Genomic DNA, 57,671 nt, shown 5'->3' with positions numbered 1-57,671 from the left:
AACTTCGAGGAATCGAATATGGCATCGGTGCTACAGAAGCTGAAGTAATAGCAAAATGGGGGAAGCCTCATGAAATCGGCTCAAGGCAAGTAGAATACCAACAATGGTATAATTATCAATTATACTTCTGGCCGCCAGATCAGAAGATCGGTGCCATACGGATTCTGGGCGCTTCCGTGCCGTACACACTGCCTCAAATCAAGAAGGCGTTGGGAAACCCAACAAGTGAAACGAATGGGGTAGATGGTATTTGGAGCTTATTGTACCAAGCTGGTGACTATGAATTGTATGTCAACGCTACGACCAAAGATGGGCAAGTTGAATCCGTGATGTTGAAAAAGAAAGAGTAGCTGATCTGAAATGCATGGAGTTGGAAACCGTGGAGGGGGATTAGTTTTGAAGGCGGTTGTCTACAAGAAATATGGCAGTCCGAATGAACTGATTTATACAGAAGTGGAAAAGCCGCAGCCAAAAGATCATGAAGTATTGATTAACGTACATGCTGCGGCATCCATTAATTCATGGGATTGGGATTTGCTGCGAGGTACGCCGTTCCTAGTGCGAATAGGCGGCGTTCGTAAGCCCAAATTCGCCATACTCGGAGCAGATATTGCAGGGCGTGTTGAAGCGGTTGGCAAAGCAGTAAAGCAGTTTGTTCCTGGAGACGACGTATTCGGAGATATTTCAGGCTGTAGTTGGGGCGGATTTGCGGAGTATGTGTGTGCGTCAGAATTGGCTTTGTCAAAGAAACCAGCCCATATAACCTTTGAAGATGCCGCGGCTATCCCCCAAGCCGCAGTCCTCGCCTTTCAAGGTTTACGCGGCAAAGGAGTTATACAAAAAGGCGATAAGGTATTAATCAATGGCGCGGGTGGGGGTGTTGGAACATTCGCGATTCAACTAGCCAAATTATTTGGAGCAGAAGTGACAGCGGTCGACAGTGCATCTAAGTTGCCAAAACTCCAAGCGCTTGGAGCGGACTACGTCATGGATTATAGAAAAAAGGATTACACCACAAGTGGTGAAAAGTATGACTTTATTCTTGATGTCATGGGTAATCGGTCGATATTCGACTGTAAACGTGCCTTAAACGCAAATGGTCAGTATGTGATGGTGGGAGGCACGATGCCTCGGATTTTTCAAATGATGTTTCTTGGACCCCTGATCTCATGGATAGGAACGAAGAGAATGGGGCTCTTAATGCACAAACCAAATCCTGCGGATCAAAATGAATTGATGGCGCTTTGGGAGGCAGGGAAAATAGTACCTGTCATCTATCGCCAATTTCCGTTAGCTCATGTTGCAGAAGCCTTTAGTTACTTCGGTGAAGGGCAGCACATCGGGAAAGTTATGATTCGTGTACGATGAAAAAAGGCTGATCTCAGTAGATATCCTACTTGAGAACAGCCTTTTTCTATTGGAATGCTACGTACGGCGCATATAAGCAATAACCGTAATCGGTGCAAAGATAGCCACAATGACGATAGCTCCGAACAGTGAAATGGTGAGATCCCAGCCTACCGTACCTTGATTCGCAAGCTGACGAACGGCAGAGACGAGGTGTGAGATCGGATTGATTTTAACAAACCATTGAAGCCAGTTAGGCATCGTATCAACCGGTACGAAAGCGTTAGATAAGAACGTTAGCGGAAACAGGACCAGCATTGAGATCCCTTGAACACTGGATGCTGTGCGAGCAATGACGCCAAAGAAAGCAAAAATCCAGCTAATCGCCCATGAGCAGAAAATGACAAGCAAGGCAGCGATCGCAACATTGGCCAAGCCGCCTTCAGGTCGGTATCCCATGATGAATCCCATGGAGAACGTTAGTACCGTTGCAATGGTATACCGGATGGTATCGGCCAACAAGGCGCCAGCAAGCGGGGCTATACGTGCGATTGGCAATGATTTGAATCGGTCGAAGACGCCTTTATCCATGTCTTCTCGCAGCTGAACGCCGGTCACGATGGAGGTCGTTATCACAGTCTGTACAAGAATACCTGGAATAATAACGGGTAAATAACTTACGACATCACCTGAGATGGCTCCACCGAAAATATAAGTAAACATCAGTGTGAAAATGATCGGTTGAAGCGTGACATCGAACAATTGCTCTGGTGTACGTCGGATCTTCAGCAAACCCCGATAGGCCATCGTAAGCGAATTACGTATGGACTGGCGGAAGCTTGTGTGGTTTTTCAGATGCCGTTCCGAAACGGGTTTAATCGATGTACTCATACTCTTGCCTCCTGTTTATTACTTGTTGCAGTAGGTGTCTCTGCATTGTTCTCTTGTACGCCATGACCTGTAATGGTTAAAAACACTTCATCCAACGTCGGCTTCTGTACACTCATCTCAGCTAAGTGAATGCCTGATTCACGCAGGGAGATAAGTAGATCCGTTACTCGATCAGCGTTCGCCATCGGAGCGGATATCTTGCCAGCAACAACAGTTGAAGCTACTTTGAGAACTTGCTCAACTGTTCTGCGAGCTTGTTCAATATCGGATGGATTTTGAACACTAAGCTGCAAGGATGAGGTACCGACAGAAGCTTTAAGTTCATCTACAGTTCCTTCGGCGACGACGCGCCCACGATCGATGACGGCGATTCGGTCAGCGAGTTGGTCTGCCTCATCTAGGTATTGCGTTGTAAGCAATATCGTTGATCCGGTGTCGACTAGTCGGCGGATTGTATCCCACATCTGGGAACGTGTACGTGGATCTAACCCCGTCGTCGGTTCGTCTAAGAAGATGAGTGGAGGCTGCGCAATAAGACTCGCGGCGAGATCTAGACGACGTCTCATCCCACCAGAGAAATTCTTCAACGGACGCTTAGCAGCTTCGGTTAACCCGAATTCTTCGAGTAATTCCTCTGACTTTTGGCGTGCTTCTTTACGGCTTAGCCCGAGAAGACGTGAGAAAATGATTAAGTTCTCCGTTGCGCTTAACGATTCATCGACGGATGCGTATTGTCCGGTCACCCCGATCAATTGACGAACGATCTGTGACTCTTTCACAACATCGTAGCCGAAGATTTTGGCTGAACCTGCATCAGGTTTAAGAAGGGTTGCCAGCATATTGATTGTCGTCGTTTTACCAGCACCATTCGGGCCTAGAACCCCATAAATCGTTCCCGCCTTCACATTCAAATTCACACCATCTACCGCGCGATTTTCTCCAAAAGTTTTGACAAGTCCTTGCGCTTCAACGGCCCAATCGCCATATTGCGCTTTTCCTTTTCTTTGCAAAGAATCCAAAGTAATTCCTCCTAGATAACAATTGATGACGTGATTGTAACCTACATATTTAAACTGAATGTAAACAAATGTATGTAATTATTGATTTGTCTATTTACATGTAGCAATGAATTAGTGTACTATGACATTAATACAATTTTAGTTTGAGGTGACATCTTTACGATGCTAAAGGAGCGATTAGAATGAGAGTGTACAAAGCATTATTTTTAAAGGATTTTAGGTTAATAAGGTCCGTTTTTTTAATAGGACTTGTCATGAATGCACTCATAATAATACTGACGCTATATCTGGGGATGATAGCAGAGAATACCTTATTTATATTCTTGCCCCTCGTTGCGGCAGTTATTTTTCACGTTTTATATATGCCGATCACACTATTGATCAGTTTAAAAACAGAGGCCAATCAGCTTCATTTGTGGCTGCATAATCAACGACCTGCATCGATATTGATGCTTAGTAAGCTTGGTAATAGTTTAATTATGAATGTTATTTCATTATTGATGTTATATCTAATGTCTGGCCTGTTAATCATTCCTAAGTTCAGATTAATTGAAAAGTATTGGACAGATACATGGTATTCAGGACTACTTATCTTTCTTCATACGATTATGATTTCTATCCTTATTGGGATATGGGTAATCCTACTCTGGGCTTTATACTATTACCTCAAAAATAAAATCGGGCGCTATAGTTGGTTTTTCCTCATTGCTGCTGTTATTGTACCAAGTTGGATGAATACCCTATTTGAAAATACCGCACTCTATCGTGTTTTGACAAAATGGGGAGGCATCACATATCACTTTCCTTCATTTGCAATATCGCCGATACAAACGTATGCAGGTGAATATGTCTATAACTTCCTTATCATCATTGGCTTATTCGCACTGACAGCATGGATCATAGACAACAAAATTGAGGTGTAAGGAATGGAAGAATTTAATGCTTCAAAACCAATTTATCTCCAGCTAGCGGATCGAATTAAACGACAGATTGTAAGTAACGAATTGAAATTAGGTGAGAAGCTGCCTTCAGTTCGGGATATGGGGCTAATATATAGCGTAAACCCAAACACCATTCAGCGTACGTATAGCGAGTTGGAGCGTGAAGGTATTTTGGAAACGAGAAGAGGTCATGGCACTTTTGTTACGGAGAAAGAGGGGCATCTAACTCAACAAAGGGAAAATTTGAAAAATGAACAGATCCTAACCTTTGTCCAGGTTATGCAAGAAATGGGTTTCAGCTCAAATGAAATTATCTCAGGAGTTCAGGATCATTTGAAAAATAGGGATAAAGGAGATGAATAAGATGATTCAATTTACGAATGTTTCTAAAAAGTATGTGAAACAGACCGTGCTCACTAACCTTACCTTTTCGCTTCCTATCGGAAAAATAATTGGTATCGTTGGAGAGAATGGCAGTGGAAAGTCTACGATTTTAAAGCTAATTTCCGGGTTAGCGCATCCCACGAACGGGAATGTCACCGTACTAGGGCAGAAAGTCGACCGACGAATTAGCCATGTTGTATCCTATTTATCCGAGCTGGGTGCGTATTATTCGTTCTTCACAGTAGGTGAAGCAATGAAATTTCACGCTTCGCAGTTTGCCGATTTTAACATGGGAAAAGCGATAGAAATCATGAATTTCATGCGGCTAGAACCGCAGATGATAATAAAAAACCTATCCAAAGGAAATCGAGGACGCTTAAAAATCATGTTAACTTTGGCCAGAGAAGTTCCGTATATTCTGATGGATGAGCCCTTGTCAGGCCTTGACCCTATGGTGCGAGACGCAATTGTGAAAGGAATGATTTCCTATTTGGATTTGGAAAAGCAGTCACTCATTATGACGAGCCATGAGATTACGGAAATTGAATCCTTACTCGATAGCTTCATTGCGATCAAGGATGGTTCCATACTTCGAATGGCTTTTGTAGAGGAGCTATATGAATCGGAAGGTGTTGGTATTACGGATTGGATGAAAAAGGCGTATGTCTAAATGCAATTGGGTCGGCCAGTACTCAAATCTTGATACACGAAGGGTGGAAATGAAATGAATGTAAATCGTGGAACAGCCATCATGGTTGGTATACTTTTTATCGTTGCGGCGCTAACGTCCATTATTGGTCTTATTTTATATAATCCGCTTCTAAATGATGCAAATTATCTGATCCAGGGCGCAGAACATGCTAATCAAATTAAACTAGGCGCTATTTTTGAGCTAATACTTGTCGTATCCGCGATTGGCACGTCGATTCTACTATTTCCATTACTACGCAAACATAATGAAAGCATCGCCCTAGGATATGTCTGCTTCCGTTTCCTGGAAGCCATCGTGATTACGATTGGTATCATCAGCATGCTATCCTTATTGACATTAAGTCAGGAATTCGTAAATACAGTTTCGCCAAATGAATCTTCGTTTCAACCTTCCGGCACGTTGTTGATTGCTATTCATGACTGGACGTTTTTGCTTGGACCGAATTTCCTGCTTGGCATTAATACTATGATGTGCAGTTATTTACTTTATAAGTCCAAACTCGTTCCGCGATTTATTTCCTATATGGGTCTTACAGGTGCAACGCTTATTTTCATTGCTGCTTTGCTAGAAATCTTCAGTATCATCACACAGCTTTCGACGTGGGGAGCTGTCTTGGCGATTCCTGTGGCTGCGTATGAAATGACATTAGCTGTATGGCTGTTAGTTAAAGGATTTAATGCGCCAGACAGGAGAATTTATCTATAGTTATCCTTTCCTTCGAATTGGTAAATCCTAATGTGCTATGATGAATTCATGCAACACGCATGGTACAGGAGGATCCCAACATGTCATTAATCAATGTTACAAACTTAACGTTTGCCTACGAGGGCAGCTACGATAACATATTTGAAGATGTTAATTTTCAAATTGATACCGATTGGAAACTAGGTTTCACAGGTAGAAATGGAAGAGGGAAGACAACTTTTCTTAACTTGTTGCTTGGTAAATACGAATATAGTGGACATATTTCTGCGAATGTCAGCTTTGAATATTTTCCATTTCAAGTTAACAACAAACAAGATCAAACGCTGGATATCATCAATACGATTGTGCCAGATTATCAACATTGGGAATTAATGCGCGAGCTCACCTTACTTAAGGTTACTGAGGACGTTCTTTATCGACCCTTCGAGTCATTGTCAAATGGTGAGCAAACGAAAGTATTGTTAGCAGCGTTATTTCTGAAGGAAAATAGCTTCTTGTTAATTGATGAACCTACCAATCATCTCGATATGAATGCAAGAAAGCTGGTCAGTGAGTATTTGAATACGAAAAATGGTTATATCTTAGTGTCTCACGACAGATCATTTCTGGATCATTGCGTAGACCACATCCTATCCATTAATAAGACCAATATTGAAATTCAAAAGGGTAATTTCTCCAATTGGTGGGAAAATAAGCAAAGGCAAGATCACTATGAGCTCGCTGAGAATGAGAAGCTGAGGAAGGATATCAAACGTTTATCCGATGCGGCTAAACGAACGAGCAATTGGTCTCATGAAGTCGAGAAAATGAAGAATGGTACGAGAAATTCGGGTTCCAAGGTAGATAAGGGGTATATTGGTCACAAAGCTGCGAAGATGATGAAACGTTCTAAATCGATTGAGCAAAGACAAGAAACTGCCATCGACGAAAGGTCTAAGCTGCTCAAAAATATTGAAAGTGCTGAAGACCTCAAGATAACGCAACTTGCCTATCACAAAAACCAACTTGCTGCGCTTGAACATGTCTCGATACATTATGGCGAGAAAGTAGTATGCCAAAATGTCAGTTTTACGATCGAACAGGGTGAGCGGATTGCGCTATCAGGTAAAAATGGTTCTGGCAAATCGAGCATAATCAAGCTGCTTTGCGGTGAGCAAATCGACTATACAGGAACTTTTCGGAAGGGAAGCCAACTTCAAATATCCTATGTTTCCCAGGACACTTCACATTTACATGGTAATTTAAAGGACTACGCGAAGAACAATGGGATTGATGAGAGTCTCTTTAAGGCGATATTAAGGAAGCTGGATTTTGCAAGAGTGCAATTTGAAAAAGACATTTCTTCCTTTAGCGGCGGCCAGAAGAAAAAGGTACTGATTGCCAAAAGTCTGAGCGAAAAGGTACATCTGCATATTTGGGATGAGCCGCTAAATTTTATTGATGTAATTTCGCGTATGCAGATCGAAGAGCTATTGCTTGAACATGCACCAACGCTTCTATTTGTAGAGCATGACAGGGAGTTCTGCGATAATGTAGCGACAAAGATTATTGAGCTATAAGGAGATGAAGGCTGAGCTGCTTCAATGTAGCTTAGCTTTTTTGCTATTACCGGGTTGGTCGACATTTCCGAACTAAAGCGAGGGTTCCTTGTATTAGAAGACCAATAGTCCGATAATGCCAAACTATTTAACCATTTTGCTGGTTTGTAAGTCTCGCTCATATTTAATGCTGTGAATAATTTATGACGTTAATTATAGAGGGATACCGCATTTCTTTACTTCGAGTTAGAAAACCGTAGAATAGAAGATAGGCTTGGAAATTTCATTTGGAGTTGAGCAATCATGTATCTGAGAAGACTGGAAATTCAAAAGCAAGGGAATATCGATGCTGAGAAATATCCGTTTACCATCCCATCCATCCAATCATTGGCTTCTATTACTTTCGAGAAGAACGTCACTTTCCTGGTCGGAGAGAATGGTTCAGGCAAATCAACGATCCTTGAAGCCATCGCCTACCAATGTGGGTTTAACACAGCAAGTGGCGGGAGAAACAATGTGTATGACGTCGAAGCAGCGCACTCCATTCTGGGTGAACACTTACGTCTGTCTTGGATGCCGAAGATTACGAATGGTTTCTTTCTCCGAGCAGAGACTTTTTATAACTTTGCTAGCTATTTAGATACGATGCCTGAAAGCTTACCCTATTACGGTGGCCGATCCTTACACGAGCAATCGCACGGTGAAGCTTTTCTTTCTCTTTTTAAGCATCGATTTGGGAAAAAAGCCATTTATCTTCTAGATGAACCAGAAGCAGCTTTATCGCCAGCAAGACAATTAGCTTTAATGCGTGTTATCAAAGATTTGGAGAAGGAAGCACAGTTCATTATCGCTACGCATTCTCCCATACTGCTTGGATATCCCGATGCGCAGATTCTTACTTTTGATGATCAACCCATCAGTGACATTCAATACGAGGAAACGCTCCATTATATGATTACCAAACGGTTTCTAGACAATAGAAAAATGATTTTAGATGAGCTGTTCAAAGATTGATATTGATCAGCTCATTGTCATTTAATTACTTTTGGATTGTCAGTGGTTCAAAATTCGGATAGACATACGGCGAACTTGGGGCTTCGATGTTTTAGCGGCCGCTCGCGAACGGATAATAGCGCCCCTGAAGGGCGCTATTACTTAGAACAATCGCCTTGCCGTAACAAAACGCTTCTTCCATTTGTCATCGAACGCTGTGAAGTGAACGCCAAGCTCTTTGGAATACGTTTGAAGAATCTGACCATTTCCTGCGTAAATCCCTACATGACCGATATCGAGTCCGCGTGCGGTGAAAAAGAGGAGATCCCCTTTGCGAATGTTGTCAATCCCGACTTCTTTCCCTTGTAGCGCTTGATCGTAGGAAACGCGCGGCAAATCCTTCGACAATACATGGTTAAAAAGGTATTGAACGAACGACGAGCAATCGAACGTATTCGTTTGCCCTGAAGCAGCCCCGAACTCGTAAGGTGTTCCAATAAACTTGGATCCGAAAGTAATTAAAGCATCCGCTTGTTTCATCGCTATCGACGTGTTCGTGTAATCCGAATACAACGGAGCAGAGGAGATGAAACCAATGGTGCCGTCTTGTGCTTGTACCTCTAACCAATCCGAGTTGATTTCACGAATGACGTGGATTTTTTCGGTTTTTGCAAGCATTCGAAGAATGTGGGTACCGTCATCTTTAACTGGTGTGTCGCGCAAATTGACACCATATTGGATCGTGGTTTCATTGTCGTGAATGGATGAGATTGTAATCGAGCGGGAGTAGTCATGCCATTTCACGAGATTACCTAGCGTCTCGCTAATAAAACGCAATGGCATCATCGTGAAGCCATCTATAATTTTGCCAGCTATGGGCAGCTCCAGACGTTCTTTATTTTTATAGGCAAAAGGTTCTCCGATTTGGTAAGTTACTGTGGTGCCATCTTTCACAGCAGTCACTGTTCGCGTGTTCTCATCCCATGAAATTGTAGCACCTTCCGCTTCAAAAAGAGCTCTCATCGGCACGAGGCTATAGCCATCTTCAATCACAGGAGGTGTCTGAAAGGATAGTGGAAGCCCGTCCAAAAACACAGTAGGCGACGCATTATCCGCAGCCTTTACTGATGTTGCATGGAGCAGCATGATGCTCAATAACGCAATATGGGCACCTCGAAAGAGTTGTTTTCTAATTCTCATACTTGTCGTCCTCATACTTTCTGTTAATGCCTATATATTTCGTTAAGCAGAATTTCCTTGAGTCCGTATGGAGGAGAGGGAAAGATTGGGAGGAGTTCATTGCTTCGCATTTTCTAAAATAAAGAAGACTGCCCTAGAGTAGACGAATCTACTTGTCGGACAGCCTCTTTGACGGTGCGATAATTGATGGAGCTCTTGCCTTGAACCTTACTTCGCTAGGTAACTACCTCATCACATCATTGCAGTAAAGATACTACAGGAAGTGGTATGCGGCACATCTCCTCGCCTCCATATGGATTCAATAACAAATTCCCTTGTGTAAATTGTCTGCGACACAACACCTCACCACTGCGTCACCGTCATAAAATATTATGTCCGCTCTCCTCAGACACTATACACAGATTTGGGTAAAAGTTGCTCGTCATGAATACATATAGAAGCAACAAGGAAAAGGGGTGATGCACATGCGCCCAGGCTACGGAATGTTCCAGCAGCAAACTACGAAGATGCAGATCACACCCCAACTACGCAAAGCGATTACGATCCTCAAACTCTCGACACCGGAATTGTTAGAAGTTATTCAACAAGAGGTGACTGAAAATCCGGTATTGGAAATAGCCGGGAATAATGGGGACGCTCACAACCTCACACCAACCTTTTTCCATAGAGCTAGAAGAACTGATCACGACAATGACCCATTACTTAACATTGCATCGAATGAGATATCCCTTGAGAGGCACTTAAAGGAGCAATTAGGCTTTATTAAAAAAATACCACCACCCATTCGACGTACCGTCTCATTTATGATTGGAAATCTAGACCATAATGGCTACTTGAGATCTACCTTGCCTGAAATTTCGGAGGTGTGCAAGCTCGAGCTTGCTCAAGTAGAGCGTGCGTTAAGGATTTTGCAGAGTTTTGAACCCCGCGGCATTGGGGCAAGAGATTTGAGGGAATGTTTGCTTCTTCAAGTCCAGTCGCTCGCGGATTGCTTTCCATTAGTCTCTATATTAATTAGGAAACATTTGAATGATATTGCTAGTTACCACCTTCATAAATTATCGACGTTGCTTCAAGTGTCCACACAAGAAATTCAGGCTGCGATCGATGTCATCAAAGGATTGAACCCTAGACCTGGCGCAGCCTTTTATATAGAAACGGTTCATTATATTATTCCGGAAGTCATTATTGAGAAAGCAGGTGATCAGCTCGTCGTACTGCTGCATCAAGCAGCTTCGTCAGGACTTTCAGTTAGTGGATATTACGAACGAATGGCCATCGAGAATAGTGACAATAACGAGTTAAACAGGTTTCTAACTGGTAAATTACATGCCGCGAAGTTCTTCCTGAAGTGTTTGGAACAAAGACGAAGAACGATATTTCGAGTAACGCAAGCCATTGTAGAGGAGCAAAGTGAGTTCTTCTGGCATGGTAACGCGCATCTCAAACCTATGACTCTAAAGCAGATTGCTGAGAAATTAGGCGTACATGAATCAACGGTAAGCCGCGCTACAGCGGGTAAATACGCTCAAACCCCTTGGGGTATATATGAACTAAAGTATTTCTTTCCCTCCGGTCTACAAATGGACATAGGCGATTCTGCTTCTTCGGAACATGTAAAATCGAGAATCAAGACATGGATTAGTGAAGAGAATCCCAGAAAACCCTACTCTGATCAAAAGCTGGCAGATTTATTGAAGGAGGAGGGCATCTCCATATCCCGCCGTACCATAACCAAGTACCGGGAAGAACTCGGTATTTCTTCTTCTGTGAGAAGGAAACGCATATAGTTGGAGAGGAAGGGAGTATTTGTTGTCACTTCATGTTAACGATTTGGCCCATAAATTCATGTCCTCAAACTTATCATAAATGTCGCAATTTTTCGTAAGTCTGCCGTAATATCCGTACCCCATTTGATAGAAAACGGCATTCATACCGAATGAAAGGGCCCTCGATAACGAATAAGCGCATGTGATTTGCCGAGCAACTAACTCAGTTTCTAAAGCATGTATAAGCAGACGCATGAGACCTTGATTACGATAAGCCGGGAGCGTAGCGCAATCTGTCATTTCGGCATTCGCGTAGACCGAGTTGATCTCTGCGGAAGCGGCGCTTACAAGTTGATCCAGTGATTTAACGAGATAATAAATTGTTCCTTCCCGCATGGTTTTCTCCACATACATGGCATCATTCATCGGCGTGGGGTAGGTTTGGAAAATGTGGCTGTATAACTGGGAGAGCTGTTCCGCATCCTCCAATCCAGCGAGACGCATCGTCATGTTGCTCGGAACCAAGGGTCGATCGGGCTTAAGCGGTAGAGAAAGAACCTGCTGCAGAATTTGATCTTCTTCCAGCCAATAGTCACTAGTCCGGCGTGCGAGATCATCATACATGGCCATACAGTAAGCATCGTCTCCATTGAAATATCCTTTATAAATCCCTTCCAGCATACATCCCTTCGATAAAAAAGACTGCCAATCCACTTCTCGTGATTTGATAAACACCTTGGTCAAAGCATGTGATTTAGCCATTTCAACCACTCGCCTGTAAATGACATCTACATTTCCCGAATAGTCATCCACCCGTAGCCTTTTATTCGTAAAATCAAGGCAAAACATAATCGTATAATCGGTACCGTTCTCAACTTGATTCGTATAGGTTGGCAGATCACTCGGCATCCAGCATCCCCCTTAACCCTTAAATTTACTGCAAAATAATGACCAACTGCCAACATTTTTGCAGCTTAACCCACATATTCAGCCTATGAATTGGTCAAATACCCACTGTGGAAAGTTGGCATCCTTTTTGCATGATTACCTTTTAGGCGCAAGAATGTTCTATACCATATGATGGAGGTTGAATGCATATGAATTGCATGTGGTGTGAAACAGAAGATATCCGTGAAAGTGTGAAAGATTGCTACTGGATTATGCCTGATGGGAGACTAGCGGTGCAAATACTTGACATTCCTGCGCTTGAATGTGCGAATTGTCGTACCTATGTCCTAGAGAGCACCGCACAGCAAATTGAAGAGACCTTATATTGGCATGATGTTTCTGCACTGGGAACGGCATTTCGCTATGAAGATCTGTTAAAGGCTCCGCGGGTAAAGAATATGTTTCTCAAATAGAACCTTAGCTGCAACATCTGTGGGGGTGCCTTATGAAGCGGGAGCATGTCATCAAGCCAGTTTTGGATCACCATTATCCCACGATTCAGTATGGGAAAGGTGTCTATCTCTACGATGAGCAAGGCAAAGCTTATATCGACGGTTGCTCGGGAGCCGTGACAGCTGGCCTAGGGCACGGGGTGCAAGAAATCATCGATGCGATGATGGAGCAAGCGAACAAAGTGTCCTTCGTCTATCGTTCACAGTTTACAAGTGAGCCCGCTGAGCAACTGGCAAAGAAGTTAAGTGATCTAGCACCTGGCAACGATTATTGGACCTTCTTTGTGAACAGCGGGTCGGAAGCCACGGAAACGGCAATGAAGATTGCCATCCAGCACTGGCAGGAGAGAGGGAGACCTGGTAAAAATAAAGTGATTTCTAGGCGAATGAGCTATCACGGCATTACGCTAGGTGCACTTTCAATGTCAGGTCACGTTCTGAGAAGAAGGAGATTCATCCCCTTATTAGAAGATTTCCCGGTAGTGATGCCGCCCTATTGCTACCGCTGTCCAATAGGCAAAACGGTAGGTAATTGCCAGTTAGCCTGTGCCGATGATTTGACAACAGCGATCAAGCGGATCGGTGCCGAACATATCGCCGCGTTCATCGCGGAGCCAATCATTGGAGCTGCAGGTGGAGCCATTGTTCCGCCAACAGGCTACTACAAGAAGATCAAAGCAATTTGCGAACAGCATGACATCTTATTCATCGCGGACGAGGTCATGACAGGCATTGCCCGAACGGGGGCGATGTTCGGTATGCAGCATGATGAGGTTGAGCCGGATCTCATGGCATTGGGCAAAGGAATGAGCGCCGGCTATACGCCGATGGCAGCAACACTTGTCAAAGATCATGTGATGGAGCCTATTCTGAATGGCACCAAAAGTATCATGTCTGGTCATACGTACAGCGCCAATCCGCAATCGGCGGCTGTATCGTTAGCGGTACTTACGTATATCGAAAAGCATCAATTAGTGAGCGCAGCAGCAAGTAAAGGCAGTTATTTATTGAACGCGCTGCGCCAATTGGTTGATGGCATTGAGATGATCGGTGATGTGAGAGGCAAAGGGCTGCTACTGGCCATCGAATTTGTTGCGGATCGGGCTGACAAGCGACCATTTCCACCTGGATTAGGTGTTACGTCTCGGATCATCGAGAATGCTTTTCAGAAAGGGTTGCTTGTTTACCCAGCTGCAGGTGCGATCGACGGGGAGGGGGATGCGATTATCATCGCACCGCCTCTGATTATATCCGAAGAGGAAATGGACCAACTTGTGCGGATTTTAGCTGAATCCATTCGGGAAGTCATGGCGGAGATTACCCCATCCACATCGGAGGAGATATGATGGTGCCAAGCGAGAATTCACGTGTGAGCGAAGGTGAAGGCAAAGTAAGAAGCTTGGAAGAAGCGCTTCAAACGATTTCGAATGGGTGTACATTGATGTTCGGTGGATTTGGAGGCATCGGAACGCCGCCAACATTAGTCGAAGGCATCCTCCAAAAAGGCGTTGAGGACTTAACCATTATTGGGAATGATACGGGATTTCCCCACATCGGCATCGGACGTTTAGTCACGGCAGGACGTGTGAAGAAAGTTATCGCGTCCCATATCGGCTCGAATCCTAACGCTGGTCAAATGATGGAGCAGGCCACCATGGAAGTCGTCTTTTACCCGCAAGGAACACTATGTGAAAAAATTAGGGCTGGCGGTGTGGGGCTAGGCGGGATCTTGGTGGATGTTGGTGTCGGAACGATTATGGAGCAAGGAAAGGACACGGTGTCCATCGGCGAGAAAACATATCTGGTAGAGCCAGCACTGACAGCGGATGTGGCCATCGTGCATGCGAAAAAAGCCGATCCATATGGGAATCTCATCTACGATAAAAGCGGTAGAAATCTGAATCCGCTCGTTGCTATGGCGGGTCAAATCACAATCGCCGAAGTCGATGAGATTGTACCCCTCGGCGAGCTGGACCCTGAAAGTATAGTCACGCCAGGTATTTTCGTGGATATGGTGATCTTGAGCAGAGGGGTGACTTGGGAATGGGTATGGGAAAAGAAACCCGCGACCGAATAGCAAAGCGGGCTGCTCAAGAATTGAAGAATGGCATGGCTGTTAATTTAGGCATCGGTATTCCGACGAAGGTGGCGGATTATGTGCCTGAGGGTATTCGGGTTGTTTTTCATGCAGAGAATGGCATCTTAAGCGCTGGTGGAGCGCCAATTCCAGGCGAGGAAGATGCTTTCCTATGTAATGCTGGCGGATATCCCATCACGATTCATCGGGGGGCTTCCTACTGCGATAGTGCGATTGCTTTTGCCATGATACGTAGAGGCTGTATAGATATTACGATACTTGGGGCACTAGAGGTAAGTGAACGAGGGGATCTCGCGAATTGGATCGTACCTGGGAAACGAGTGGCGGGAATCGGAGGGGCGATGGAACTGGCGCAAAAAGCGAAAAAAGTCATCGTTCTGATGAACCATGTCAACCGAAATGGGGAGTCTAAGGTAAAAAAACAATGCGACTTGCCCTTAACTGCAGTAGCTTGTGTGAAGTTGATCATTACGGAAATGGCTGTCATGGAGGTTTCGGAACAAGGTTTGATTTTAAAAGAGGTCATGCTGCCCTATACGGTAGAAGAGGTTGTTCGACATACGGAAGCTGCCTTGCTTATTCCTGAAACCATTGTGTACATTCCGTAAGCTGTCAGAGAAAGGCTTGAAGGAGGGAATTCCTTTGCCTACTAATCTTGATGAGTTGCAAAAACACATTCATGAATGGATACATCTTCATCGTGAGGAAAGTACAGAATTTCTTCAGAAGTTGGTAAGAATGCCCAGTACACAAGGAAATGAGCAGAGGGCTCAATTCCTCATCGCCGACAAATTGCTGGAACTATCGCTCGACGTTGATCTATGGGAACCAGATGGTGTGGCACTGGCGACACATCCGTATTTTTGTTCCCCAAGAAACCAGTTTATCGGGAGTCCGAATGTGGTTGGTGTTTTGAAAGGTGTCGGAGGAGGACGATCTCTCTTATTGAATGGTCATATGGATGTCGTCCCAGAAGGAAATCGAACACAATGGCAAGATGATCCATTTAGCGGCAATGTGGTCGACGGTAAGTTGTACGGTCGCGGGGCAACGGATATGAAAGGCGGGAACGTCTCTCTGCTTATGGCAATCGAGGCTGTTCAGCGTCTCGGAATAAAGTTGAAAGGCGATGTTATTTTCGAAAGTGTCATTGAAGAAGAAAGTGGAGGAGCTGGAACCTTAGCGGCCATTGTAAAAGGGTATAAAGCCGATGCAGCGCTCATTCCTGAGCCTACGAATATGCGCATTTTCCCAAAGCAGCAAGGCTCCATGTGGTTCCGTATTGAAGTGAAAGGACGCTCGGCTCATGGTGGAACACGGTATGAGGGTGTTAGCGCGATTGAGAAAAGCATCGCTGTCATTCAGCATATTCGGGAACTTGAAGTGGAACGAAATGCAAGGATCTCAGATCCGTTGTATGCCAATAACCCGATTCCGATCCCCATTAACATCGGCGTTATTCAGGGAGGCAATTGGCCATCGTCCGTTTCCGATACGGTCAAGTTGGAGGGGCGCATGGGTGTCGCACCAGCGGAGACGCTTGAGAGTGCCAAGGAGGAAATGCGTCAGTGGATGGCGAGGCTGAGCGAGAAAGATCCATGGTTCGCAGCTCATCCACCAACGGTGGAATGGTTCGGCGCGCAATGGGTGCCAGGCAGCGTCGATCCCAATCATGCTTTCATGCAGGTGCTTATGCAGCAATTCCGTGCGGTTAAACAGGAAGAACCTGTGATCGAAGCCTCACCATGGGGGACAGACGGTGGATTGCTTACCCAGGTTGGTGATACTCCTTGTATCGTTTTCGGGCCAGGGATCACGCAAGTTGCCCATTATCCGAACGAGCACATTGTGCTGGAACGTGTGTTCGAGGCTGCGGAGATTATCGCATTGACCATCATTCAGTGGTGTGGATTGGATGATTCGGAGGCATAGGGATGTTGCGTTCGATGGCGGTACCAAAAAAGCACCTCTGAAAGGTGCTTTTTTGTATATATGGATGCGTTCACCCGCTCCTAGCAGGTGTGGCTCGTGCACTCTGATACAATAAAAGGAAAACATACAGCTAATTTCAGCCCGATTCCGCCAAATCCGAGTTTAGCTGGAAAACCTCCAGTTATTTCAGCCAAGTTGAGGCATTTTGCGGAAATATCATTGAATTACCTGCAGGAAATCCAGTTATTTCCTTCTGGAGTATAATTTTCGCCAAATTAACTACAGGAAATCCAGTTATTCATTTGGTTGTACTGTAGAGCTACAGAAAATACAGTTATTCTATTGTCTGTTCTGTAGAGCTACTGTCTGTTCTGTAGAGCTACTGTCTGTTCTGTACAGCTACAGAATTCCAACTATTCACTAGGCGGCTCTGTTACACTCACTTTCTTCTCTTTCTGCTGAGCCTTCATCAATTTGTCCTTCATCTCATCCCGCATCGACCGTTTATCTTTCAGTGACAGGTGATCTGGTGTTTCCTGATACGTCTTCCTTCTACCAATTCGGCGCAAATTTTCTGGCACTAATGTGAATTTTTCATCTTTCATGAGGGCAATAATGCCGGTGCTTTCCGGCTGTTTTTGGATGCCATATATTTCATTGAAATATTCGTCTGCACGGCCTGGTATATAGTTTTTCGGCTCGGGGTAACCCACGATAACGCCTTCGTAATTGCGCAGAATCACCTTATCCTGACTTTGTGAGATGAGATAGTTGGGTTGGAGCGCTATTTTTCCACCGCCGCCAGGCGCATCGACAACGAAGGTAGGTACGGCATACCCCGAGGTATGACCGCGAAGGGATTCGATTATTTCAAGTCCCTTGGATACAGGAGCACGGAAATGACCGATACCCTCGGATAAATCACACTGATAAATGTAGTAGGGACGCACACGTATTTTTACCAGATCATGCATGAGCTTCTTCATGATATAGGTGCTATCGTTGATACCCGCGAGAATCACGGACTGATTGCCAAGCGGAACGCCAGCGTTTGCAAGCATTTCGCAGGCCTTTTTCGCTTCTTCCGTTATTTCCAAAGGATGATTAAAGTGTGTATTCAACCATACAGGGTGATATTTGCGGATAATATTGCATAGATGCTCGGTAATTCGCTGCGGGAAAACAACAGGAGCCCTAGTACCGATCCGGATGATTTCCACGTGGGGGATCGCCCGTAAATTTTTCAAAATATACTCCAGAATATTGTCGTTAATTAATAAACCATCCCCACCAGATAGCAGCACGTCTCGTACTTCCGGCGTATTTCGAATATAAGCAATCGCATCATCTAACTGCTTTTTCGGAACGCCCATACCTACCTGACCAGAGAAACGGCGGCGCGTGCAGTATCTGCAGTACATGGAGCACTGATTCGTTACCAAGAATAGCACTCTGTCAGGGTAGCGATGTGTTAATCCGGGAGTAGGGGAGTCTTCATCTTCGAAAAGAGGATCTTCAAGATCGTACTTGGTTTTCAATAACTCAGCAGAAATGGGAACAGATTGCATACGAATCGGGCATCGCGGGTCATCGGGATTCATCAAAGAGGCATAGTAAGGCGTAATATTTAAAGGAATGGTTTGCGTTGATATGCGAACGCCTTCTTCTTCCTCGGGAGTTAAATTCACGACCTTCTTCAGATCATCTAACGTTCGAATGGTATGTGTAAGCTGCCACAGCCAATCATTCCATTGCTCCTCTGTCACATGCTTCCATAACTCAACTTGTTTCCAGTCACGTCGTTCCATCATTGCACCTCCAGCATGGATGTCTTCTCACCAATAGTAAGATGCAAGAAGGATGCCAACTTTTCACTTTTCAATTAAAAAAAGAAAAAAGACCCCTCTCGGAGTCGTGCAAATCCTTAGAACTTATGGCTTTCTGACAATACCGTAACGGTTCAGCTTATACTGTAAAGCTTGACGCTTGATCCCAAGCGCTTGTGCGGTGAGCGTGATGTTATAGTGATGAAAAGCTAGCGCATCCGTGATCGTGTCTTTTTCCAGCTGCTTCACTTTGTCGGTTAATCTACCGGTCGAGAAATCTTCAATATGGTCACTCCTAGGACTGGATTGAAGCGATGTTGTGAGTGTATGTCCCAAGAGATACGCGGGTAGATGATGATCTTCAATCCTTTCACATTCCAGCTCCATCATATTATAGGTGGATTCGATCGCATGACTTAATTCACGTATATTGCCGGGCCAATGGTAGTTCACTAAGGTCGCCAAAGCGGATGGGGATACGCCATTTATTTTCATGCCGAATAGGTGATTGAATTTGTCAATAAAATGAGCAGTGAGAAGGGGAATATCGTCTTTTCTTTGTGAGAGAGGAGGCAGGTGCAAATTCACGACATTGAGCCGGTAATAAAGATCGCTTCTAAGGAAACCTTTGGCTAATGCTTCTTTCGGATCGATATTCATGGCGGTAATAATGCGAACGTCGACTTGTTGCTCATGCGTGCCACCGACGCGACGAACGATGCCGTCTTGTAGAACCCGTAATAACTTGGCCTGCAGAAATAAATCTAAACTATTTAATTCATCTAGAAAAAGCGTTCCACCGTTAGCTTGCTCGAATAATCCAGCTCGATCAATAGCGCCAGTAAACGCGCCTCTCGCGGTTCCGAACATGATCCCTTCCATCAGCTCGTTGGGAACAGCTGCACAATTCTGAGCAATAAACAGTCGGTTTCGACGGGCTCCTGCATTGTGAATGCTTTGGGCGAACAATTCCTTTCCCGTACCTGTGGGTCCTGATATCAGAACGGGTGAACTCGTGCGCGATGCCTTTTTGGCGAAGGCGATGGTTTGCATGAAGGTTTCACTTTTTCCAATTAAATCACTGAAATGGTACCGAGCAGCGCTCGCATTTTTTTTATCCTTGGATGGGGATTCATAGATTTGATGTCTGAGATCCAAAATCTGATCATGCAGATGAACGATACTCGTGATATCTTTGGCTACCTCTAACGCACCGATAATTTCACCATTTTCCACCAGTGGGTACGTACTATTAATGGTTGTGATCCTTTTCCCCGTAACATTCACGTACGTTTGAATTTTCTCGCGGATTTCAATCCTGGTTTGCAGTACTTTCATGAAAGTACTTGTTTCGTTCGTAAGCGAAGGGAAGAGTTCGAAGAAGTTTTTTCCTACAACCTGTTCCCTTTCCAAACCATCCGTCTCCGCCATCTTCTCATTATAAAAAATCGTGATTCCCTTGTTATCAATCAGGTGAACACCGACATCAATGATCGTCAGCATCTGCTCAAAATATTTCGATCCATAATCGTTCTGCTCGGACATTGGGTTCACCCGCCTCACGAAGAATGGTTCAGTGGTTCAATTAATAACCTATGATTGAAGGCATTGAAACATGACAGGGACATGATTTGCGGCTCATCTGCATAGAAATCGAGTGAAACGCGATAACAACGCTTGGATGATTCTACGACGACTATCATAAAAAGGTGGGTTTCCTGTGAACACACAAGTCTATCGGCCCCAGAATCCAGTACGATTTGTTACGGCGGCAGCTTTGTTTGATGGACATGATGCGACCATTCATATTATTCGAAGGATTTTGCAAGCATCGGGAGTTGAAGTGATCCATCTGGGTCATAACCGATCCGCCCGGGAAGTCGTCCATGCTGCTATCCAAGAAGATGTGCAAGCCATTGCAATAACCACCTATCAAGGGGGGCATATTGAATATTTGACCTACATGTTTGACCTTCTTCAGCAAAAAGGAGTCGGGCACATAAAGATATTCGCTGGCGGTGGCGGCGTCATCGTTCCTACCGAGATCCATCATTTACACCAATATGGTATTGCCAAAATCTTTTCGCCCGACGATGGACGCGAACTTGGATTACAAGGCATGATCAATCATATGATTCGAGAAGTCGATTCCCCTACGCCAAGGAAACTTCCAAATGACTTAGATGACCTGCACATTTCGAAAGAAAACCATTGGAGTTTGATAGCAAGTGCGATAACTGTAGCCGAAGAAGTCGCTGGAAGCGGACAGTGGGAGCAAGTAGTACCTATTTTAGCGAATAAACAAGCTTATCGGGCACCGGTACTTGGCATTACGGGAACAGGGGGAGCTGGGAAGAGTACGCTAACGGATGAGCTGGTTAGGCGATTTCTCGCCCAATATCCAGATAGAAGCATCGCAATTATTTCAATTGACCCTTCCAAAATGAAAACAGGCGGTGCACTCCTCGGGGATCGGATTCGTATGAATGCCATCAACAGCCCTAACGTATATATGCGCAGCTTAGCGACACGGGGGGCGAAGTCTGAACTGAGCCTTGCGACCAAGGAGGCCATACAAGTGGTTCAGGCTGCTGGCTATCAGTTGGTGATTGTGGAGACAAGTGGGATTGGACAAGGCGACTCTGCGATCGTAAAGCTGTGTGATGTGGCGATGTATGTGATGACGAGTGAATTTGGCGCAGCGACTCAGCTGGAGAAAATAGACATGATCGATTACGCCGATATGGTCGTCATCAATAAGTTTGATCGACGTGGTTCCGAGGATGCTTTACGTGATGTGCGTAAACAATTCCAAAGAAGTCATGGCTTATTTGATACACCAGTCCAGGAAATGCCGGTATTTGGCACGATGGCTAGTCAATTTAATGATGCTGGAACAAATGTTCTATTTCGTGAAACTATGAGGACTATTGCAATGAAAACAGGCGGAGATTGGCCAATTGAAGAGAAGAAGAATTTGCTGCCGGAAACGACCAAGAATGCGATCATTCCACCAAGCCGTATCGGTTATCTCGGCGACATTGTGCAAACGATCCGAAGGTATAAGCGATTTACTACAGAGCAGGTAGGGATCGCTCGCAAGCTGTATCAACTTCGGGGGACGAAAACGCTGATGCAATCCGAGCATCCTAATTTGTTTATCTCCAGGGAAGAAACAGATGTGATGATAGGCAAAATCGATGACATGATCGCACATTATCTGGCGAATCTACACCCAACATGTCTCAAGCTTCTTGAAGATTGGCCAGCAATTCGTGAAGCCTACGCACAAGATGAACTCGTCACTCGCGTTCGCGATCGTGAGATGAGATCTGCCCTGTATACGGAATCGCTCTCTGGGAGTAAGATACCCAAGATCAGTTTACCCAGATACGAAGATGATGGGGAGATCCTTCAATGGCTATTGAAAGAAAATTTGCCAGGCTACTTTCCTTACACCGCAGGTGTGTTTCATTTTAAGCGAACGAATGAAGAACCTAAGCGCCAATTTGCCGGAGAAGGAACACCAGAGCGTACCAACCGACGATTCCACTATTTATGTAAAAATGAGGAAGCGAAACGATTGTCGACTGCATTTGACAGCGTTACATTGTACGGCCACGATCCTGACTATCGACCTGATATTTATGGAAAAATAGGGAACAGTGGTGTCAATGTATGTACATTAACTGATATGAATAAACTCTATGCTGGATTCGATTTGTGCCATCCTTCTACAAGCGTTTCCATGACCATTAATGGACCTGCGCCAATGATCTTGGCCATGTTCATGAACACCGCGATCCAACAGCAAGTCGAGGAATTTATTCAGAACACTGGGAAGCAACCTACGGATGAAGAGTATGTTCAAATGAAAGCGTGGACTCTTCAAACTGTTCGGGGAACCGTGCAAGCGGATATTTTGAAGGAGGATCAAGGGCAGAATACTTGCATTTTCTCAACCGAATTTGCGTTGAAAATGATGGGTGACATGCAGCAATATTTCATTGATCATAAGGTACGAAACTATTATTCCGTTAGTATTAGCGGTTATCATATTGCGGAAGCGGGAGCCAATCCTATTACGCAGTTGGCTTTTACATTAGCAAACGGCTTCACGTTTCTGGAATATTATTTGAGTCGCGGTATGCATATTGACGATTTTGCGCCGAATTTATCTTATTTTTTCAGCAATGGACTCGATCCGGAGTATACCGTCATGGGTAGAGTTGCGCGTCGTATCTGGTCAACGATCATTCGAGATCAATATGGCGGCAATGAGCGCAGTCAGAAGTTAAAGTATCATATTCAAACATCAGGCCGCTCATTACATGCCCAGGAAATGGACTTCAATGATATCCGTACCAGCCTGCAGGCGCTCATGGCGATCTACGATAATTGCAATTCCTTGCACACGAACGCTTATGACGAAGCGATTACGACTCCGACAGAGAATTCCGTCCGCAGGGCGATGGCGATCCAATTGATTATCAATAAGGAATTGGGCTTGACGAAAAATGAGAATCCACTGCAAGGTGCCTTTATCGTCGATGATTTAACGGATCTTGTGGAAGAAGCTGTGTTAGCTGAATTCGAGCGAATTCATGAACGCGGCGGTGTGTTAGGGGCAATGGAAACACAATATCAACGCGGAAAGATCCAAGAAGAATCTCTTTTGTATGAACATAAAAAGCATGCTGGAGAGCTTCCGATTATCGGTGTGAATACGTTTATTAAACAGAGTGTTCCTCAGTCTGCCGTTGGCATCGAGCTGGCACGTTCGACCGTTGAGGAGAAGGAAGCTCAAATTGCTGGGCTTCAAGCTTTTCATGAACAGCACAAGTTCGTTTGTCCTGCGGCTCTTGAACGTTTAAAGCAGACAGCCCGCAATAATGGGAACCTTTTTGAAGAACTCATGGAAACGGTTAAAGTTGCATCGCTCGGGCAAATCACAAATGCCTTATATGAAGTTGGCGGACAGTATCGCAGAAATATGTAAATGGAAAAAATTAATAGATTTATATAGCTCATCCGTCCATTCCATGATATATATGTAAAGAGCCAAATATGTTGAATGGAGTGAGATGAATGAGAATCGCCACGCAATTGTATACAGTTCGTAACTTTCTGCAAACCCCACAGGACATTAGCGACAGCTTGAAGAAAGTAAAGCAAATGGGGTACAACTCCGTGCAAGCGTCAGGTGTTGGTCCAATTGGTATTCATGAGTTAAAAGCGCTTACGGATCAAGAAGGCTTGAGCATTTGTGCTACGCACATCGGGTATAACGATTTGTTAAACGATATGGATTCGGTCATTGAGAAACATTTGGCCTGGGATTGCAAATATGTTGGATTAGGTGGGCTACCGCCAGAATTCCGTGAAACGAGCCAAGGTTATGCAACCTTTGCCAAGCAAGCTTCCGATTTTGGCAGACAATTGAAAAGTGCTGGATTACAGTTCATTTATCATAATCATGATTTCGAATTTGCTAAATATGATGGAAAAACAGGTATGGAGATCTTATTTGACGAGTCTGATCCCGAAGCCGTGGATTTTGAGCTAGACGTGTATTGGGTGCAAGCTGGCGGAGCCGATCCCATCGAATGGATTCGCAAAGTGAACGGACGAATGAAAGTCGTCCATTTCAAGGATATGTGCATAACGCCAGATCGGAAACAGCGTTTCGCCGAAATCGGGGAAGGCAACATGAACTTTAAAGGCATTATTCAAGCCTGCGAGGATATTGGCGTGGAGTGGGCCGCTGTCGAGCAGGACGACTGCTACGGACGTAATCCGTTCGAAAGCTTGGAGATTAGCTTCGCTAATCTTGCTCGACTAGGATTAAAGGGATAAATTTGTTTGAGTGAATGAGGAGCTAGGCGCTTTGTGCGCTTGGCTCCTTTGTTTGTGCTGTGTTTTTGGGCGCGGGGGTGGGAGGAGGCACGCCGCCAAGGGCCCAGCAGCGGAGCTGTAAGTCGAAAAAATCGACTTACAGATCGCCGAAGGCCTGGCTGCGGAGCTGTAAGTCGAAAAAATCGACTTACAGACCGCCAAAGGCCGAGCTTCGCAACTGTAAGTCGAAAAAATCGACTTACAGACCGCCGAGGCACTGCCCACCACCAATTAGTCCGAAATAGCCGAATTAATCTTACCGTCCGCGACAATAAATCAAGATTAGTCCGACTTTGCACAACTAAATCGACCATATCAACGCTCGCGCACTGGAAATGGGGAATTAGTTCGGCATATTCGGACTATTGGTCATTTTTCCTCCATCTTTTTCATTTTAAGTCGGCAAAATCGAACTAAAGTCACTTTCGGCCAAATGCTAATGTGATCCGCAGTGATGTAATGAAGTAACTCATGTAGACTTGTTGCCCTAACGTTCTAACTGTTATCTCCGTGAGTATATTGTAGGGATAGTACAGGAGCCGTTAGGGAGGTCGATCATATTTGCCTGTATACTTCATGCTCATGCTGCTGCTCACAGGGGGTTGGACACACTCCGAACAACATGCAAATCCATTGGATTCCCTATGCTCAGCTTCACAAATAAACGCAGCCACAACGGTCAACATAGACACCAAATCGATTCATTACAAAAATAAAGCACTGTTTCTAACCTATCATCATCTCGATGATCAGGAGTCTTTCATCACCATTACACCAGCCAAGTTTAAGCAGCACTTGCAAGCTCTTAAAGATAAGCACTATAATGTGGTTTCCATCGAGGACTACGCTTGTTTCCATGCACATCGGACGCCATTACCACCGAACGCGGTGGTGATTACGTTTGATGATGGCTACCGATCATTTTATGATAAAGCCTATCCTCTGCTGAAGCAGATGGGATATACGGCGACGAATTTCCTTATCCTGAGCGATATAGACTCCGATAATCCATCTTTGCCTTTTCTGACCTGGAGTCAAATTATTGAAATGAGACGTGATGGCTATAGCTTTTACTCACATACCTATGATCTGCATCAGAAAAAACGGGATGAGTCTGGTAACCTAGTTCCTCCACTGTCGAATCGAATCTGGTTGCCTAAAGAGAAAAGATCGGAGACGGAAGAAGAGAGAAAGCAGCGCGTGAGAGAAGATTTGTTGGTAGGTGAGTTGTTTCTGAAGACAAAGCTTCACAATCAGTTCTCATTTCTCTGTTTCCCGTTAGGGGAATATAATCAGTCAGTAGTTGAGGAAGCGAAACTGCAAGGATTTTCTTTGTTTTTTACGACGAAAGAAGACATTAACACAGGGAACAGTGAGGAAATTTCACGCATAAGTGCAGGCATGCCCTATGTCTCTTCCGATATTTTACTTAAAAAGATGCAAGTGTACGATCAGAAATAGTCTGTAAATATGTCAGGTTTCATCACTCGTTTATTATCAAATAAACTTTTTGTTTAATCCTGTCGATAATTATGTTATATTATCTAACATATAAAAGTTTTCTAGGGTTCCGCGGCCTAACCGCCGGTCAGGTCCGAGAGAAAACACACAGCACGCTGTGTTCACGGAGGGATAAAAGCCCGGGAGGTTATCGATTCTGATACCTTTCGGGCTTTTATATTATCTTTGGATAAAGTGACTTATTGGAGGGGTTCAGATGACGATTAGAAGAAAGCTTTTGTTAGGATTTGGAATTATTGTTGGGTTATTTTTAATTTCGCTTTCCATTCTATATGCGTCACTTCGTCAGACGTCTTCCTCATTTGAACGATTTGCGCATGATGACGTGCATTTACTTAACCTGGCTAATCAAATACGATACGAAGATATCCGGTTAACGGATTCGGTTAGAGGGATCATTATTGATCCTGGAAACAAATCAGAAAGTGAAACTTATAACAATTATGCGGTACAAATCGATAATCACATCAAAGAAACGGTCAGTCTCCTACAGACAGAAGAAGAGAAACAAATCTTCCGTGATTTGGATGCAGGTAATGTGAAATTGGTTGAGTTGGAAACCAAAATGATGGAACTCGCAGCTAGCGACAAAGCCCAGACGTTACGAATTTTTGCAGGTGACTATGCGAAGCTTCGGATACACTTTGCTGAATTATTAAACCGATTTCAACACATGCAGGAGCAGCATATTGAGGAACGTTCCCTTCAAACGGCTACGCTCGTGAAGCAACGATCAGCAATTGCTCTGGTGGTGCTTGCATGTTCTATTTTAGCTGCGGTACTTATCGCATTAGGAGTAACCAGGCATATCCTTTCTCGGGTGCGCCAAGTGAAATCGAAGCTGGACGAGCTGTCTGGAAGCTCAGGTGATTTACGTGAACGAATTCAAATCCAAGGCAAGGTGAAATTGCTCAGTTAGCGCAATCTTTTAATAAGATGATGGATATGATTCAAGGACTCATTCATCAAGTCAAGGAATCAGCCGACAGAGTTAACCTAGCTACAAAGTATCTAGTCTCGTCTTCCGAACAAACATCGAAGATTACACGTGATATTGATCAGAAAGCCGTGGATATGGCGGAAGGGGCGAATTCGCAAGCCAAAGGGATCGAAGAGAGCTCGTTTGCCATGGGGGAAATTGCCTCAGACATCCAACGAGTAGCTGATCATATGTCGACGATGGCCATGCAATCGGAACAATCCGTTTTACTAGCAACGATGGGGAGTAATTCTATTGAATCTGCAGTAGCTGGTATGTATGCACTTACAGAATCGGTTCGGCACGCGAATCAAGCTGTAAAGAAAGTAAATGCGAAATCACAAGCCATCTATCAGGTGATTGCATGGATGCGAGAGGTGGCAGATCAGACGAATTTGTTGGCACTTAATGCTGCTATAGAAGCTGCCCATGCTGGAGAGTACGGTAGAGGCTTCGCTGTTGTAGCTGACGAGGTTAGAAAGCTTGCAAGTCAGAGCTCACAATCGGCTGAGCATATCACGCAGTTGATTGGGCAAATTCAAGCGGACTTAACGGAGGCAGATGTTGCAATGGATCAAGGAGGGGTAGAGGTTGGTGTGGGTCTAGCCAGCATGGAGCATGCGGGTGACATGTTTGTGAAAATTCGAAATGATATCCAGCTCATCTTTCAAAATACACTGGAAGTGTCCGGCGTGTCGCAACAGATGGCCGCGGGCTCAGAGCAAATCTATGCATCATTCAGCGAAGCAGCTGATATTAGTAAGCACACCGGGAGAGACACGAAATTTGTGTCTGATATGGTGCAAAAACAATTAGAAACAGTAGAAATCGCAACAGAACATGCAGCAACACTATCCCAGGTTGCGAATGAATTGCATACACAGATTCAACGTTTTCATATTTAAATAAAGAATACGAGCTAACGCTTATTGCGTTTGCTCGTTTTTTATACCCGATTGTAAAGCAAGATTGTTCCAAGCAGGAGTCACGTCTTTTTCTGTTGAATACAAGGAAGTATCGGATACGTGCTTAATTTCAAATTATGGAGTGTGATTGCGATGCTAATAGCACTAAATGAATTGCAATTTTATAAAAACTTTGATGAACTTGCTCAAGATATTCTAGAGATGGCAAAAGAAACGATGCCTGACCGTTTAATTTATTTGACTAATTTTACAAAGAAACAGCAAATCATATTAAAACTTTCCGAATCTAACGAAAATATCGGTATTCATGAGGGTATGGTTATTGAGATTAACGAGACGGTTTGTAACCGTATTGATTTTGAAAACAATGCACCTTTAGTATTCGAAGATATGAGTAAAGAAGCGAACTTAGATGATTTAAGACAAGCGCTTGTTGGGGCTAATATAAATTCCTATTTAGGGATTCCTATTCTACTGTCGAATGGAGATGCATTTGGGACTTTGTGTGCGGTTCATACAAATGCCAAAAAAATCAACAAGAAGAGCATAATCATGCTCCAAAGAATAGCTAAGCTATTCTCCTATTACTTAGATTTGGAACGACTTGCTTATAGGGATTCTTTGACGGGACTCTACAATCGCCAGTTTCTTTATAAATATTTCGAAGAAAGCTCCACCACTGGAGGCGCTCTGTTGTTTCTAGATTTGGATGGTTTTAAGAAGATAAATGACTTGTATGGTCATGAAACTGGAGATTTAGTGTTGAGGGAAGTCGCATTAAGACTTGAGAATTTCGTACAGCTGCATCATGGTTTTGCGGTTAGATTAGGGGGAGATGAATTCATTATTAATTTGATTGGTCTCACTAGCCGCGAAGAAACTAGTAAACTAGCTGATTATTTACTTACACGTTTATCATGTTGGGATACCCAGTTAGAAGCATTCAATTTATCAGTTAGCATTGGCATTGTGTTATATCCGTCAAATGCAAACAGCATGTTAAAAATTTTACTTAAAAATGCGGATAATGCCTTATATCGGGCTAAAGCAAACGAAAAGAACGGATACCAATTTTTCTAAAAGGGTAGGTCACACTTTTCTGTGTCTTTTTCCATAAATATGTGTAATTACTACTATTTCACGCAGTGTAAGATATATGCTATAATTCACGGAGTCATAATACCGACTTACAACCACCGTTGGTTGTAGGTCTTTTTTTCAGGAATGTGCTAGATATCGCAAAACAACTTAGGCGTATGCGGAAATTATCAAACAATTGTGATATTGAAAGTAGGTTCATTTATGAATTTTATTCTAATGGCTGCTATGTCTTTGGTACCCTTGTTTTTAGGTATGTCGTGCAAAATGCTGTTTAAAACGAAACTAACCAACGCCATGGTACTTTTCATGTTCTTCATGAGTATATGGCAATTAGATGTCAGTGTGTTATATAGCATTGACGTGATTAAAATCGATACGATCTTATTTCTGTTTCAACTCTTGCGAATTGGGTCGATCATGCTGCCTCCTGCATTTTTGTATGTTGGTTATATCTCTTTAAAACATCTATCCAAAGATGAAGCGAAATGGATGAATCTAATCATAAATAAGTATACCCTTACCGCATATGGGTTGTGGTCTGTATTTATTTATATCATCAATTGGACAGATCTAGGTGTACTAGGTTTAAAATCGATCCAAGGTATCGGGAACCAGATTACTGTCTTATACCCGATCTATGGTGAATGGGGAAGCTTATTTGTTAACCACATTAAATTGTTAGTCGTAAGTATTCTTTTAACATTAGTCGCAAGTAGAAAAGTAACGGATAAATATGTGAGAAATTTCCTAACTTTATTTAGTCTTACTTTCCTATTAACGTATATGATCGGCGTATTGAATTTACAAGCAGGCACTTTCATATATTCAAGCCAAATTGCGGTCATGATGTTTTCTATCATTATCTTCTTTATTTTTGTACATATGAGTACAAGAATGATAAGAGACACCTCGCAAATTTTGAAAAGGAAAGAGAAAGAAGAACAAATTGAAATATCGACTTCGGGACTCATTCATGAAATTAATAATCCGCTTACGGTTGTGAAAGGATATTCCGACCTCTTGTCACGAAATGAGCAGTTGGATGGCAGTGCCAAAGGGATGGTAAGTCATATTGGGATTGCTGGCGACCATATGAACAGCATTCTTACGAATTATAATCATTTTATTAAAAGTGGCAAAATCGAAACGGAAGAAGCTGACATTCTGGATGTCCTTAAAGAATCCATTGCCTTGACTTCCATACAAACGAAAGAAAAGAATGTAAGCATCGAATGCAATCAACATAAAAGTATCATCGTTTCGATAGATCGAGATAAAGTCAGACAAGTCTTCATCAATTTAATCAATAATAGTATTGATGCGATGGAGAAGTCAGCTCGTAAAGTTCTCAAGATTGACTACTATACGAAGAACAATGAGGTTCATATTCTATTAACTGATACTGGCTCTGGTATTCATCCAGATGAATGGGAGCACATTTTCACACCTTTTCATACAACTAAGAAAACAGGTATGGGACTAGGCTTGTCGATTTCGCAACGCATCATCAACTCCCATGGCGGTTATATTGAAATCGTAAATAGTTCGGAAGAAGGTACGGAACTGAAGGTGATCATGCCACTCTGGTCCGAATAACATTGAAATACAACGTAATTCATAACCAAAAAGCTTAGTCTACGGGACATTTGACATTCCCTCACAGACTAAGCTTTTTATTATTGACTAACAGCGATTCGTTCTTCCCTCGAGTCTTCCTGCATAAGAGGTTTGCTCTTCGATCTATATACGCCAAGCATTAAACCTGTTCCTAGTGCCGTGCACTCGAGTGGATGTTCAGCGATATGAACGGCAACTCCAGTATCAGCACGAATACGTTCATCAATTCCTTCCAGCAACGCGCCGCCACCACAGAGCAATATGCCTTGTTCCATAACATCGCCTGCCAGTTCTGGCGGACAAAGCTCTAACGTTGCTCGAATTGCTTCGATCAAGGCATCCAAGAACTCATTAACTACCGTGAATATTTCACTTGAAACCAATCGAATAGATCGGGGTAAACCAAGTACCAAATCACGTCCACGGATCTCTATCGAGCGTTCCTCCGTTGAAAGGATAGCAGTTCCGATTTGCATTTTAATTTGCTCTGCGGTGCGTTCACCGATTTCCATGTTATATTGACGTTTCACATAATCCATAATATCGCGATCGATCGAAAGGCCACCTCGGTTGATCGTATGACTTGCGACGATACCACCAAGTGACAATACGGCTACCTGACAAGTCCCCCCACCAATATCGAGAACTAAGTGACCAATGGGTTCGTCGAGCATAAGTCCAGCTCCAAGTGCCGCTGCAATGGGTTCCTCGATAGCAATTGCTTTTTTGGCACCACGATGAACGATGGTTTCCTCAATCGCTCGTTTTTGGACATTCGTAATACCGCACGGCACTGTAATGTAAATTTGCGAACTACGAAGAAATGAGGGTCTTCCTTGAATTTTTTTTATAAAATGGTTCAGCATCGAGCTGGTCTTGTCAAAATTTGCAATGACACCATGTATTAAAGGATACGTGATATCCACATGCGCGGGGGCTCGTCCAATCATCGCTTGCGCTTCTGATCCTGCAGCTAATAATTCACCTGTATGTTGATCAAATGCGACGACGGAAGGTTCATTTAGCACAATACCTTTACCTTTTTCAAAAATAACTGTGTTGGACGTACCTAAATCAATCCCAAATAACTTATCGAACTGTTTGAACATTACTTGTTTCCTCCTTTGAATTGTAATCAGGCATAGTGGGGAGGTGGCATTCACGTCTGTATAGTATTCTTGTTCATTTGCAGTTTTAAGGGGGCTGATGACAAAGGAAATATTTATAAGACGACGAATTGTTAACTAATCCAACTAGAAGGAAATCTTCCAAACGAAGGTGATTGTATGAAAACAACGATATATATGGTTCGACATGGCCTTGCTCCGTTTTCGCTAGAACATGAATTACAAGGTGGAGCTAGTCTCTCGGATAAAGGGAAATCAGACGCAAAAAGAGTCGCTGAGTTGTTAAAAAATGAAGACATTGATGTTATTGTATCGAGTGCGTACCATCGAGCGAAAGAAACAGTGTCTCCGCTTGCTGAAATCCTAGAGAAAGAGATTATGCTCTACAATGAACTCATTGAAAGACCCATTGCGAGCTTGAATTATCCAGTCGCTGAAGAGGAGCTTATCAATGGAATTGAACGATCCTTTACCGATATGGATTATTGCATGCCGGAAGGCGAGACAACACGACAAGCACAGGAGAGAGCGATTCCCGTCATCTTGCAATTGCTATCAGAGAATGAAGGTAAGAAATTGGTCATCGGCACTCATGGAAATATCATGACAATTATATTGAACTATTTTGACGACAAGTATGGATTTCAATTTTGGAAGCAAACAAGTAAACCTGATATTTATAAGCTCGAGTTTGAAGAAAATAAATTGCACCATGTTGAGCGGTTATGGTCAGATAGTGAATTTAATGGATGAAGGGGAATTAGAGAGAAATGGAGATCCAGAGGATAAAGGAGCGTCGGATACAATTGATTCGTGAAGCAGAAAAAACAGATCGAGATCAATTATTCGGACTCTATCGAATGTTAGTTCCTACTAGCAAGAAAATGAAAGTGTTTGAAGAACAAATCGAAAAAATCAGAATGGATCCTACAAATTTTTTATTCGTTTATGAGGAAGAAGGAGAACTTTTAGGAACACTCACATTAAACATTTGTCTTCAAGCCCTACATGGCTTAAGACCCTATGGCTTGGTTGAAAATATAATTGTTCATGAAAATCATCGTGGTAAGCATATTGGCAGTGCACTTTTACAACATGTTGAAGCGTACTGTGTATCCATAGATTGCCATAAAATAATGCTACTTAGTAACGCTAAGCGTGAGAGAGCTCACATATTTTTCGAAAGGGAAGGTTATAACGGATCAGTTAGCAAAGGATTCAAAAAATATTTATAAACTAATAAGTAATAAAAAAGATTTTGTTCCGAAAAGGAAAGGGGGATGCCTGTGGTACAAGAAGTTGTCATCGAAGCTTATAATCTGGATTGGATCCGAGAATTCGAAAATGAAAAAAAGAAGATATCTCAAGTTTTACCGAGCAATGCCATTCAAATCGAGCATATCGGAAGCACCTCGATCATGGGGATGCCTTCCAAGCCAATTCTAGATATCGCAGTAGGTGTGAAGAATCTCGACGATGCTGACATGTTTATTGAACCATTAAGTACACTTGGCTATGAATATGTTCCTAAAATGGATTTTCCCAATCGTAGGTTTTTTCGGAAGGGAGAGCGGAAGAAGGGTACACATCACCTTCATGTTTATGAACAAAGCAGTGACGAATGGAACAATAACCTCCTCTTCCGTAATTATCTAAGAAGCCATCCAAAGCAAGCAGAAGCGTATGCCGAGCTTAAAAAGCACCTTGCTTCCATATATGTTGAAGATAGAGCTACGTATACGCAAATGAAAGCACCTTTCATTCAATCGATTATTGAATTAGCCCAAAGGAGTTGATTTCATATGCCTGTTTATAATGCCGCTTGTGATGTAAATAATCCACAAAAAGGCCAACTGTTGGCCGATATAAGACAGTGGTCATGGGATGATGTTCCGGACATTTGAAGGAACCTGGACGCTGAGCCTTCATCAACCTTTTCAAATGCCCAAATCAAGATGTAAATTGTTCGAATTGGTAGATACTGGAGATAGCTTCCAAGTGGTTCGCCAATTAGATTAATACAAAGGAGATAGCGTTATGATGAAACTACGCTGTGCAATATTAGATGATTACCAGCAAGTAGCGTTGACATCTGCGGATTGGTCGCAGATTTTGGATAAGGTGGAGGTCAAGCGGATCGATCGGCATATCGACCAAATCGACGAGTTGGTTGAACTGATCGCAGACTGCGAGATTATCGTCATTATGCGTGAAAGGACGCCATTCCGCGCGTCATTACTTGCAAAGCTTCCTAAACTGAAGTTGCTCATCACGACTGGGATGCGCAATGCTTCTGTCGATATGGCCGCGGCTGCGTCGCAAGGCATTGTGGTATGCGGCACGGGAGGAGCAGGTAATGCAACAGCCGAACTCACGTGGGCGCTGTTATTAGGCCTTGCTCGTAACATTGTCACGGAACACAATGCGGTTCGCAATGGTCAATGGCAAAGCACGGTTGGCTCGGACTTGTACGGCAAGACGCTTGGTGTCATTGGACTTGGTAACCTAGGTACGAAGATTGCCAAATTTGGCCACGCATTTGGCATGGATGTGATGGCATGGAGTCAGAATTTAACGAAAGAGCGGGCCGACGAGGTCGGTGTGCGACTTGCAGCTACTAAAGAGGAGCTGATGGCGAACAGTGATTTTGTGTCGATTCATCTTGTTCTAAGTGACCGGACAAGAGGGTTGATTCAAGCGGAAGATCTTAAGCGAATGAGGTCTTCGGCCTATTTGATCAACACGTCACGAGCTCCGATCGTAGATCAAGCTGCACTTGCAGAAGCCTTGCAAGACGGATGGATCGCTGGAGCGGCTGTTGATGTGTTCGAAGTGGAACCTTTGCCTAAGGACGATATCTATCGGACACTTCCGAATCTACTCACGACACCGCACATTGGCTATGTAGCGAAAGCGAATTATGAAGCCTTTTACAAACAAGTGGTTGAAGATATTGAAGCCTATTTATCCGGAGTACCGGTTAGAAGATTGAATTAATTAATCACATTAACTATCGTGGGCAGAGGAATAGATAGACTCGATAACTATCGAAACTAGGTGGTGTGCAAGTGAAAATACGTGAGGGATTACGCCATGTATGCTTCAGTATTTGGGTTGTCCAGCTTTATCTGGTTCGGCTGGGCGCAAGAAAATCCGAGGTCTAGCTGGCGATTATATCTTGGTCTTGCCTCTGGGATTGCTCTTGATATTAGGCGCAGCGTCCGAAGAAAAGCTGCAATCATACGGTGCAGGTGATGCTATGCTTGACGAAGATTCTCGTCTTATGGATGAGGCGCTTGCAGCCATTTATGATGATACGGGCGGCTCATCGGAGAGGATTCCGCCCAGAGCGGCCATTCACGTAAAGCAGCCGGACAAGGGCCATCGTCCCCCAAGCTAGCCAAGTGGCTTGGCGATATCCGTACTTTTTTCCCTCCAGATGTCGTTTCTGTCATCCAATCCGATGCAATTGAGCGCAAGGGCTTGAAACAGTTGCTCTTTGAGCCAGAACTGCTATCTCAAGTTAAGCCTGACATTCAGATGGTGGCGACATTAATGGCGCTCAAAGGGAAAATACCAGAGAAAACGAAAGTTACCGTGAGGCAACTCGTCAAAGCGGTTGTCAATGAAATCGTGAAACGACTATCACAGGATTTACGACGTGCAGTTACTGGCGCACTCAACCGCAGGCAGCATTCACCATTGCCGGAGGTTGTGGATTTAAGCGAACAATGTGCAACGGATCCCGTTGACATGTTGTTTGGGATTCAGCTTGGCGGGGGGATGGATATTAACAAATCCCTCGCGTATTGCTCTTCTTTTATCGCGGAGCCGAAGAAAACGTTGTTTATCTTGGTCTCGGATCTCTATGAAGGCGGCAATCGAACAGAGATGATACAACGATTGATCGACATGCACCAATCTGGTGTGAAAACAATTTGTTTACTTGCTTTAACTGATCAAGGCGTGCCTTCATACGATGATGTTGTTGCGAAAAAGCTAGCTCAGCAGGGCATCCCATGTTTTGGCTGTTCACCAGATAAGCTGCCTGAGTTAATTGAAGGCGCGTTGAAAGGGCAAGACCTCTCGGTACTTGCTGAGCGTGTGAAGCAGGGGCAGAAGTAGCGCGGTGAAGCTCGGTTGGACGCTCAGGAAACGAACGCGAGATCTCGCTAATCAGATGCGTTGGTGGAGTTTGTAGATTCGGTGATCTTCGCAATGGAGACATCTGCTTTAACTGGAAAATATACAGCTATTTCCGATGGATTTCCTCGGGAAATTGAATTAACTGTAAAACATGTAGGTAAAACTACCGTTTTTGTTCAAATCGGATATAATGGCCAAAATTAACTACGGGTTTTCCATCTATTATGAGATTTTCTAGAAAATCCCACTAATTAACTGTAGAAATTCCATCTATTAAAAAAATGCACAGGAGAATTGCGAAACTCCTACCTATAGCATGCGAAAATACCCGACCGAGCACCAGCTCAGTCGGGTATTTCTATTTCTGTTTCACTTCAGCTGCACCCTCATAGAGGCCCTATACTGGGTCGGTGAAATCTCTACATGTTTTAGGAAATTACGACTAAAGCTAGCGAACGATTCGTAGCCGACTTCAAACGCGATATCAGTTACCTTCATTTCGGTTGTAGCTAACAAACTACAAGCGTGTCGAATCCGCGTTTCCTGAAGCAGTGTTACGAAGGTAACGCCAAGATGTTGAGATAAGATTTGCGTCACCCTAGAAGGATGACAATGGAAATGAGCGCCGATCAACTCCAACGTGAGCGGGTCACGATAGTGCGTATGAATATAGCGAAGTATGGCCCATGGTAAGGCGGTTTTGGACGACAATTCGGATACATTCGGCTGTACGTCTGAGCTGCTAGGATGGTGCCTGTAAAGAAATGCAAGTATACGTTGGAGCTCTCCTTTCAAGAGAAGAGGCTGCCAGATATCAGCGGATTGCTCATATTCACAAAGCATACCTTGCAGTTTCTGTCTCAGGAGCTCACTTTGTTCAGCACTCAAGTCATAGTGAGTTAAGAATGGATTGTTATCTGAGAGAAGTAAGCGCTCCGCTGGATCCCCAAGTAGCTCCAATCCAAACATACAGTTGAACAGAATGAGTGGACTGCCAGGATTCGCATTGATTTCATGCACTTGATAAGGAAGCAGTAGGGTAAAGGTTCCAGGTTGCATAGGATGTACTTGCCCGTTAACGGTTTCGTAACCGTAGCCCTCAACAACCAAAGAGAATTCCAAGAAATCATGACGATGGCTGGGAAAATGCTGATCAACCCGATTAATGGATAAATGAAAGGGGAATGCCCCAATATTGGGATAATCCGATAATTGCTTATTGATGGGAAATGTCATGAGAATCACTGCCTATTCAAGAAATGAGAGGTTTGTTCAAGGATTGATAGGTATAGTAAGCACACTTATTGTAACCTATTAATAGATAAGAATGAAGGAGGAACTCTCATGACCTTAACCATTGGTTCATTAACATCCAGTTCTGTTATTACAAGACATCCTGCTAACCCGATCCTCACGGCAGATTCCGTGCCCTATCCTACAGCGCTTACATTTAATGCTGGCGTTACCAAGTTCCAAGGTCAATATATCATGGTGTTCCGAAATGACCACGGCTCTGTCAAGGATCAAACGCTAGAGCCTTCGCATACAACCGATCTTGGTCTTGCCTACAGCAAAGACGGCATTCATTGGAATGTACAATCGAAACCATGTTGGAAGCTGTATGACGAAGAAATCACACGCGTCTATGACCCTCGACTTACCGTGATGGACGGACGTGTTTACATGTGTTTCGCGGTAGATACACGCCATGGTGTTAGAGGCGGGATTGCGGTAACGGATGACTTTGATAAGTTTGAAATTTTGTCAATGTCAGCACCAGACAACCGGAATATGGTTCTTTTTCCTGAGAAAATTAATGGGAATTATGTCCGTTTGGAACGCCCTTTCCCGGTTTACAGCCGAGGGAAAGATCAATTTGATATTTGGCTTTCGCATTCGCCTGATCTCAAATATTGGGGAGAAACGAATCTCGTTCTAGGTGTAGAGCATGTGCCTTACGCGAATGATAAAATTGGACCTGCCGCACCTCCAATTCGTACGTCCAAGGGATGGTTAACGACCATCCATGCCGTTGATATCGATTCAAACCGTGGTAAAAATGGCTGGGAAGCATCGTGGAAAAAGCGCTATACAGCGGGTATTATGCTGCTTGATTTGGAAAATCCGAGTAAGGTTATCGGACTTTATAAGGAGCCATTATTAGCACCGGAAGTTAGTTATGAAACAGATGGGGGCTTCCGTAATGATGTCATTTTCCCAGGTGGCATGATTCTTGAAGATGATGGTGAAGTGAAGATCTACTATGGCGCCGCTGATACAGTTGAATGTTTGGCGACAGCTCATGTGGATGATTTGGTGAAGTTATGTTTGGAAGGAAATAAATAGCGCCTGTTGACATTTGATGATGAAGATGTAAGAATGAATTAACTAAATGTTCGAATAAATTCATTGACGAGAAAGAGTATAAGGAGCCCTTGATCCACAGAGAGTTGGCACATGCTGAGAGCCAATGTTCAAGACTTCGTAGAAAATCCTCTCCGAGAAGGAAAGCTGAAGCATGTGAGTAAGCTGACCCGGGTTCCAGCCGTTACTAAGGATGCGTATGATGGTACGTAGTTAGAGGTGTCGTAAGATTATGATAGTCATAATCCTTACGGAACTAGGGTGGTATCGCGAGATGAAATCTCGTCCCTTATGGGACGGGATTTTTTGTGTTTTTCAATGAACCTTTTCGTCAAGGAACGAACGTTAAGTTGGATGAAATGAGAGGATGAGACCTATGAGAAAAGTGGATGTAAAAGAAAAAGCAAGGTCGCGAGAGCTCCGTGTTCTTGAACAGTGGAAACAGAATGACACATTTCGCAAATCAATTGAAAACAGAGAGGGACAACCCAACTTTGTTTTTTATGAAGGCCCACCAACAGCGAATGGGGAGCCGCATATCGGACATGTGCTGGGACGTGTGATCAAAGATTTCATCGGTCGTTATAAAACGATGTCAGGCTACCGCGTCATACGCAAAGCAGGGTGGGATACACATGGGCTTCCTGTAGAGCTTGGCGTAGAGAAGAAGCTAGGTATTTCTGGCAAACAGGAAATCGAATCCTATGGAGTCGCCAAATTCGTGGAGGCGTGTAAGATCAGCGTTTTCGAATATGAGAAGCAGTGGCGTGAAATGACCGAAGCGATCGCCTATTGGACGGATATGGAGAACCCTTATGTCACACTAACTAATGATTATATCGAGAGTGTTTGGCACATTTTATCCACGATTCATGCGAAAGGGCATCTGTACAAAGGTCATCGCGTAAGCCCGTACTGCCCAGATTGCCAAACAACACTCAGCTCACATGAAGTTGCCCAAGGGTATGAAGATGTGAAAGATCTGAGTGCTACTGTAAAATTCACAAGTAAGAACGCAGATGAACATTTTCTTGCATGGACGACTACGCCATGGACATTGCCTGCCAATGTCGCTTTAGCTGTCAATAAAGATGTTGATTATGTCAAAGTCAAACAGAATGGTGAAGTGTACATCGTAGCACACAACCTTGTTGATAAGATCATGAAAGGGGAGTATGAGCTCCTATCCACGCATAAAGGCGCCGAATTTGTAGGTACACCTTATATGTCACCTTTTGATTATTTTCAAGTGACGAAAGGACATATCGTCGTAGACGCGGACTATGTTAGCGACAGCAGTGGTACGGGGATCGTCCATATTGCGCCAGCTCACGGAGAAGATGATTATCGCACCGTACGCCAGCATGAATTGGATTTTGTAAATGTTGTAGATGCTAGAGGTCGCTACGTCGATCAGATCTTCGATTTTGCCGGTCGTTTTGTGAAGGATTGTGATATCGATATCGTTAAAAACTTATCTGAGCGCGGTCTGTTGTTTTCGAAGGAACGTTATGAGCATAGCTATCCATTCTGCTGGCGCTGTAAATCACCGCTGCTCTATTATGCGACGGAGAGCTGGTTCATCCAAACAACGGCTATTAAAGATCAGTTAATCGCGAACAACAGTCAAATCACTTGGTACCCTTCCCATCTGCGAGAAGGTCGGTTTGGGAAATTTTTAGAAGAACTTGTTGATTGGAATATCAGCAGAAATCGCTACTGGGGTACGCCGCTCAATGTTTGGATCTGTGAAGACTGCAACGCAGAATATGCGCCAGATAGCCATAAGGATCTCCGTGATAAATCGATTGATCCGATCGAGGAAAGCCTTGAACTGCATAAGCCTTACGTGGATCAAGTGAAGCTGCGCTGCTCTTGCGGCGGTACCATGCATAGAACCTCGGAAGTCATTGACGTCTGGTTCGATAGCGGATCTATGCCATTTGCCCAGTATCATCAGCCATTTGAGAACAAAGAACTGTTTCAAGAGCAGTATCCCGCGGATATGATCTGTGAGGGGATCGATCAGACGCGGGGCTGGTTCTTCAGCTTACTGGCGGTCTCTACCCTTTATAATGGGCAAATCCCATATAAATCCGTCTTATCTACAGGGCATGTTCTGGACGAGAATGGACAAAAAATGTCAAAGAGCAAGGGCAATGGGATTGATCCTTGGGAAATCATTAACGAATTTGGCACCGACGCATTCCGATGGGCCTTGTTATCCGATAGCGCTCCTTGGAGCAGCAAGAAATTTTCTAAGCAGATTGTCGCCGAGGCTAAATCCAAAGTTATTGATACGATCAACAATACACATGCTTTCTATGCGTTGTATGCACAAATTGATCAATATCAACCAGATGACCATCCGCAGAATACTTCCGTGAATGTGTTAGATCGATGGATTTTATCAAGATTAAACAGTACCTTGCAACAGGTAAGAAAAGGACTAGAAATCAACGATTTCTTAAACCCTGCGAAGCAAATTGAAACGTTTGTAGATGAACTGAGCAATTGGTATATCCGACGCTCGCGAGATCGGTTCTGGGGGAGCGAATGGACCGAAGATAAAATTGCTGCTTATCAAACCTTACGTCATGTTCTGCTAACACTCGCACAACTGATTGCTCCCTACACACCGCTAATTGCAGATGATCTATATGCGAATTTGGGAGGCGAGGGGAGTGTGCATCTTACCGATTATCCGAAAATGGACGAAACGTTATACGATGTATCATTGGAGAATGAGATGGAAACCGTGAGGCAAATCGTGGAATTGGCTCGCAATATCCGGAATGAAACGGGAATCAAGACTCGGATGCCGCTGTCGGAGTTGTACGTTTCGTTTGACGGTGCGCGTAACATTGGCGGATTTGAAGATATCATCCAAGATGAGATCAATGTTAAATCGATCCATATCGTATCGAGTGATGTCGGCTTCGTACGGTTTACTTTCAAGTTAAACTTGAAAGCTGCAGGTAAAAAGTTCGGGAAATTCGTGGGACCCGTGCAAGCTCAGTTGAAGCAGCTATCAGCTCCAGAAGCAAAAGCAGTGATGGACAACGGCTTCCTGGATATGATGATGGATGGTGAAGTGCTGCACATTCTGCTTGAGGATTTACTTATCGAGAAACAAGCGAATGAAGGCTATGCTTCCGTATCGGGGTACCAAATGACGGTTGCCTTAAACACGACAATGACGGAAGAGTTAGAACAGGAAGGGTTAGTTAGAGAGGTCATTCGAGCAATTCAAGATTATCGCAAAAAGATAGGACTCCCGTTCGAAAAACGCATCGATCTTGTTCTAGATGTAGACGCAGAGTTACAAAATGCTTTAATACGGTTTGACCATGTTCTACTTGAACATGTGCTGCTAAATAGTGTTCGATATGAAACTGAACCCAACATGGAAACCGTTTCGTATGGAGAGAGCAAGTTTAGTTTACTTATTGTATAAAAAGAATGTATGAATAGTTAAGTCACATTTCCACTTCACCTACAATATGATGGGTCTAGACATATACTCAATTGAGGTGAGCGAATGGCAGTCGTAAAAGCTAGAAAGCAGGATATCGACATGTTGGCAAGGTTGCTTCGGGCTGAAGCTGAAACCGAAGGCGAAACGGGTATGTTTCTTGTTGGAAATGTTGGCATTAATCGAATAAGAGCGAATTGCTCCGATTTCAAAAATCTTCGGACAATTCCTCAAATGATCAACCAACCGCATGCGTTTGAAGCGTTGCAGCACGGGTTGTACTATCAAAATGCAAGAGAAAGAGAGCGTCGCATAGCAAAAAGAGCTGTGGATGGGGAGCGGACTTGGCCAGGTAAATTTTCACTTTGGTATTTTCGACCGGGAACGTTCGAAAATCCTGGTCCGTGTCCGGATACCTGGTATAATCAGCCGATAGCAGGCCGTTACAAGAAGCACTGTTTTTATGAGCCGACCGCTAAAGAATGTCAAAATGTCTACAATACGTTTTAATTATACGAATAGAATCGTTAGACATGAAGAAAGAGCTGCCAATGGACAGCTCTTTTCTTGTTTACTTATTATTTAATCGATTGTGTTCTGCAAGGTAACCTGGATTATCATAAGCGCCACCGGGATCAATATCGGTCATACCTTCCCATACATTTGCAACATTCACCTGATCTGGGTGTTCAAAAATAAGGAGTCCTGAAGGCAGCCTTCTTTCGCCATATCGGCTAGATGGATGCGTGATAAGATCACGCCCGACGACCATTTCAGAGGATGCACCTCCGTCTAAGAAACCGGCATTAACACAACCTTCTTTCAATAAAAGGTCTTGGACATCTTTTAAAGAAGCGCCAATACTTTTGGTCTGACGACCATCAATGACGATCATAACAATAACGCCATCTGCGCGTTGACCAATGGCTGTCCGCGGGTTCAGACCATCTCCAACGATGGGGAGTGCTTTACCATTTGCAATGATGCGCGGATAGAAGGAAACGGCGTCAGTCACATGCAAGGCTAAGAGCTCATCAATCGAATATTTCCCAATAATTAATTTCCCCGTATGGTCAAACGCGACGACTTGTTGAGGTACAGTACCATCAACGCTTGTATACAGAATCTTACCTCCAGACATAATAACTCCAATAGGAGCGAACCCATTCCCTAGGCCTTGTGGGTCATCGAAGCCTCCACCATTAATGCCTGCAAGCGCCCCTGTACGATTCACCATCGAACTAATCGTTTCCCCTTGCCCCACTTTACTTGGAACAACGACACGAATTGCTCTCGGATCGTATACCACCATTTTTTTACCGACCCAGCCACGTCCCGTGATATCTTCAACATCAATAATCTTGCCATCCTGTTTCTGAATCGTGATAGCATTCAAATCTTGCTTCTCAATGGCGTTATTTTCACTCATTTGCTGGACATTCTGAATCATTTCATCCCGTTTCTTCATACCTACAAAAATCCATGCCCACTCCCGATGTTGGGTAGCAATAAAGGTATCCGCTAGAAACAGGCGAATTTTCGTTCCTGGGGGAGTTAAGAACAGAAAGCTTACAGATAGAAATACAATAATTATACAAATAAATATGGAACGTTTCAGCCAGCTCACGCTTTGCTCATGTTTGTAAGTAATACCCGCTAGCTTCATGATAATAAGTGCCTACTTTCTAATAATTTAAAAAACGATCAAACCTATATTCCTTGCGTGACGATCTGAAAATAAAGGTATTATAAGTATACAAAATGAATCTGTAGCAAAGATGAAAATAAGATTAAAATCTTCATTTTTAAGCCGTGTAAATAGAACCAAACCTGCCAAATTATTCATCAATTTGAGTACTGGAAACATAAATGGCCACCCGAAAGGGCAGCCAAATTCGTGAAATTAACCTTTTTTAATACGAGCCTGCCAACTGGCATCATCGGAAATTGCCTTTCATCCCAAACTTTAGTATCGTCTAGCGGATCGTAAGGGAGATTGTCTCCATCGCTCGGATCCATCAACTGCACATATAGCCCGTATTCGACAGTTTTGCCTGCTGCCAGGGTATCAAAGAGGTCTTTACCGGCATAATCAGGGTTTTCCCCAGCTAATTGCGCTGCTTCGTGGCTATCAATAACCTGTATACCTGCTAAAGGGTACCAATGATACTTCACAAACGTACGAATGCCTTGCTCGTTTCGCCATACATATGTGTTAACACTGCCAACATCATAATCAAGAGTATCTGGCAGTATGGCAGAAGAAAAAGCAGCGCTTAACAACTCATGTTATTATTAAGGAAGTGAATTAATTAAAAGAGATGGGATGGATAACCAACGCTTGAATACGGCAATCAACGATCCCATCCAAAGTGATAGGAGGCAGAAGATTATTCATCTACATACAGAACTTTGCCGCATTTTTAAAATTCGTTATCCCATTTTCCTAGCGGGCATGGCAGGTGGCCCTGGAACGGTCAGCTTGACGGCTGCCGTATCGAACGCTGGCGGATTGGGGACGCTTGGTGCCGCCTATATGGAGCCTGAAGCGATCCGCACGGCCATTCTGGACATTCGTAAATTAACGAACGCGCCATTTGGCGTAAATTTATTTGTTACTCAGGCTCATGATGACAATTCGAGAACGCTGGAGGTTCAACACGAACTGAATGCAATGAGAGCTAAACTTGGCGTACCGCAGGTTGATGCGGAAGATGTGAAGACACCAGCTCATTTCGAGCAGCAATTCGCCGTTTTGCTAGAAGAAAAAGTTCCGGTAATCAGTACGGCTTTCGGAGTACTTCCAACTCATATGACGGAGCAAGCTAAAGCGGCGGGGATTCAAATTGTGACTATGGTGACTACTGTCGAAGAAGCCATTCTTGCTGAACAAGCCGGATGTGACGCGATTGTGGCTCAAGGAAGTGAAGCCGGTGGTCATCGCGGGACATTCGACATAGCCCAGCGCCCTATGGGCGCTAATATAGGTACAATGGCGTTAGTACCGCAAATTGTTGCGCATGTTCATGTACCCGTTATTGCAGCAGGAGGGATTATGGATGGTCGTGGATTGGTCGCCGCGCTGGTTCTCGGGGCACAAGGGGTTCAGATGGGGACACGATTCCTGACTTCGATTGAATCGGGAGCTCATAATGCGTATCAACATAAATTACTTGCAAGTACCGAGGAAAGTACTGTTATCACGAATGTATTTTCGGGTCGACCTGCCAGAGGTATTGTGAACGAATTTATTAAAGTATGGGATCAGAACGGGGTTGAGCCGCTTCCGTTTCCAACTCAAAATACGGCGACAAGGGATATTCGAAATGCAGCTGCAAAGCAAAATAATTCCGAGTATATGTCATTATGGGCTGGGCAAGGTTTGCGGATGCTTACAGATGGACAAAGTGCTGGGAGTATCGTACAAGAAACGATCCAGCAGGCACAAATGATTCTCGCCCAAATTAAAAATTCTTACGTATAAATAGTGACATTGACAGCTATAGCTCCAGTAGGGATTTTCGAATTACTTTACTATTCTTGCTCGAAATATAAAGCAAAGTTTATGATTACAACATAATTGATGAATAGGGGAGGAGTCATTATGACAGCAACCATTATGAATACAGAAGTAGTTATGCAAGAACTTGAAGCGCTGGGTAAGGAACGTATGAAGAAAATGTACGTATCGAATGGCGCTCATGAGCCGGTATTTGGCGTAGCAACAGGCGCGATGAAACCCCTCTTCAAGCAAATCAAAATCAATCAACCATTAGCGGAAGAACTATACGCAACTGGGAATTACGACGCTATGTACTTTGCCGGCATCATCGCTGACCCCAATACAATGACCGTAGAAGATTATGATCGTTGGATCGATGCAGCATATTTCTATATGTTGTCTGATTATGTTGTGGCTGTAACGTTGTCTGAAGCAGATATTGCGCAGGAAGTTGCGGATACATGGATCGCGAGCGGCGAGGAATTGAGAATGTCAGCGGGATGGAGTTGCTACTGTTGGCTTCTGGGGAATCGAAAAGACACTGAATTCGACGAAAGTAAAATATCCGATATGCTTGACTTGGTGAAAAATACGATTCACGCTTCACCTGAACGAGCGAAATATGCGATGAATAATTTCCTATTCACAGTTGCAGTATCCTACATACCGTTGCATGATAAGGCGATTGAAACTGCAAAGGCAGTTGGACCTGTTGAAATCATTCAGGACAAGACGAAAAGTAAATTTCTTAATGCTTCGGATAATATTCAAAAGGCCATAGAAAAAGCTCGAATTGGATTTAAGCGTAAGCATGTAAGGTGTTAAAGAGTGCGAAAATGTAAATTTACATTTTAAGTATAGGGACAAGTCCGTGTAACTCACGGGCTTTTTTAGTTTTTGAACAGAATGATCGAATAATCGTCTATTATAATGGGGAGATTTACCAAACCCATTAGGGAAATTATTCAAGTCTACGGACGATCGTATATGGGAGTGAAGCTAGCAATGGATACCTATTGGAATCACAATACAGCTTTTCACGATGAGTTAATTACAGACGCAAAGCTACGTGGAGGACGCGTTCTCGACATCGGGTGTGGTGATGGATTATTGCTTCAACGCCTCGCGCCATTCGTGCAACAAGTGATTGGAATCGACCCCGATAATACGGCGATTGAACTAGCACAAACACGACTTGCTGCGATCGAGAATGTGGCGCTTATGAACGGTGACTTCCTTGCTTTGCCAATCCCCAATCAAGAGGAACGATATGCTACTGTTATCTGTGTTGCTACGCTGCATCATATGGATCTGAGAAGCGCACTGCAGAACATGCGACAAGTACTTGCACCCGGCGGTCGACTCCTCATCATTGGCTTAGCAGATGATAAGTCATGGATGGATTTGCTTTTCTCTGGACTGGTTCTGCTTCCTATCCGTATCATGGATCGATTTCATGGTGGGGCCAGCAACCCCAATGTTCGAATTACAGCTCCAAAAGAAACCATCAAGGAGATTCGCCAAGTTGCACAGGAGATGCTTCCAGGAGCGAAGGTGCGACGACGTTTTTACTTCCGTTATAGTCTTTCATGGGACAAACCATTGGAGTAGGAAGTCGATTTCATCTAGTTCGGTAGAATCGGACTATTGGACTTTTTTCACAAATAATCCTCATTTTAATTCGAAAATATCTGAGTAAACTAGCTCGCGCAGAGCTGCAGTCTTTGGCGGAATGGTGTTACTTCATCAAAGCAGGAAAACACTTCATGCTTAGCGAACAAAAAGAGTGATAGTGGAGTTGCAAATTACGCAGCTCCTTTTTCTTGGAAGGGGAGAATCACCAATGAAAATTAGAGTTATTGGTAGATGGGGCGCTTATCCACAGCGTGGAGAAGCAACTGCAGGCTTTCTTTTAGAAATTGGAAATCATAAAATCTTACTCGATTGTGGCAGTGGTGTATTGTCCGTCTTACAGAATTACATGGAACTTCATGAATTGACAGCTGTATTTGTTTCGCACAATCATTTCGATCACATGGCAGACTTAGGTTCTCTTCAGTATGCTTGTTTAATTGATATGGATTTAAAACAACGTGATACACCCTTGCGTTTATTCATTGCTAAGGATTCAAAAGACGAATGGACGATTCCTGTAATGAAAGGAACAATTGAACAAGAAATTAACCAAGATACGATCGTAACATTCGAGGATGGATTAAGATTGACTTTCTTTCGAACGGATCATGATGTATATTGCTTAGGCGTGAAAATTTCCTATGAGGGGAAAAGTTTGGTGTATACGGCCGATACAAGATACAATGAAACTTTAATCCCATACTTGAAAGATGCGGATCTACTTATCACAGAAGCTTCATTTTATGCCAATTTTGATGCCGCTATGTATGGTCATATGAACGCCGTTGAAGCAGGGGAACTTGCAACGAAGGCTGGCGTAAAGAAATTACTTTTAACCCACTTGCCTCACTTCGGAGATATTCAGGTACTGAGAGAAGAAGCAGCTTTGATGTATAAAGGTGAAGTTGTTTTAGCTGATCTCGGCTTACAAGTCGTCTTATAAAATTAGGAGGAAACGCATGTTAAATATGAATCAGATTTATCTCATTACGGACATACCTGGTTATACGCCGCAGATTAGCCGCTTATTGTCCATGATGAACTATGCCAGACATACGACACTACAATCCGTCAAAAATTTAACCGTACAGGAATTGGATTTTCTTTTAGATGAGGAAAGTAATTCAATTGGTGCTTTGTTATTGCATTTCGCGGCGGTCGAATACGCCTATCAATTGGAAACCTTTGAAAAAAGAGACTTGAATGATGAAGATATGGCCATCTGGGGACCCGCGGTGAATCTAGGTGCAGAAGGGCGGGAAAAGATTAAAGGAAATGATCTGGCCTATTATGTAGATAAGCTAAATGAAGTCAGAAATCGCACATTCGAATTATTTAAAACGGTGGATGATGATTGGTTATACCAAGAGGAAGAGTTCTGGTATAAGAAACAAGCGAATCATTATTTTATGTGGTTTCATGTGTTCGAAGATGAAATCAACCATAGAGGTCAGATCAATCTGATCAAGAAAAGAGTGAAAGTATAGGAAGTGAAAGTGAATAGGGTTGTATTTATTCCGCTCATGTGAGCGGATTTTTTCGTTACTCCGTCTGTCTTCTTGAGCTCCCGCTAGCCGCGGGATAATCCCATGGCAGTAGTTGCATTACAATACGTTAGATGTGCTAATATGGAATCAATAAGTGTAACGAATAGAAAGGATGTACTCATGCAAATCCATCAATTAATTTCGAACAACATTAACAAATTAGATGCAACAATACCCGTAAACAAATCATTAGGAATTGCTGGTTTATCAGGATCTGGTAAAACAACTTTTTGTCAGACAATTGGGGAAGAATCCAAGAAACGTCTCGTTTCCTTATTGCCGAAAGCTGAATATCAGTATTTATTTCCAGAGATTATGGAAACGAATTTCAGCGCCATCAAGATGGAGGAAATGCCTCTCGTCCTTTTTCTCGGAAAATCATCGATTTCATCCAATCCTCGTTCAACCATTGGCACACATACAGGCGTTTTCAAAGAGATCCGTGATCGTATGGCCGAACAATTCAATCTTTCTCCCGAAGTTTTTTCCTTTAATAACGCATTAGGGTGGTGCCCGGATTGTAAAGGGCGCAGCACGACACAAAATGTAGAATGTTCGAAGTGTAAAGGGAAGCGCTACAGTCCTGAAGTTGAGCAGCATAAGCTGGAGTTAAGGAATCAACCACATAGCATCTCTGATATCAATAGCTTAAGCATCGAAACCATCCTTTCACTTGCCGAGGAATTACATATTAGTGAAGCAAAACAACATATTCTCCAAAATTTGATTAATATGAATATCGGATACTTAACATTAAATCGCATTATGGGGACATTATCTGGTGGTGAATTAACACGTCATTATTTGGCTGAATTCATGGCTACCAGTGAAAATACCGTTATTATTATTGATGAAATCTCCGTTGGTCTTGACCATGAAACGCTTTTGAAAATTTTAGAACAAATTAAGCAATTAGGTTATAAGAATCAAATTTGGCTCATTGATCATTCGGATACGGTGCTTGATACAACAGATGAGCAATTGTTCTTTGGACCGGGCAGTGGTAAATATGGCGGGAAGATCGTCGAAGAATCACCTCGTCCAAAACCAATTCTATGGGAACAAAACCAGGCAATGCCAACTGATTATTATCAGTTTCAGGACCTGTACTGTCGGAATATTCAAATGGCCGAAATTCAAATTCCTAAGAACAGATTAGTCACTTTTACTGGCGAGTCTGGTTGCGGGAAATCAACACTTGTGCATGAGTGCATGTCCAAAGATTTTCAGAAACGTTATCCCAAAGATAAACTGGTTATGGTTGGGCAAGATCGCAACCAATCGATCACGAGCCGGTCAACCGTTGCTACTTTCCTTGATATTAAGAAGAAACTTACCAAGTATAACGAAGAGACTGAGGATGATATTTTCCAACGTTCGATCGAAGATATTATTGAAGAACTGCCGAACGAAGACATCGCTCGCAAACGATTGAGCTTATTGAATAAACTTGGACTTGGCTATCTGACATTAGAAAGAAAAACACAATCATTATCTACAGGTGAATTTCAATGTGTTCATTTAGTATCGGAGTTGTTTGCGAATTCAAGAAACCCGCATACGCTGTTTATTTTTGACGAACCTTCGAAAGGTTTATCTCAAAATATTTTAAACCAATTCATCGACAGTGTGAGGGTCATTCTGGAAGATGAATCTGTCTCCATCCTGATGATCGAACATAACGCCTATATGCTGGAAAGTTCGGATTTTATTGTTGATTTTGGCAAAAGACAGCCTGAACCGATTAGACACCTTGATGTTGTCCCACATGAGGAATACTATCGTCTTAAAAATAGGGAAGATCATGCAGCCCCTTTGCACATTTCTTCCGCTCTGAAGCAACAACAAGGTATTCAATACCTACAAGAAAATCAGATTAACTATTTTAAACAGGTAGAAAACATCTATAAAGGTGGTATCCTGAAAAGCTTATCTTCCATGGCACGCTTAATCTATGGTGAATACGAATCTGACAAAATTGCCCCTGTGATTGCGATTGATCTTGAACGTCACCTGTATAGTCAATATAGTTTTGTCTATGAAATCGGTGGGCTGATCAACCATATTGTAGCTTCTCATCCTACCAATAAAGATACAAGAAGCTTTGATTTCTATTATCAAGATAATCATTGTCCATGCTGCTCGGGTCGTCGTGTGATCGAAAGATTCGATATAGATATTCTTATTCAAGATAAAACAGTCCCATTCTGGGATGGCTTATTGTTGCCAGAAGTGATGGATGTCTTGAAATATTATCAGCATGCCAAGTTGCATTTCCTTTTCGCAGAGATACAGAATGAGCTAGGTCATGATATAAGTAAAAGTTATAATGAGATGACAGAAGCTGAAAAGAATACGTTCTTATATGGCTATTGGGAAAAATCATTTTATGATAAGGCAGGTAAGGCTTCGAGAACCTGGGAAGGCTTTAATTACATCTTAGGCCGTTACATGGTTATTTCGAAGAATCTTACGATTAAAGAAGCAATGAAAGCTTCAAGAGAAATGATTACCTGCCCCGTATGTCATGGAACCGTATTAAACCATCATAAAAAATTGAAATTTAATGGCTCGGATATTCGCGAGATAATTCAGCAGCCGCTGGATCAGGTTATCCAAAGCGTAGGCAATTTGCCAGAATTAGAAAAGTTAAAATCCATTGTTGGCGGTGACCTCGCGCTTTCGGAAGATGTCTCCTTACTGCCTAGGGAAACTCAGGTTGCCCTTAAAATGTACGAGCTGGAGCTTGCTAGCTTTGTGGGCTATGAAGTGGTTCTACAAAATGCAGTGCCTTTCTGGGACAAGATTAAAGGTAATCTTGATGCGATCAGCAGCAAAAACTTGATAACCATCTGTGATTTTGCCGATATTACGGAAACAAGAGAAACCATCATTGATAAATATTTCACCAATGGAAAATATAAAAAACTGACTTATGTCTACGAAGCCTTTGGTTATAGTAAGATTGTTACCCAAATTAATAAGATCAAAGCCAGTCATCCATGCCCATTCTGTGGCGGTAAGCGAGTCATTTCCGAAGATGGTCTCCATGATGGCGTACAGAAATTGTCGGTACCTTGTGTGAGTTGTTATGTAAGTGGCATCAATGATGAGGGACGCAAGGAAGTCGTCGAGGGTATAACCGTACAAACATGGCTTACTGGCAAAGTAAGTGATGTTGTTGATGCAAGTAAAGTGACGGAGTCCGTTGCAGATATTCCGATCTACAATCGTATTCGTGAATTGAACAAACAAGATATGATGGCCGTGTATCATAGCTTGAATTGATTATTAAGCGCTGACCTTCGGGTTAGCGCTTTCTATTCCATTTCAATATTCACTTGCGAGAATATTCCCAATGTGGTATATTGAATTCAGGAAGACAATAACTGTTACACACGAACAAGAAACGCATGTATTTACAGCAAGAGGACGGATGATGAGCATGGATCCTAACGTCATGAGTGCATTGGCAGAGCCTAACCGCATGAGGATTGTTGATCTTTTGCGTGAACGGCCACTCACTGTAGGGGAAATCGCGGAAAGGCTACAACTGCGTCAGCCTCAAGTATCCAAGCATTTGCGTGTACTTAGTGAGGCTGCCATCGTCGAGGTAAGGGTGGATGCAAATCGTCGTATTTACAAGCTGCTGCCTGATCCATTCCGAGAGATGAACGACTGGCTGGAGAACTACCGCGTCATCTGGGAGGAGCGGTATAACCGACTAGATGACTATTTACAGAAGCTTCAGGGCAATCATGTGCAGAAAGAACAGCAAGACTGATGGTTCAGGACTATTTTAAACAAATAATGAACATTCTAGGAGGAAGTTAAAAATGAAAAATCAAATGGTTTCCACAGTAGAGGACAAAGTTCTAATTCTTGAGCGTGAATTCAATGCCCCTCGTGAGCTGGTTTTCAAGGCATTTACTGAAGCAGAACATCTGAAACATTGGTGGGGTCCGAGAGGTTGGACACTTCCAGTATGTCATGTTGATTTCCGCGTCGGTGGGGTTTGGCATTATTGCATGAAGTGCGAAGACAAGAATCAGGGTGATTACTATGGTATGGAATCATGGGGCAAGGCAATTTACAGCGAAATCGTTGAACCGGAGAAAATCGTGTATGTAGACTTTTTCTCTGATGCGGAAGGCAATGAAACGGAGAATATGCCATCTACGCGCGTAACACTTACCTTTATCGAAACAGAAACGGGTACGAAAGTCATTAACCGCGGAGAATACGCATCAGCTGAAAATCTGCAACAGGTTATGGATATGGGTATGATGGAAGGGATCACGGATACTTGGAACAGACTTGGTGTACATTTGGAGTCCATTCAAAAAAATGCATAAATAATGGATGAGGTCGCTAATTAGCGGCCTTTTCTTTGTGGTTATGAAAAAAATGTCTGCAACACTTGAACATGACGTTACGTCATGTTTTATAGTATAGTTACCGGTAAAGAGCTAGCACAGCCAAAAGGAGATGATTATGAAGCAGCTTTGGAAAGTGGGAGAGCTTGCGAAACTAACAGGACTCACGATACGAACATTGCGATTTTACGATCAAATCAGCTTGTTCTCGCCTTCGGCGCATTCCGAATCGGGACACAGATTGTACAATGAGGCAGATCTGTCGCGACTGCAGCAAATTTTATCGTTAAAAGAGCTCGGATTATCACTGGATGAGGTCAAGTCCGTATTAACGGGCGAGCAATTCAGTCCACTGGAGATCGTTTCGTTGCAAATCGCCCGACTGAAAGAAAATATACGGATGGAACAGAATCTGTTGCTCGAACTGGAGTACGTATCTAATCTGATGTCGTTGAAAGAACCTGTAACGGTCGATGATTTTACCAAATTATTGGAAACCATGAAGAAGAGTCATGAAAAAGTAATCATTGAGCGTCGGTTGTCGTGGGAACGCCGCCTAGATCTGCTTGGCGAACTCCTAGACGGAAAATCCGATGAATCAAAACAAGGGAGCTGACAAGCATGAACGAACGTATTGCCATACATAACACTTTCGTCGTTGAACGTATTTACAAAGCCTCGCCGACACGTGTATTTGCTACTTGGGAGGATCCCAAATTGAAAGAGTTGTGGTTTTCTAAAGCGGATGAATTCGACTTCCGGGTTGGTGGTAAGGAAATGAGTCAGGGAGGCCCTCCAGGTGGACCCATATTCACCTTCGATGCCACGTATCAAGACATTGTTCCGAACGAGCGCATTGTTTATAGCTACACATTGGATATGGGTGAGAAGCGGATGTCGATTTCTGTGACAACTGTCGAGTTCAAGCCAGTGGGTACGGGGACAAAGTTGATATTCACTGAACAAGGCGTCTTCCTAGATGGCCATGATACACCAGAACAACGAGAACATGGGACTGCAATCATGTTGGACAATCTGGGGAAGCAGTTGGAAAACCTATAAACTTGCTTTATCAATATCAAAAAACCGGCCGAAAGGCTGGTTTTTTGTGTGTTCATAAAGAAAAAACTTCACACATATGTGAAGTTCTTAAGATCCTAAATTTTGAATTCGATTGATGAAGATTGTAATATCACTAATCGTTGTGAGTATTTGTGAATTTTGAAGTTTATCAAGTCATCTTTCACATTTGAGGTGCTTGTTGGGCGTATAGGAATATTGGAAAAATAAGTTCATTTCCAATGCAATGTGTGTTACAATTCTACCAAATCGTAACACTGCACACGTGAACATTGAGGGAGTGACTCATTTGAAGCATCGTTTATCCATGATTCTGATTGTATTAACCGTATTAACTTTGGTAACTGCTTGTACCAAACCAAAGCCTCAACCAGTTGCTGAAACAGCCAAGAAAGAGATTGTTCTAGCCATTGGGGGGGAGCCCGAGGCAGGATTTGATCCGACAACAGGGTGGGGGCGTTACGGATCACCTTTATTCCAAAGCACCCTGCTGAAACGAGACAAAGATTTGAATATTGTCAATGATTTAGCTACAGAGTATGAGGTAAGTCAGGATGGCTTGGTTTGGACAGTTAAGTTGCGTAAAGACGCCAAGTTCAGCGATGGTAAACCATTAACTGCAGGGGACGTGCAATATACGTACCAAGCCGCATCAGCAAGCGGTTCGTCCATCGATCTGAGCAACTTAAAGCATGTAGAAGTCTCCGATGAAACGACGTTAACGTTTACGCTCAAAGAACCTCAATCCACGTTTACACAAATGCTTGTATCAACAGGAATTGTCCCAAAACATGCACATGGTAAGGATTATGCGCTTAAACCGATTGGCTCAGGGCCGTACAAATTAATTCAATGGGATAAAGGTCAGCAATTAATCGTTGAAGCCAATCCAGATTATTACGGGAACAAACCATTTTTCCAGAAAATCACGTTCTTATTCCTCGGTGAGGATGCTGCTTTCGCTGCTGCGAAGGCGGGAACCGTTGACATGGCTGCCATTCCAGCAGCATTTAGCAAACAGGCAGTAAGCGGAATGGAATTGAAAGCTGCCAGAACAGTCGACAATCGAGGCATTATGTTTCCTTATGTGAAATCAGGTGGTAAGACGAAAGAAGGCTATCCAATTGGTAATGATGTTACGGCCGATTCAGCCATACGTAAGGCTATTAATATCGCGATAGACAGAAAGAGCCTAGTACAAAGTATTCTAGAAGGTCATGGTACACCAGCCTATACGCTGAACGACGGTCTTCCATGGTTCAACCAAGAGTCAGTTATCACAGATGCAGACATAAATGCAGCGAAAAAGCTGCTTGCTGATAACGGATGGAAAGATACGGATTATGATGGCATTGTTGAAAAAGGGGCATTAAAGGCAGCTTTCAATCTGCTTTACCCATCTAGTGATGTGACTCGTCAATCGCTTGCCATTGCTGCTGCGGATATGTTGAAACCATTAGGTATTCAGGTTAAAGCAGAAGGAAAAAGCTGGGACGAGATGGAGAAACAAATGCATGCTAGCCCAGTGCTTTTTGGCTGGGGCAGCCATGATCCGCTCGAAATGTACAATGTATACAGTAATAAGTTTGGCGGTGTAGAATACTACAATCCTGGATATTACAACAACCCGAAGGTTGAAAACTATATGACACAAGCATTACGGGCAACGAACGAGAAGGATGCTTGGGCATTTTGGAAAAAGGCACAATGGGATGGTGAAACGGGTTTAAGCGCCAACGGCGATGCACCATGGGCATGGTTAGTGAATCTAGATCATCTCTATTTGGTTAAATCTGGTCTCGATATCGGTAAACAAAAAATTCATCCGCATGGTCATGGTTGGCCTGTTACCGATAACATTGAGGAATGGCGATGGAACTCTTAAAACTTTTTCCATTTATCCTTCGTAAAGGACTAGGATTACTATTGCTGTTGCTCGCTGTGAGCGCCATTTCATTTATGCTAGTACACTTCTCTCCCATTGATCCTATTCAAGCTTATGTTGGCGCGGATATGATGAAGGTTAGTGCAGAACAGCGTGAAGCCATTGTGCAATATTGGGGGCTAAATGAACCGCCACTCCTTCGGTACTGGCATTGGTTGAGCGCTGTGGTGAGTGGTGATTTAGGCACATCTATGATTTACCGTCGGCCTGTGCTGGAGGTGATCGGTGAACGATTCGCCGCATCTCTTGCACTAATGGGGGCAGCATGGCTGTTGTCCGGACTGATCGGATTCGTATCTGGCGTATTAGCCGCAATGAATCGGAATACATGGGTTGATAAAGGTATCCGATGGTACTGCTACACCCTTTCCTCAACACCAACGTTCTGGGTTGGCTTGCTATTTATGCTGGTGTTTGCTGTATGGCTCGGCATCCTGCCCGTAGGACTTGCCGTTCCTGCTGGTACCACAGCAGATCAGGTTCAATTCATAGATCGAATTCGACATATGATCCTGCCTGTGCTGACACTTAGCGTGACAGGGATCGCAGCAATTGCACTGCATACGAGAGAAAAGCTAATCGATGTCACGGAAAAGGAGTACTGGTTGTTTGCCAGAGCTCGCGGCGAGCGAGGATTCACTATCTTTTGGAGGCATGGGCTGAGGAATGTGGCTTTGCCAGCTATTACACTGCAATTTGCGTCATTCAGTGAACTATTCGGTGGCGCTGTCTTAGCTGAACAAGTATTCTCTTATCCTGGATTGGGACAGGCTGCTGTAGAAGCAGGGCTTCGAGGAGACATCCCTTTGTTAATGGGCGTTGTATTATTTAGTGCACTATTTGTGTACTGCGGAAATGCGATGGCTGACCTAAGTTATCGTTTTATTGATCCGAGGATGAAGGAGGGAAGTCGTTCATGAAGCAACTTATGCGCGTCGGATTGGTGCTTCCCAAGCTTCATCATCGACTGAGATTATGGATTTCAACTATGATTGCTGTGTTCCTATTACTAACTTTGATCGCTATGTCTATGCGGCTTGATGCCTCGGGTTTAGCCACTAATTTGATGCAGCGTAATTTAGAGCCATCCACCATGCACCCATTCGGGACGGACTGGCTAGGCAGGGATATGTTTACCCGGACTATGAAAGGATTACTACTCAGTCTGAAAGTAGGGCTTACTGCCGGTATTTCAAGTGTTGTGATTGCCAGTATGATGGGAATTGCAGGAGCCGTCTTGGGTCAAGTTGTGAATCGTTTCATTAACTGGGTGACTGATTTATTCCTGAGTGTGCCTCATTTAGTAACACTGCTCTTGATTTCATTTGTGCTAGGTGGAGGGGCCAAAGGCATTATCATTGGCGTCGCGTTGACGCATTGGCCAGCCTTGTCGAGGGTTATTCGCGCTGAGGTTATGCAGATTCAAACGGCTCCTTATGTTGTTATCTCTCGTAATTTCGGCAAATCCCGTTGGTGGATCGCAACTAGGCATATCATTCCTCACCTGATTCCACAAATATTGGTGGGAATCATTCTGATCGTTCCTCATGCCATCTTACATGAAGCTTCGATTACTTTTCTTGGGATGGGTCTATCGCCGCATGAGCCTGCAATTGGTATCATTTTGTCGGAATCGATGCGTTACTTATCTTCGGGCCTGTGGTGGTTAGCCTTGTTTCC

50 protein-coding genes, 2 pseudogenes, 1 riboswitch and 1 other annotated feature (2 of these 54 cut by a window edge) are annotated in these 57,671 nt (G+C 43.5%); of the genes and pseudogenes, 42 read left to right on the top strand and 10 right to left on the bottom strand.

Annotated features, from left to right (window positions below):
* Positions 1-350: the end of a DUF4309 domain-containing protein gene (locus tag AB4114_RS21285; RefSeq protein WP_441990245.1), read on the top strand. The gene continues 949 nt to the left of window position 1, outside the view; the window shows 350 of its 1,299 coding nt (coding positions 950-1,299); its start codon lies off the left edge, out of view; the stop codon is at positions 348-350.
* Between the two features lie 46 nt (positions 351-396).
* On the top strand, positions 397-1,368 hold the full coding sequence (locus AB4114_RS21280) for an NAD(P)-dependent alcohol dehydrogenase (RefSeq protein ID WP_441990244.1): 972 nt from the start codon (positions 397-399) through the stop codon (positions 1,366-1,368).
* 57 nt (positions 1,369-1,425) lie between these two features.
* On the opposite strand, the gene AB4114_RS21275 is transcribed toward AB4114_RS21280, so the two are convergent.
* Both AB4114_RS21275 and AB4114_RS21270 read right to left on the bottom strand, forming a co-directional pair.
* On the bottom strand, positions 1,426-2,238 hold the full coding sequence (locus AB4114_RS21275) for an ABC transporter permease (protein ID WP_441990243.1): 813 nt from the start codon (positions 2,236-2,238) through the stop codon (positions 1,426-1,428).
* Positions 2,235-3,257, bottom strand: coding sequence for an ATP-binding cassette domain-containing protein (locus tag AB4114_RS21270; RefSeq protein WP_441990242.1), 1,023 nt, complete (start codon positions 3,255-3,257; stop codon positions 2,235-2,237). The genes AB4114_RS21275 and AB4114_RS21270 overlap by 4 nt, the downstream gene beginning before the upstream one ends.
* A 182-nt stretch (positions 3,258-3,439) precedes the next feature.
* On the opposite strand from AB4114_RS21270, the gene AB4114_RS21265 reads away from it, so the two are divergent.
* From AB4114_RS21265 to AB4114_RS21240, 6 genes are all read left to right on the top strand, one after another.
* A complete protein-coding gene (locus tag AB4114_RS21265) occupies positions 3,440-4,180 on the top strand; it encodes a hypothetical protein (protein ID WP_441990241.1) in 741 nt (246 codons plus the stop codon).
* A 3-nt stretch (positions 4,181-4,183) separates the two neighbouring features.
* Complete coding sequence (locus AB4114_RS21260; protein ID WP_441990240.1) at positions 4,184-4,561, top strand: GntR family transcriptional regulator; 378 nt, start codon at positions 4,184-4,186, stop codon at positions 4,559-4,561.
* Position 4,562: 1 nt separating this feature from the next.
* The gene (locus AB4114_RS21255) at positions 4,563-5,252 is read left to right on the top strand and encodes an ATP-binding cassette domain-containing protein (protein WP_441990239.1); all 690 of its coding nucleotides are present in this window, start codon (positions 4,563-4,565) and stop codon (positions 5,250-5,252) included.
* Between the two features lie 54 nt (positions 5,253-5,306).
* The gene (locus tag AB4114_RS21250) at positions 5,307-5,999 is read left to right on the top strand and encodes a DUF4386 domain-containing protein (protein WP_441990238.1); all 693 of its coding nucleotides are present in this window, start codon (positions 5,307-5,309) and stop codon (positions 5,997-5,999) included.
* Positions 6,000-6,079: 80 nt separating this feature from the next.
* On the top strand, positions 6,080-7,558 hold the full coding sequence (locus tag AB4114_RS21245) for an Lsa family ABC-F type ribosomal protection protein (RefSeq protein ID WP_441990237.1): 1,479 nt from the start codon (positions 6,080-6,082) through the stop codon (positions 7,556-7,558).
* A 282-nt stretch (positions 7,559-7,840) separates the two neighbouring features.
* Positions 7,841-8,551: an AAA family ATPase gene (locus tag AB4114_RS21240; RefSeq protein WP_441990236.1), complete on the top strand. Its 711-nt coding sequence runs from the start codon at positions 7,841-7,843 to the stop codon at positions 8,549-8,551.
* 141 nt (positions 8,552-8,692) lie between these two features.
* On the opposite strand, the gene AB4114_RS21235 is transcribed toward AB4114_RS21240, so the two are convergent.
* Complete coding sequence (locus AB4114_RS21235; RefSeq protein WP_441990235.1) at positions 8,693-9,730, bottom strand: stalk domain-containing protein; 1,038 nt, start codon at positions 9,728-9,730, stop codon at positions 8,693-8,695.
* Positions 9,731-10,194: 464 nt separating this feature from the next.
* Between AB4114_RS21235 and rpoN the strand changes: the two genes are divergently transcribed.
* Complete coding sequence (gene rpoN / locus AB4114_RS21230) at positions 10,195-11,520, top strand: RNA polymerase factor sigma-54 (protein ID WP_441990234.1); 1,326 nt, start codon at positions 10,195-10,197, stop codon at positions 11,518-11,520.
* Positions 11,521-11,550: 30 nt separating this feature from the next.
* On the opposite strand, the gene ablB is transcribed toward rpoN, so the two are convergent.
* Positions 11,551-12,408: a putative beta-lysine N-acetyltransferase gene (ablB, locus tag AB4114_RS21225; RefSeq protein ID WP_441990233.1), complete on the bottom strand. Its 858-nt coding sequence runs from the start codon at positions 12,406-12,408 to the stop codon at positions 11,551-11,553.
* Positions 12,409-12,596: 188 nt separating this feature from the next.
* Between ablB and AB4114_RS21220 the strand changes: the two genes are divergently transcribed.
* From AB4114_RS21220 to AB4114_RS21200, 5 genes are read left to right on the top strand one after another with little or no spacing between them, the layout of a single operon-like run.
* Positions 12,597-12,860 carry a YokU family protein gene (locus AB4114_RS21220; RefSeq protein WP_056621642.1) on the top strand — a complete coding sequence of 88 codons (264 nt, stop codon included), beginning with the start codon at positions 12,597-12,599 and terminating at the stop codon, positions 12,858-12,860.
* Between the two features lie 32 nt (positions 12,861-12,892).
* Entirely contained in the window at positions 12,893-14,245 is a 1,353-nt protein-coding gene (locus AB4114_RS21215; RefSeq protein ID WP_441990232.1) for an aspartate aminotransferase family protein, read from the top strand.
* Positions 14,245-14,976: a CoA transferase subunit A gene (locus AB4114_RS21210; RefSeq protein ID WP_441990281.1), complete on the top strand. Its 732-nt coding sequence runs from the start codon at positions 14,245-14,247 to the stop codon at positions 14,974-14,976. Before AB4114_RS21215 ends, AB4114_RS21210 begins: the two co-directional genes overlap by 1 nt.
* Complete coding sequence (locus AB4114_RS21205) at positions 14,943-15,605, top strand: 3-oxoacid CoA-transferase subunit B (protein WP_441990231.1); 663 nt, start codon at positions 14,943-14,945, stop codon at positions 15,603-15,605. Before AB4114_RS21210 ends, AB4114_RS21205 begins: the two co-directional genes overlap by 34 nt.
* Before the next feature lie 34 nt (positions 15,606-15,639).
* Positions 15,640-16,929, top strand: a complete 1,290-nt coding sequence (locus tag AB4114_RS21200; protein WP_441990230.1) for a peptidase — start codon at positions 15,640-15,642, stop codon at positions 16,927-16,929.
* 413 nt (positions 16,930-17,342) lie between these two features.
* On the opposite strand, the gene ablA is transcribed toward AB4114_RS21200, so the two are convergent.
* Complete coding sequence (gene ablA, locus AB4114_RS21195; protein ID WP_441990229.1) at positions 17,343-18,740, bottom strand: lysine 2,3-aminomutase; 1,398 nt, start codon at positions 18,738-18,740, stop codon at positions 17,343-17,345.
* 120 nt (positions 18,741-18,860) lie between these two features.
* Positions 18,861-20,300, bottom strand: a complete 1,440-nt coding sequence (locus AB4114_RS21190) for a sigma-54 interaction domain-containing protein (RefSeq protein ID WP_441990228.1) — start codon at positions 20,298-20,300, stop codon at positions 18,861-18,863.
* A gap of 175 nt (positions 20,301-20,475) precedes the next feature.
* Between AB4114_RS21190 and icmF the strand changes: the two genes are divergently transcribed.
* The 7 genes from icmF to AB4114_RS21155 all read left to right on the top strand — a co-directional run bounded on the left by icmF (position 20,476) and on the right by AB4114_RS21155 (position 30,773).
* A complete protein-coding gene (icmF, locus tag AB4114_RS21185) occupies positions 20,476-23,754 on the top strand; it encodes a fused isobutyryl-CoA mutase/GTPase IcmF (RefSeq protein WP_441990227.1) in 3,279 nt (1,092 codons plus the stop codon).
* Between the two features lie 89 nt (positions 23,755-23,843).
* Entirely contained in the window at positions 23,844-24,611 is a 768-nt protein-coding gene (locus AB4114_RS21180) for a sugar phosphate isomerase/epimerase family protein (RefSeq protein ID WP_441990226.1), read from the top strand.
* A gap of 600 nt (positions 24,612-25,211) precedes the next feature.
* Positions 25,212-26,111 carry a polysaccharide deacetylase family protein gene (locus AB4114_RS21175; protein WP_441990225.1) on the top strand — a complete coding sequence of 300 codons (900 nt, stop codon included), beginning with the start codon at positions 25,212-25,214 and terminating at the stop codon, positions 26,109-26,111.
* A gap of 90 nt (positions 26,112-26,201) precedes the next feature.
* Positions 26,202-26,299: riboswitch (guanidine-I (ykkC/yxkD leader) on the top strand.
* 68 nt (positions 26,300-26,367) lie between these two features.
* The gene (locus AB4114_RS21170) at positions 26,368-27,090 is read left to right on the top strand and encodes an MCP four helix bundle domain-containing protein (RefSeq protein WP_441990224.1); all 723 of its coding nucleotides are present in this window, start codon (positions 26,368-26,370) and stop codon (positions 27,088-27,090) included.
* A gap of 26 nt (positions 27,091-27,116) precedes the next feature.
* Complete coding sequence (locus tag AB4114_RS21165; protein WP_441990223.1) at positions 27,117-28,055, top strand: methyl-accepting chemotaxis protein; 939 nt, start codon at positions 27,117-27,119, stop codon at positions 28,053-28,055.
* 120 nt (positions 28,056-28,175) lie between these two features.
* Positions 28,176-29,156: a diguanylate cyclase domain-containing protein gene (locus tag AB4114_RS21160; RefSeq protein WP_441990222.1), complete on the top strand. Its 981-nt coding sequence runs from the start codon at positions 28,176-28,178 to the stop codon at positions 29,154-29,156.
* A 222-nt stretch (positions 29,157-29,378) separates the two neighbouring features.
* A complete protein-coding gene (locus AB4114_RS21155; RefSeq protein ID WP_441990221.1) occupies positions 29,379-30,773 on the top strand; it encodes a sensor histidine kinase in 1,395 nt (464 codons plus the stop codon).
* A gap of 80 nt (positions 30,774-30,853) precedes the next feature.
* On the opposite strand, the gene AB4114_RS21150 is transcribed toward AB4114_RS21155, so the two are convergent.
* On the bottom strand, positions 30,854-31,903 hold the full coding sequence (locus AB4114_RS21150) for a rod shape-determining protein (RefSeq protein WP_441990220.1): 1,050 nt from the start codon (positions 31,901-31,903) through the stop codon (positions 30,854-30,856).
* 177 nt (positions 31,904-32,080) lie between these two features.
* Between AB4114_RS21150 and AB4114_RS21145 the strand changes: the two genes are divergently transcribed.
* The 5 genes and pseudogenes from AB4114_RS21145 (at position 32,081) to AB4114_RS21125 (ending at position 36,046) form a co-directional block, all read left to right on the top strand.
* Positions 32,081-32,674: a histidine phosphatase family protein gene (locus AB4114_RS21145; protein ID WP_441990219.1), complete on the top strand. Its 594-nt coding sequence runs from the start codon at positions 32,081-32,083 to the stop codon at positions 32,672-32,674.
* Between the two features lie 53 nt (positions 32,675-32,727).
* Positions 32,728-33,156: a GNAT family N-acetyltransferase gene (locus AB4114_RS21140; protein WP_441990218.1), complete on the top strand. Its 429-nt coding sequence runs from the start codon at positions 32,728-32,730 to the stop codon at positions 33,154-33,156.
* Positions 33,157-33,207: 51 nt separating this feature from the next.
* Positions 33,208-33,717, top strand: a complete 510-nt coding sequence (locus AB4114_RS21135; protein ID WP_441990217.1) for a GrpB family protein — start codon at positions 33,208-33,210, stop codon at positions 33,715-33,717.
* Between the two features lie 241 nt (positions 33,718-33,958).
* Positions 33,959-34,918: a D-2-hydroxyacid dehydrogenase family protein gene (locus tag AB4114_RS21130; protein WP_441990216.1), complete on the top strand. Its 960-nt coding sequence runs from the start codon at positions 33,959-33,961 to the stop codon at positions 34,916-34,918.
* A 178-nt stretch (positions 34,919-35,096) separates the two neighbouring features.
* Positions 35,097-36,046: pseudogene (locus AB4114_RS21125) on the top strand (VWA domain-containing protein).
* Positions 36,047-36,436: 390 nt separating this feature from the next.
* Here AB4114_RS21125 and AB4114_RS21120 read toward each other — a convergent pair.
* A complete protein-coding gene (locus tag AB4114_RS21120) occupies positions 36,437-37,303 on the bottom strand; it encodes an AraC family transcriptional regulator (protein ID WP_441990215.1) in 867 nt (288 codons plus the stop codon).
* 108 nt (positions 37,304-37,411) lie between these two features.
* On the opposite strand from AB4114_RS21120, the gene AB4114_RS21115 reads away from it, so the two are divergent.
* The 3 genes from AB4114_RS21115 (at position 37,412) to AB4114_RS21105 (ending at position 42,416) form a co-directional block, all read left to right on the top strand.
* A complete protein-coding gene (locus AB4114_RS21115; protein WP_441990214.1) occupies positions 37,412-38,413 on the top strand; it encodes a glycoside hydrolase family 130 protein in 1,002 nt (333 codons plus the stop codon).
* A gap of 54 nt (positions 38,414-38,467) precedes the next feature.
* Positions 38,468-38,724, top strand: a binding site (T-box leader).
* A gap of 83 nt (positions 38,725-38,807) precedes the next feature.
* Complete coding sequence (gene ileS, locus AB4114_RS21110) at positions 38,808-41,888, top strand: isoleucine--tRNA ligase (protein ID WP_441990213.1); 3,081 nt, start codon at positions 38,808-38,810, stop codon at positions 41,886-41,888.
* 84 nt (positions 41,889-41,972) lie between these two features.
* Complete coding sequence (locus AB4114_RS21105) at positions 41,973-42,416, top strand: cell wall hydrolase (protein WP_441990212.1); 444 nt, start codon at positions 41,973-41,975, stop codon at positions 42,414-42,416.
* 61 nt (positions 42,417-42,477) lie between these two features.
* On the opposite strand, the gene AB4114_RS21100 is transcribed toward AB4114_RS21105, so the two are convergent.
* Positions 42,478-43,572, bottom strand: coding sequence for a phosphodiester glycosidase family protein (locus AB4114_RS21100; RefSeq protein ID WP_441990211.1), 1,095 nt, complete (start codon positions 43,570-43,572; stop codon positions 42,478-42,480).
* A 242-nt stretch (positions 43,573-43,814) separates the two neighbouring features.
* Positions 43,815-44,189: pseudogene (locus AB4114_RS21095) on the bottom strand (catalase); the annotation flags it as partial.
* A 106-nt stretch (positions 44,190-44,295) separates the two neighbouring features.
* Here AB4114_RS21095 and AB4114_RS21090 point away from each other — a divergent pair.
* The 13 genes from AB4114_RS21090 to AB4114_RS21030 all read left to right on the top strand — a co-directional run.
* A complete protein-coding gene (locus AB4114_RS21090; RefSeq protein WP_441990280.1) occupies positions 44,296-45,390 on the top strand; it encodes an NAD(P)H-dependent flavin oxidoreductase in 1,095 nt (364 codons plus the stop codon).
* Between the two features lie 135 nt (positions 45,391-45,525).
* The gene (locus AB4114_RS21085) at positions 45,526-46,233 is read left to right on the top strand and encodes a DNA alkylation repair protein (RefSeq protein ID WP_441990279.1); all 708 of its coding nucleotides are present in this window, start codon (positions 45,526-45,528) and stop codon (positions 46,231-46,233) included.
* A gap of 180 nt (positions 46,234-46,413) precedes the next feature.
* Positions 46,414-47,019 carry a class I SAM-dependent methyltransferase gene (locus AB4114_RS21080; RefSeq protein ID WP_441990210.1) on the top strand — a complete coding sequence of 202 codons (606 nt, stop codon included), beginning with the start codon at positions 46,414-46,416 and terminating at the stop codon, positions 47,017-47,019.
* Positions 47,020-47,251: 232 nt separating this feature from the next.
* The gene (locus tag AB4114_RS21075) at positions 47,252-47,986 is read left to right on the top strand and encodes an MBL fold metallo-hydrolase (protein ID WP_441990209.1); all 735 of its coding nucleotides are present in this window, start codon (positions 47,252-47,254) and stop codon (positions 47,984-47,986) included.
* Positions 47,987-48,002: 16 nt separating this feature from the next.
* Positions 48,003-48,530, top strand: coding sequence for a DinB family protein (locus AB4114_RS21070; protein ID WP_441990208.1), 528 nt, complete (start codon positions 48,003-48,005; stop codon positions 48,528-48,530).
* A gap of 180 nt (positions 48,531-48,710) precedes the next feature.
* A complete protein-coding gene (locus AB4114_RS21065; RefSeq protein WP_441990207.1) occupies positions 48,711-51,878 on the top strand; it encodes an ATP-binding cassette domain-containing protein in 3,168 nt (1,055 codons plus the stop codon).
* A 157-nt stretch (positions 51,879-52,035) separates the two neighbouring features.
* A complete protein-coding gene (locus AB4114_RS21060; RefSeq protein WP_441990278.1) occupies positions 52,036-52,374 on the top strand; it encodes an ArsR/SmtB family transcription factor in 339 nt (112 codons plus the stop codon).
* A gap of 52 nt (positions 52,375-52,426) precedes the next feature.
* On the top strand, positions 52,427-52,945 hold the full coding sequence (locus AB4114_RS21055) for an SRPBCC family protein (protein WP_441990206.1): 519 nt from the start codon (positions 52,427-52,429) through the stop codon (positions 52,943-52,945).
* A gap of 139 nt (positions 52,946-53,084) precedes the next feature.
* Positions 53,085-53,582 carry a MerR family transcriptional regulator gene (locus tag AB4114_RS21050; protein WP_441990205.1) on the top strand — a complete coding sequence of 166 codons (498 nt, stop codon included), beginning with the start codon at positions 53,085-53,087 and terminating at the stop codon, positions 53,580-53,582.
* Between the two features lie 5 nt (positions 53,583-53,587).
* Positions 53,588-54,028, top strand: coding sequence for an SRPBCC family protein (locus tag AB4114_RS21045; RefSeq protein WP_441990204.1), 441 nt, complete (start codon positions 53,588-53,590; stop codon positions 54,026-54,028).
* 325 nt (positions 54,029-54,353) lie between these two features.
* Positions 54,354-55,931, top strand: a complete 1,578-nt coding sequence (locus AB4114_RS21040) for an ABC transporter substrate-binding protein (RefSeq protein ID WP_441990277.1) — start codon at positions 54,354-54,356, stop codon at positions 55,929-55,931.
* Entirely contained in the window at positions 55,919-56,911 is a 993-nt protein-coding gene (locus tag AB4114_RS21035) for an ABC transporter permease (protein ID WP_441990203.1), read from the top strand. The genes AB4114_RS21040 and AB4114_RS21035 overlap by 13 nt, the downstream gene beginning before the upstream one ends.
* Positions 56,908-57,671: the 5' portion of an ABC transporter permease gene (locus AB4114_RS21030; protein WP_441990202.1), read on the top strand. It continues 94 nt past the right edge of the window; only the first 764 of its 858 coding nucleotides appear in the window; it begins with the start codon at positions 56,908-56,910; its stop codon lies off the right edge, out of view. The genes AB4114_RS21035 and AB4114_RS21030 overlap by 4 nt, the downstream gene beginning before the upstream one ends.

Origin of the sequence: Paenibacillus sp. 2RAB27 (assembly GCF_052115445.1) — a bacterium.
Classification (GTDB): Bacteria; Bacillota; Bacilli; order Paenibacillales; family NBRC-103111; genus Paenibacillus_E.
The sequence above is the reverse complement of the archived record's forward strand: the minus strand, read 5'-3'. Positions and strand labels throughout refer to the sequence as shown.

Coding starts and splice junctions, on each gene's coding strand:
- AB4114_RS21260 (WP_441990240.1), top strand. CDS start 4,184: ATGGAAGAATTTAATGCTTCAAAACCAATTTATCTCCAGCTAGCGGAT.
- AB4114_RS21150 (WP_441990220.1), bottom strand. CDS start 31,903: ATGTTCAAACAGTTCGATAAGTTATTTGGGATTGATTTAGGTACGTCC.
- AB4114_RS21245 (WP_441990237.1), top strand. CDS start 6,080: ATGTCATTAATCAATGTTACAAACTTAACGTTTGCCTACGAGGGCAGC.
- AB4114_RS21170 (WP_441990224.1), top strand. CDS start 26,368: ATGACGATTAGAAGAAAGCTTTTGTTAGGATTTGGAATTATTGTTGGG.
- AB4114_RS21210 (WP_441990281.1), top strand. CDS start 14,245: ATGGTGCCAAGCGAGAATTCACGTGTGAGCGAAGGTGAAGGCAAAGTA.
- AB4114_RS21060 (WP_441990278.1), top strand. CDS start 52,036: ATGGATCCTAACGTCATGAGTGCATTGGCAGAGCCTAACCGCATGAGG.
- AB4114_RS21045 (WP_441990204.1), top strand. CDS start 53,588: ATGAACGAACGTATTGCCATACATAACACTTTCGTCGTTGAACGTATT.
- AB4114_RS21220 (WP_056621642.1), top strand. CDS start 12,597: ATGAATTGCATGTGGTGTGAAACAGAAGATATCCGTGAAAGTGTGAAA.
- AB4114_RS21075 (WP_441990209.1), top strand. CDS start 47,252: ATGAAAATTAGAGTTATTGGTAGATGGGGCGCTTATCCACAGCGTGGA.
- AB4114_RS21255 (WP_441990239.1), top strand. CDS start 4,563: ATGATTCAATTTACGAATGTTTCTAAAAAGTATGTGAAACAGACCGTG.
- AB4114_RS21205 (WP_441990231.1), top strand. CDS start 14,943: ATGGGTATGGGAAAAGAAACCCGCGACCGAATAGCAAAGCGGGCTGCT.
- AB4114_RS21165 (WP_441990223.1), top strand. CDS start 27,117: ATGATTCAAGGACTCATTCATCAAGTCAAGGAATCAGCCGACAGAGTT.
- AB4114_RS21180 (WP_441990226.1), top strand. CDS start 23,844: ATGAGAATCGCCACGCAATTGTATACAGTTCGTAACTTTCTGCAAACC.
- ablA (WP_441990229.1), bottom strand. CDS start 18,740: ATGATGGAACGACGTGACTGGAAACAAGTTGAGTTATGGAAGCATGTG.
- AB4114_RS21265 (WP_441990241.1), top strand. CDS start 3,440: ATGAGAGTGTACAAAGCATTATTTTTAAAGGATTTTAGGTTAATAAGG.
- AB4114_RS21240 (WP_441990236.1), top strand. CDS start 7,841: ATGTATCTGAGAAGACTGGAAATTCAAAAGCAAGGGAATATCGATGCT.
- rpoN (WP_441990234.1), top strand. CDS start 10,195: ATGCGCCCAGGCTACGGAATGTTCCAGCAGCAAACTACGAAGATGCAG.
- AB4114_RS21105 (WP_441990212.1), top strand. CDS start 41,973: ATGGCAGTCGTAAAAGCTAGAAAGCAGGATATCGACATGTTGGCAAGG.
- AB4114_RS21050 (WP_441990205.1), top strand. CDS start 53,085: ATGAAGCAGCTTTGGAAAGTGGGAGAGCTTGCGAAACTAACAGGACTC.
- AB4114_RS21035 (WP_441990203.1), top strand. CDS start 55,919: ATGGAACTCTTAAAACTTTTTCCATTTATCCTTCGTAAAGGACTAGGA.
- AB4114_RS21130 (WP_441990216.1), top strand. CDS start 33,959: ATGATGAAACTACGCTGTGCAATATTAGATGATTACCAGCAAGTAGCG.
- ileS (WP_441990213.1), top strand. CDS start 38,808: ATGAGAAAAGTGGATGTAAAAGAAAAAGCAAGGTCGCGAGAGCTCCGT.
- AB4114_RS21275 (WP_441990243.1), bottom strand. CDS start 2,238: ATGAGTACATCGATTAAACCCGTTTCGGAACGGCATCTGAAAAACCAC.
- AB4114_RS21250 (WP_441990238.1), top strand. CDS start 5,307: ATGAATGTAAATCGTGGAACAGCCATCATGGTTGGTATACTTTTTATC.
- AB4114_RS21215 (WP_441990232.1), top strand. CDS start 12,893: ATGAAGCGGGAGCATGTCATCAAGCCAGTTTTGGATCACCATTATCCC.
- AB4114_RS21065 (WP_441990207.1), top strand. CDS start 48,711: ATGCAAATCCATCAATTAATTTCGAACAACATTAACAAATTAGATGCA.
- AB4114_RS21080 (WP_441990210.1), top strand. CDS start 46,414: ATGGATACCTATTGGAATCACAATACAGCTTTTCACGATGAGTTAATT.
- AB4114_RS21145 (WP_441990219.1), top strand. CDS start 32,081: ATGAAAACAACGATATATATGGTTCGACATGGCCTTGCTCCGTTTTCG.
- AB4114_RS21190 (WP_441990228.1), bottom strand. CDS start 20,300: ATGTCCGAGCAGAACGATTATGGATCGAAATATTTTGAGCAGATGCTG.
- AB4114_RS21235 (WP_441990235.1), bottom strand. CDS start 9,730: ATGAGAATTAGAAAACAACTCTTTCGAGGTGCCCATATTGCGTTATTG.
- AB4114_RS21120 (WP_441990215.1), bottom strand. CDS start 37,303: ATGACATTTCCCATCAATAAGCAATTATCGGATTATCCCAATATTGGG.
- AB4114_RS21085 (WP_441990279.1), top strand. CDS start 45,526: ATGAATACAGAAGTAGTTATGCAAGAACTTGAAGCGCTGGGTAAGGAA.
- AB4114_RS21115 (WP_441990214.1), top strand. CDS start 37,412: ATGACCTTAACCATTGGTTCATTAACATCCAGTTCTGTTATTACAAGA.
- AB4114_RS21100 (WP_441990211.1), bottom strand. CDS start 43,572: ATGAAGCTAGCGGGTATTACTTACAAACATGAGCAAAGCGTGAGCTGG.
- ablB (WP_441990233.1), bottom strand. CDS start 12,408: ATGCCGAGTGATCTGCCAACCTATACGAATCAAGTTGAGAACGGTACC.
- AB4114_RS21055 (WP_441990206.1), top strand. CDS start 52,427: ATGAAAAATCAAATGGTTTCCACAGTAGAGGACAAAGTTCTAATTCTT.
- AB4114_RS21155 (WP_441990221.1), top strand. CDS start 29,379: ATGAATTTTATTCTAATGGCTGCTATGTCTTTGGTACCCTTGTTTTTA.
- AB4114_RS21070 (WP_441990208.1), top strand. CDS start 48,003: ATGTTAAATATGAATCAGATTTATCTCATTACGGACATACCTGGTTAT.
- AB4114_RS21040 (WP_441990277.1), top strand. CDS start 54,354: ATGATTCTGATTGTATTAACCGTATTAACTTTGGTAACTGCTTGTACC.